The 57,671-nt window shown below is 73.1% G+C and carries 39 protein-coding genes and 1 pseudogene (1 of these 40 cut by a window edge); 22 read left to right on the forward strand and 18 right to left on the reverse strand.

Annotated features, from left to right (window positions below; all coding sequences use genetic code 11):
- Positions 1–86: 86 nt before the first annotated feature.
- Complete coding sequence (locus tag ACZ6AA_RS05280; protein WP_471456351.1) at positions 87–1,733, forward strand: AAA family ATPase; 1,647 nt, start codon at positions 87–89, stop codon at positions 1,731–1,733.
- Between the two features lie 54 nt (positions 1,734–1,787).
- Here ACZ6AA_RS05280 and ACZ6AA_RS05285 read toward each other — a convergent pair whose 3' ends face one another.
- The 4 genes from ACZ6AA_RS05285 to ACZ6AA_RS05300 all read right to left on the reverse strand — a co-directional run bounded on the left by ACZ6AA_RS05285 (position 1,788) and on the right by ACZ6AA_RS05300 (position 5,156).
- Complete coding sequence (locus ACZ6AA_RS05285; RefSeq protein WP_471456352.1) at positions 1,788–3,725, reverse strand: WD40 repeat domain-containing serine/threonine protein kinase; 1,938 nt, start codon at positions 3,723–3,725, stop codon at positions 1,788–1,790.
- Between the two features lie 98 nt (positions 3,726–3,823).
- Positions 3,824–4,300, reverse strand: coding sequence for a DUF5360 family protein (locus ACZ6AA_RS05290; protein WP_471456354.1), 477 nt, complete (start codon positions 4,298–4,300; stop codon positions 3,824–3,826).
- Positions 4,300–4,626 (reverse strand): DMT family transporter, encoded by a 327-nt coding sequence (locus tag ACZ6AA_RS05295; RefSeq protein ID WP_385712346.1) that lies wholly within the window; start codon positions 4,624–4,626, stop codon positions 4,300–4,302. Before ACZ6AA_RS05295 ends, ACZ6AA_RS05290 begins: the two co-directional genes overlap by 1 nt.
- A complete protein-coding gene (locus tag ACZ6AA_RS05300) occupies positions 4,626–5,156 on the reverse strand; it encodes a TetR/AcrR family transcriptional regulator (RefSeq protein WP_471456357.1) in 531 nt (176 codons plus the stop codon). The genes ACZ6AA_RS05295 and ACZ6AA_RS05300 overlap by 1 nt, the downstream gene beginning before the upstream one ends.
- Positions 5,157–5,916: 760 nt before the next feature.
- Between ACZ6AA_RS05300 and ACZ6AA_RS05305 the strand changes: the two genes are divergently transcribed.
- From ACZ6AA_RS05305 to ACZ6AA_RS05355, 11 genes are all read left to right on the forward strand, one after another.
- A complete protein-coding gene (locus ACZ6AA_RS05305; protein WP_468452284.1) occupies positions 5,917–7,068 on the forward strand; it encodes an aminotransferase class I/II-fold pyridoxal phosphate-dependent enzyme in 1,152 nt (383 codons plus the stop codon).
- Complete coding sequence (locus ACZ6AA_RS05310; protein WP_471456359.1) at positions 7,065–7,838, forward strand: hypothetical protein; 774 nt, start codon at positions 7,065–7,067, stop codon at positions 7,836–7,838. The genes ACZ6AA_RS05305 and ACZ6AA_RS05310 overlap by 4 nt, the downstream gene beginning before the upstream one ends.
- Positions 7,839–7,992: 154 nt before the next feature.
- Entirely contained in the window at positions 7,993–8,925 is a 933-nt protein-coding gene (locus tag ACZ6AA_RS05315; RefSeq protein WP_468481161.1) for a class I SAM-dependent methyltransferase, read from the forward strand.
- Complete coding sequence (locus tag ACZ6AA_RS05320; protein ID WP_471456361.1) at positions 8,922–11,501, forward strand: MMPL family transporter; 2,580 nt, start codon at positions 8,922–8,924, stop codon at positions 11,499–11,501. The genes ACZ6AA_RS05315 and ACZ6AA_RS05320 overlap by 4 nt, the downstream gene beginning before the upstream one ends.
- A 5-nt stretch (positions 11,502–11,506) precedes the next feature.
- A complete protein-coding gene (locus ACZ6AA_RS05325) occupies positions 11,507–12,280 on the forward strand; it encodes a CPBP family intramembrane glutamic endopeptidase (RefSeq protein ID WP_468452276.1) in 774 nt (257 codons plus the stop codon).
- 73 nt (positions 12,281–12,353) lie between these two features.
- Entirely contained in the window at positions 12,354–13,517 is a 1,164-nt protein-coding gene (metK, locus tag ACZ6AA_RS05330) for a methionine adenosyltransferase (RefSeq protein ID WP_468452274.1), read from the forward strand.
- Between the two features lie 91 nt (positions 13,518–13,608).
- A complete protein-coding gene (locus ACZ6AA_RS05335; protein ID WP_468452629.1) occupies positions 13,609–14,553 on the forward strand; it encodes a carbohydrate kinase family protein in 945 nt (314 codons plus the stop codon).
- A 39-nt stretch (positions 14,554–14,592) separates the two neighbouring features.
- On the forward strand, positions 14,593–15,531 hold the full coding sequence (locus ACZ6AA_RS05340) for an NAD(P)-dependent oxidoreductase (RefSeq protein ID WP_468481158.1): 939 nt from the start codon (positions 14,593–14,595) through the stop codon (positions 15,529–15,531).
- A 65-nt stretch (positions 15,532–15,596) separates the two neighbouring features.
- Entirely contained in the window at positions 15,597–16,037 is a 441-nt protein-coding gene (locus tag ACZ6AA_RS05345) for a MerR family transcriptional regulator (RefSeq protein WP_468481157.1), read from the forward strand.
- Complete coding sequence (locus ACZ6AA_RS05350) at positions 16,034–16,378, forward strand: thioredoxin family protein (RefSeq protein WP_471456365.1); 345 nt, start codon at positions 16,034–16,036, stop codon at positions 16,376–16,378. The genes ACZ6AA_RS05345 and ACZ6AA_RS05350 overlap by 4 nt, the downstream gene beginning before the upstream one ends.
- 202 nt (positions 16,379–16,580) lie before the next feature.
- Positions 16,581–18,833 (forward strand): HelD family protein, encoded by a 2,253-nt coding sequence (locus tag ACZ6AA_RS05355; RefSeq protein WP_468452266.1) that lies wholly within the window; start codon positions 16,581–16,583, stop codon positions 18,831–18,833.
- Positions 18,834–19,026: 193 nt separating this feature from the next.
- Here ACZ6AA_RS05355 and ACZ6AA_RS05360 read toward each other — a convergent pair whose 3' ends face one another.
- The gene (locus ACZ6AA_RS05360; protein ID WP_471456367.1) at positions 19,027–20,202 is read right to left on the reverse strand and encodes a serine hydrolase domain-containing protein; all 1,176 of its coding nucleotides are present in this window, start codon (positions 20,200–20,202) and stop codon (positions 19,027–19,029) included.
- Between the two features lie 388 nt (positions 20,203–20,590).
- Between ACZ6AA_RS05360 and ACZ6AA_RS05365 the strand changes: the two genes are divergently transcribed.
- Positions 20,591–21,115: a GtrA domain-containing protein gene (locus ACZ6AA_RS05365; protein ID WP_468452262.1), complete on the forward strand. Its 525-nt coding sequence runs from the start codon at positions 20,591–20,593 to the stop codon at positions 21,113–21,115.
- Positions 21,116–21,160: 45 nt separating this feature from the next.
- Here ACZ6AA_RS05365 and glgB read toward each other — a convergent pair whose 3' ends face one another.
- The 5 genes from glgB to ACZ6AA_RS05390 form a co-directional block, all read right to left on the reverse strand.
- Positions 21,161–23,818 carry a 1,4-alpha-glucan branching enzyme gene (gene glgB / locus ACZ6AA_RS05370; RefSeq protein ID WP_471456370.1) on the reverse strand — a complete coding sequence of 886 codons (2,658 nt, stop codon included), beginning with the start codon at positions 23,816–23,818 and terminating at the stop codon, positions 21,161–21,163.
- 97 nt (positions 23,819–23,915) lie between these two features.
- Positions 23,916–25,421 (reverse strand): maltokinase N-terminal cap-like domain-containing protein, encoded by a 1,506-nt coding sequence (locus ACZ6AA_RS05375; protein ID WP_468452258.1) that lies wholly within the window; start codon positions 25,419–25,421, stop codon positions 23,916–23,918.
- A 159-nt stretch (positions 25,422–25,580) separates the two neighbouring features.
- Positions 25,581–27,299 carry a maltose alpha-D-glucosyltransferase gene (gene treS / locus ACZ6AA_RS05380; protein ID WP_468452256.1) on the reverse strand — a complete coding sequence of 573 codons (1,719 nt, stop codon included), beginning with the start codon at positions 27,297–27,299 and terminating at the stop codon, positions 25,581–25,583.
- A complete protein-coding gene (locus ACZ6AA_RS05385; protein ID WP_468481153.1) occupies positions 27,296–29,359 on the reverse strand; it encodes an alpha-1,4-glucan--maltose-1-phosphate maltosyltransferase in 2,064 nt (687 codons plus the stop codon). Before ACZ6AA_RS05385 ends, treS begins: the two co-directional genes overlap by 4 nt.
- 289 nt (positions 29,360–29,648) lie before the next feature.
- A complete protein-coding gene (locus ACZ6AA_RS05390; RefSeq protein WP_471456373.1) occupies positions 29,649–30,848 on the reverse strand; it encodes a S8 family peptidase in 1,200 nt (399 codons plus the stop codon).
- Positions 30,849–31,509: 661 nt separating this feature from the next.
- Here ACZ6AA_RS05390 and ACZ6AA_RS05395 point away from each other — a divergent pair.
- Together ACZ6AA_RS05395 and ACZ6AA_RS05400 are read left to right on the forward strand one after the other, a co-directional pair.
- Positions 31,510–31,941, forward strand: a pseudogene (locus ACZ6AA_RS05395) (hemerythrin domain-containing protein); the annotation flags it as partial.
- Positions 31,942–32,025: 84 nt separating this feature from the next.
- Positions 32,026–32,406, forward strand: a complete 381-nt coding sequence (locus ACZ6AA_RS05400) for a VOC family protein (protein ID WP_468452627.1) — start codon at positions 32,026–32,028, stop codon at positions 32,404–32,406.
- Positions 32,407–32,416: 10 nt separating this feature from the next.
- On the opposite strand, the gene ACZ6AA_RS05405 is transcribed toward ACZ6AA_RS05400, so the two are convergent.
- Complete coding sequence (locus ACZ6AA_RS05405) at positions 32,417–34,753, reverse strand: protein kinase domain-containing protein (protein WP_471456375.1); 2,337 nt, start codon at positions 34,751–34,753, stop codon at positions 32,417–32,419.
- 191 nt (positions 34,754–34,944) lie between these two features.
- Positions 34,945–37,551 carry a protein kinase domain-containing protein gene (locus tag ACZ6AA_RS05410; protein WP_471456377.1) on the reverse strand — a complete coding sequence of 869 codons (2,607 nt, stop codon included), beginning with the start codon at positions 37,549–37,551 and terminating at the stop codon, positions 34,945–34,947.
- A 198-nt stretch (positions 37,552–37,749) separates the two neighbouring features.
- On the opposite strand from ACZ6AA_RS05410, the gene glgP reads away from it, so the two are divergent.
- Complete coding sequence (glgP, locus tag ACZ6AA_RS05415) at positions 37,750–40,380, forward strand: alpha-glucan family phosphorylase (RefSeq protein ID WP_471456379.1); 2,631 nt, start codon at positions 37,750–37,752, stop codon at positions 40,378–40,380.
- Between the two features lie 127 nt (positions 40,381–40,507).
- On the opposite strand, the gene ACZ6AA_RS05420 is transcribed toward glgP, so the two are convergent.
- The 3 genes from ACZ6AA_RS05420 to ACZ6AA_RS05430 form a co-directional block, all read right to left on the reverse strand.
- On the reverse strand, positions 40,508–42,151 hold the full coding sequence (locus ACZ6AA_RS05420) for a M4 family metallopeptidase (RefSeq protein WP_468452244.1): 1,644 nt from the start codon (positions 42,149–42,151) through the stop codon (positions 40,508–40,510).
- 282 nt (positions 42,152–42,433) lie between these two features.
- Positions 42,434–44,107, reverse strand: a complete 1,674-nt coding sequence (locus ACZ6AA_RS05425) for a M4 family metallopeptidase (protein ID WP_468452242.1) — start codon at positions 44,105–44,107, stop codon at positions 42,434–42,436.
- A gap of 645 nt (positions 44,108–44,752) precedes the next feature.
- On the reverse strand, positions 44,753–45,463 hold the full coding sequence (locus ACZ6AA_RS05430) for a TetR/AcrR family transcriptional regulator (RefSeq protein ID WP_468452240.1): 711 nt from the start codon (positions 45,461–45,463) through the stop codon (positions 44,753–44,755).
- 76 nt (positions 45,464–45,539) lie between these two features.
- Here ACZ6AA_RS05430 and ACZ6AA_RS05435 point away from each other — a divergent pair, with 76 nt between their 5' ends.
- Together ACZ6AA_RS05435 and ACZ6AA_RS05440 are read left to right on the forward strand one after the other, a co-directional pair.
- On the forward strand, positions 45,540–46,568 hold the full coding sequence (locus tag ACZ6AA_RS05435; protein WP_468452239.1) for an MBL fold metallo-hydrolase: 1,029 nt from the start codon (positions 45,540–45,542) through the stop codon (positions 46,566–46,568).
- A gap of 114 nt (positions 46,569–46,682) precedes the next feature.
- Positions 46,683–48,314 (forward strand): FAD-dependent monooxygenase, encoded by a 1,632-nt coding sequence (locus ACZ6AA_RS05440; RefSeq protein WP_471456382.1) that lies wholly within the window; start codon positions 46,683–46,685, stop codon positions 48,312–48,314.
- 32 nt (positions 48,315–48,346) lie between these two features.
- Here the strand turns inward: ACZ6AA_RS05440 and ACZ6AA_RS05445 are convergent, their stop codons facing one another.
- A complete protein-coding gene (locus ACZ6AA_RS05445) occupies positions 48,347–50,347 on the reverse strand; it encodes an ABC transporter ATP-binding protein (RefSeq protein WP_471456384.1) in 2,001 nt (666 codons plus the stop codon).
- Positions 50,344–52,260 (reverse strand): ABC transporter ATP-binding protein, encoded by a 1,917-nt coding sequence (locus ACZ6AA_RS05450; RefSeq protein ID WP_471456386.1) that lies wholly within the window; start codon positions 52,258–52,260, stop codon positions 50,344–50,346. Before ACZ6AA_RS05450 ends, ACZ6AA_RS05445 begins: the two co-directional genes overlap by 4 nt.
- A 195-nt stretch (positions 52,261–52,455) precedes the next feature.
- Between ACZ6AA_RS05450 and ACZ6AA_RS05455 the strand changes: the two genes are divergently transcribed.
- From ACZ6AA_RS05455 to ACZ6AA_RS05470, 4 genes are read left to right on the forward strand one after another with little or no spacing between them, the layout of a single operon-like run.
- Entirely contained in the window at positions 52,456–53,451 is a 996-nt protein-coding gene (locus tag ACZ6AA_RS05455; protein ID WP_471456388.1) for an ABC transporter ATP-binding protein, read from the forward strand.
- Positions 53,448–54,299 (forward strand): ABC transporter permease, encoded by an 852-nt coding sequence (locus ACZ6AA_RS05460; RefSeq protein WP_471456389.1) that lies wholly within the window; start codon positions 53,448–53,450, stop codon positions 54,297–54,299. The genes ACZ6AA_RS05455 and ACZ6AA_RS05460 overlap by 4 nt, the downstream gene beginning before the upstream one ends.
- Positions 54,300–54,346: 47 nt before the next feature.
- Complete coding sequence (locus ACZ6AA_RS05465; RefSeq protein WP_471456391.1) at positions 54,347–55,768, forward strand: sensor histidine kinase; 1,422 nt, start codon at positions 54,347–54,349, stop codon at positions 55,766–55,768.
- Entirely contained in the window at positions 55,758–56,390 is a 633-nt protein-coding gene (locus tag ACZ6AA_RS05470) for a response regulator (RefSeq protein ID WP_468452225.1), read from the forward strand. Before ACZ6AA_RS05465 ends, ACZ6AA_RS05470 begins: the two co-directional genes overlap by 11 nt.
- Before the next feature lie 173 nt (positions 56,391–56,563).
- On the opposite strand, the gene ACZ6AA_RS05475 is transcribed toward ACZ6AA_RS05470, so the two are convergent.
- A protein-coding gene (locus tag ACZ6AA_RS05475; protein ID WP_468452223.1) for a carbohydrate-binding protein crosses the window boundary here: on the reverse strand, positions 56,564–57,671 show its 3' portion. 302 nt of this gene lie beyond the right edge of the window; the window shows 1,108 of its 1,410 coding nt (coding positions 303–1,410); the start codon falls outside the window, past its right edge; the stop codon is at positions 56,564–56,566.

Below are 57,671 nucleotides of genomic sequence, written 5' to 3' on the forward strand. Positions count from 1 at the left end.
CCGGCCGCCCCGCAGGCTGAGAAGCCATCACTGGTGCGCCGCCTGACCAGCGGCAGCCGACGCGGCCTCACAAGGAGTGGACGACCATGGACCAGGGGGAAGACGGCGTGACGGAGATCGCGGTGGGGGGCCCGTCCGGCGACGGGAGCGCCGGGTTCGAGCGCGTGAGCCAGCTGTTCGAGGAGTTCCTGGAGGCCGTCGCGCGCCCGGCGAGGACCGACGGCACGGACCGGGACCTCACCGCGCGCCTGCGCGACCACCTCGGCATCGAGCCCGGCGAGGCCCCCGTGGTCAAGGCCACCTACGCGGCGTACGACCATCCGAACGTCCACCTCGCCCTGGAGCGCTGGTTCACGGCCGATTCGCGCTCGTACGAACTCCTCGGCATGACGGGCTCCGACCACCGCAACCACTACTCGCTCTCGGAGATCATCGAATCCGCCGACCGCCACGACCGGTTCGTGGTCGGCGCCGTCGACTACACCCACCTGCCGATCTCGCCGGACGACGAACTCGCCTGCGTGTCCTTCGGGTTCTACCTCGGCACGGAGCGCACCCCCGACGGCGCCGAGGAGCGCTGCGTCGCCCTGCTGCGTGGCCCGAACGAGGACTACGGCCGCGAGAAGGTCCAGCTGGAGGTGCTCGCCGCGTCCCGCGACACCGCCCGGCGGCTGCTCGCCCGCGTCGACGCGTATCTGACCGAGCACAACATCTTCCGCGGCCAGGTCCTGTCCTTCCAGGGCGACGCCTTCGGCGAGGGCCTCGGCCCGTTCCGCTTCCACCGCCGCCCGGGCCTGACCCGCGACGACATCGTCCTCCCCGACGGGCTGCTCGACCGGGTGGAGCGGCAGGTCGTGGGCGTCGCCCGGCAGCGCGAGCGGTTGCGCGCGGCGGGCCAGCACCTGCGCCGCGGCCTGCTCCTGTACGGTCCGCCCGGCACCGGCAAGACGCACACGATCCGCTACCTCCTCTCCGGCCTGCCGGACTTCACCGTCGTCCTGCTCTCCGGCACCACCATCGGCGCCATCGGCCCGGCCTGCGCCCTTGCCCGGATGCTCCAGCCCGCCCTCGTCGTCCTGGAGGACTGCGACCTCATCGCCGAGTCGCGCGACTTCGGCGGCGGTGAACAGCCTCTGCTCTTCCAGGTGTTGAACGAGATGGACGGCCTCGGCGACGACGCCGACGTGGCGTTCCTGCTCACCACCAACCGCGCCGACCTCCTGGAGCCCGCCCTCGCCCAGCGCCCCGGCCGCGTCGACCTCGCCGTCGAGATCCCGCTGCCCGACCCGCTGGGACGGCGCCGCCTGCTCGACCTGTACGGCGGCGCGCTCGGCCTCGACGAGGAGGTCCTCGCGGAGGCCGTCGAGCGCACGGAGGGCACGACGGCGTCGTTCGCGAAGGAGCTGGTGCGGCGGGCCGTGCTGATCGCCGCCGAGCGGGACGCGGACACCGGCGCCGAGGACGTCCGCGCGGCCGTCGGTGAACTCCTCTCCGACCAGGACCAGTTGACGCGTCGGCTGCTCGGGGTGTCGGTGGACGAGGACCTCGACGACCCGGAGGACGACTTCGCGTTCGGTGACGAGGGCGACGATGACGATGACGGCGGCGGGGGCGGCGGTTCCGGTGGCCGCCGCCCGCGCCCCCATCGTCCCGGCCCGGGGCGCCCGGGCGAGAACGGCGGCGGGTTCTTCACCGCGGCGTCGTACCGTCCGCTGCCGCGACGCCTGCCGTGACGGTGGGGGTGCGGTGACGGCTGCGGCGGGGTGACGGCTTCGGGCTTCTGATGGCTACGGACCGGTGGTGATGTCCCACAGGCGGATCACCCGGTCCTGGCCGCCGCTGGCGAGGGTGCTGCCGTCGGGGCTGAACGCCAGACAGAGCACCTCGCCCGTGTGCCCGGTCAGGGCGATGCGCCGGTCGCCGGTTTCCGGGTCCCAGAGGCAGATCAGGCCGTCGCGGCCGGCGGTGGCGAGGATGCGGCCGTCCGGGCTGAACGCCAGGGCCATCGTTCCCTGGGCGTGCGCGTCCACGGTGCGGCGGTCCTCGCCCGTGTCCGGATCCTTGAGGTGGACGAGCAGGTCGCCGCGCGGGGCGGTGGCGAGGATGCGGCCGTCCGGGCTGAACGCCAGGGCGGTGTCGGCCGTCCGTCCGGGGATCTCCCAGCGCGGCTCGCCCGTGGCCATGTCCCAGAGACGCATCGTCTTGTTCTGGCCGCCACCGGCCACGCCAAGGCCGTCGGGGCTGAACGCGACCCGCGTCACCCAGGAGCCGGGCCAGCGCATCTCCCGTCCCGCGAACCCGGTGTGCGCGTTCCAGAGCCGGATCGCCCCGTCGCTGCCGCCGACGGCGAGGGTGCGGCCGTCCGGGCTGAACGCCACGGAACTCACCACCCTGGACCAACCCGGGTACTTCACGGTCATGCGCTCCACGAACGCCTGCCTGTCCCAGAGGCGTACGTATCTGCCGCAACCGGTCGCGAGGGTGCGGCCGTCCGGGCTGAAGGCCACGAGCGCGTTGTGGGAGCTGCCCATGGGGAGCGGATTGTGCGTTTCGCCGTTGTCCGGGTCCCACAGGCGTACGCAGGTGCCGCCGCCGCCGGACGCGAGGGTGCGGCCGTCGGGGCTGAACGCGAGGGACAGCACGGCGGTGCGGTGCCCGGAGAGGGTGCCGCGACCCTTGGCGGTGAGGACACTCGCGAGGGCGCCTCGCCGGGCGCCGGGGGTGGGGGCAGGGGCAGGGGCAGGGGTGCGGACGGGGGCAGGTGCTGTCGGCGGCGCGACCTCGGTGCCCTCGGACGGTCCGGTCGGCGTGGCCGGTTCGCGGGCGGGTGAGGTCGGTTCGCGGGCGGGCGCGGCAGGTCCGTGGGCGGGTGAGGTCGACTCGCGGGCGGGCGCGGTGCGTTCGTGGGCCAGGGCGGCCAGCTCGCTGGCCAGCGCCGCGGCGTCCGGTCGGTCCCCGGGATCCTTGGCCAGCAGCGCGAGCGCCAAGTCGGCCACCGGAGCCGGGAGTTCGGGGCGCAGCTCGCACGGCGGCCGTGGGGTCTCCGTCACGTGGTGGTGCATCAGGGCGTACAGGGACGCGTCGGCGGTGAACGGCGGCCGTCCCGTGAGCAGTTCGTACAGGACGCAGCCCAGGGAGTACAGGTCGGCGGGCGCGTCCGGATCCTCGGCGCGCCACTGCTCAGGCGCCATGTACAGCGGCGTGCCGACGACATGGCCGACCGTGGTGAGCGCGGCCGAGGCGTCGGCGGAGCGGGCGATGCCGAAGTCGCAGATCTTGATGTGGTCGCCGGGCCGCACGAAGAGGTTGCCCGGCTTGAGGTCGCGGTGGACCACGCCGCTCTCGTGCGCGGCGGCGAGGGCGACGGCCGTCTGGCGTGCCAGGTCGACGGCCCGCGCGACGGGCAGGCCCGCGCGGTGTCCTGCCATCAGGCGTGCCACGTCCTGGCCGCGCAGCAGCTCCATGACGATGAACAGGAACCCGTCGTGCTCCCCGGCGTCGTGCACCACGGTGATCCCAGGGTGCTGGAGCCCCGCGAGGGTCGCCGCCTCCCGCTGGAAGCGCCGCACCGCGTCCGTGCGGACCGGCGTCGGCAGGACCTTGACGGCGACGTCCCGGCGCAGCAGCGAGCGGTCCCGGCCCAGCCACACCTCGCCCATGCCTCCGCGGCCGAGCAGCTCCTTCAGCTCGTAGCGCCCGGCAAGGGTCACCCCGGACAGTTCCATGCGCGCTCCCCGTGCTCCTCCCGGATGCCATGAACGTACGACATGAGGCAGTCGTGGGAAGGGAGTTGACGGGATCTTCGGTCACCGTGCCGTACCGCTCACCGCACCGGCGGCCTCGCGTGCTCGTGCCGCAGCAGCCGCGCGATCGCGGGGACCGGGAACAGGAGCAGTGCCAGGTTCGGGATCCACCACGTCGGGGACCAGTCTCCGCGCAGTGCCCAGAACACGACGGCCTGGAGCCCGGCCGTGCTGGTGAGGGTGAGCGAGACCAGCATCAGGGGGCGCCAGGCGATCCGGTGCGGGCGGCCGTCGCGGCGCGCGCGGCGGCACAGGTGCAGGGACGCGAGTCCGGTTGCGCTCGCGGCGACGTCCAGCGGCAGGAACGAGTAGTTCCAGTCGCTCATCACCGGGTCGTCGTAGTCCTTGTACGCGTACTCGGCGGGGATGAGGCCGAGCAGCGCGGCGCTCCAGTACACGAGGAAGCCGACGTCGGTGACCAGCATGGCGACCTTGACGGCGGTGAAGCCGGGGGTGGCGGGGCGGTCGGTGCGGGGCCGTGGGGGTGCCTGGACCATCAGTGCTCCAGGCCTCCGCCCACGTACATGACCGCCACGCCGAGCGCGATGAGCAGGGCGCCCGCGACCGTGGCGAGGCGGACGCTCTCGTCGAACAGGAGCACACCGCCGACCAGCGCGCCGATGGTGCCGAGGCCGGACCACACCGCGTACACGGGGCCGACGTCGAGGGTCTTGAGTGCCTGGGCGAGGAACACGAACGCGGCGCCGTAGCCGAGGACCACGAGGATGCTCGGGCACAGGCGGGTCAGGCCGTGCGAGGCGCGCAGGGAGAGGGTGGCGGCGATCTCGGAGACGATGGCGCCCGCGACCAGGAGGATGCCCATTATCCGACCTCCTCGGTCAAGTCGGTGAGCAGACGGCGGAGTTGGCGGTGGTCCTCGCCCTTGGGGTCGGCGAGGCCGAGGAGGCGGGCGGTCCACCAGCCGTCGACGGCCATGCGGACGAGTGTGGCGACGCCCGGGGGCAGGCCGTCCTGCTCCAGGCGCAGCTGCCATGTTCGATAGCGCTCCTGGAGGATGTCGAGCACCTCAGGGCCGTTGGCCGCCGCGAGGAGGGCGACCGGGACCGAGTCGGACGCGGTGGTCTCGCCCTCGGGGGCCTCGGCCGGGATCGAGGCGTCGAGCCAGGCGCGCGCGAACACGCCCGGTGGTGCGTCCGGGCCCGGCAGTACTTCTTCGAAGCGGTCCGCGAGCCGCTCCACCACTCCCTGTACGAGGGCCAGCTTGGTCGGGAAGTGGTAGAGCAGGCCGCCCTTGCTCACGCCTGCCTCCGCCGCCACCGCGTCCAGGCGGATGGCGTCCACACCCTGCTTGACCAGGAGTCTCTCCGCCGCGTTCAGGAGCCGGTTGCGCACGCCTCACACCGTCTTTCGGTCTCGGTCGTTCTTCTTCTCTGGTCACTTGCCGATCGCTCGCAGATCATTTCTGATCGCTTGCGGATCACTTGCAAAGATCGCTGATCTTCTTTTCGATCTTGTTTTCCGTGGTCATGTTCCGAGTTTCCGACCGGCTGGACGGTCGAATGCAGGCTAGCATGGGCCAAGAGTGGGGTGCGAGGAGATTCATCGGGGGCGCGGGGGAAGCGGAACGGTTAATTCTGCATTTCACCGCACGGGGTTGGTCAAAAGATTGGTTGACGCTTTCGTCGAAGGTTGTCTAAAGTCGCTGCCTGGCTGATTCGGTCGACGAATCCCGGCCAGAATTGATCATCAATCGGGGGCTGCATGTTCGAGTCATCTGCGTATTAACTCTCTGTGTCAGCCGGTGGACGGGCCCCTGACGCCCGTTGCCCGCGGGTCTCACGCTGCCCGCCGGGGCCGGTATCTGCCCAGGTCAAAGGCGACCTTTCGAGTCCGCTGCGGCAGCGGCGGACAGTGCACCGGTTCGCTCCCATGCTTCGGATGTTCCCGCAGGCGGCGCCTGTGTCTGCCCGTGCCCAGGGGAATCCGGTGGCATGCAAAGTCCTGCGCGCATCCCTGAATCCGGTGCGGTTACGCCGCGCCGCCTTGCTTTCGGGGAAGCGCCTGAATTCACAGAGGGAAATAAATGTTCAATGCATCGGAACCGCCCGACCTATTCTCCCGCTGCGCGAGTTATACCGCGGCGTCCGACCTGATGAAGGCCGGTCTCTACCCCTACTTCCTGCCGCTCGCCGGACAGGAGGGGGCGACCGTCCGCAGGAGCGGACGGGAACTGATCATGTGCGGCTCGAACAACTATCTGGGTCTCACCGCCGACCCCCGTGTCCATGCCGCCGCCCGCGCGGCCCTCGACCAGTACGGCAGCTCCAGCACCGGATCGCGCTTCCTCAACGGCAACACCGATCTGCACGAGGAACTGGAGGCCGAGCTCGCCGACTTCCTCGGCAAGCCCGCCGCCCTGGTCCTTTCCACCGGCTACCAGGCCAACCTCGGCGCCCTCGCCGGACTGCTCACCCCGCGCGACTACGCCGTCGTCGACCGGGACGCCCACGCCTCCCTCGTCGACGGCTGCCGGCTCAGCGGCGCCAAGGTGCGCAGGTTTCCGCACAACGACGCCGAAGGCCTGCGGCGCACCCTGGAGCAACTGCCCGACGCCGCCGCCCGGCTCGTGATCGTCGACGGCGTCTACTCCATGGAAGGAGACATCTGCGACCTGCCCGCCATCACCGCGGTCTGCGCCCAGTACGGCGCCCGGCTGCTGGTCGACGACGCGCACGGCCTCGGCGTCCTCGCGGGCGGCCGCGGCACCGCGGCGCACTTCGACCTCACCGACCAGGTCGACCTGATCACCGTCACCTTCAGCAAGGCCCTCGCCTCCCTCGGCGGCGCCGTCGTCGGCAGCGAGGAGGCCATCCACTACCTCAAGCACAAGGCCCGCAGCCTGATGTTCAGCGCCTCCATGACGCCCACGAGCACCGCCGCCGCGCTCACCGCGCTGCGCATACTGCGCGCCGAGCCGCACCTCACCACCGACGTCCGCGCCAAGGCCGACCACGTCCGGCGCGGGCTCACCGCCGCCGGGGTCGGCACCGGCGACAGCACCACGCCGATCATCCCCGTCCCGGTGCCCGACGCCGCCGGCACCCTGGCCATCTGGGAACGCCTGGTCCGCGCGGGCGTCTACGTCAACCCGGTCCTCCCACCCGCCGCCACCCCCCGTCTGCGCACCAGCTACATGGCCACCCACACCCTCGCCCAGCTCGACCGCGTCGTCGAAGTACTCGGCGCCGAGCCGGAGTTGCGGCACGCCGGGGAGCGGGTGGCCTCGTCGGTGAGCGTGGCGTGAACTCCCCGGCCGAAGAGGGGCGCGCGGGCGCGGCGCGGGGGCCCGACCGAGGCGGGCCGGGGGCCACTGGGTCCGGGGTCGTTGGGCCCGGGGTCGCTGGGCCGGAGGGCGCCGACTCCTCCGGCCCCGGCCTCGCCCTGGTCGCCGCGGCGAGCGTGGCCGGGGTGTCCGCCGCGGCCTGCTTCGACCCGGCGGGCGGCTCCGGCGTGCCGAGGCTGTCCCTGCTGGGCTGGGGGCTTGCGCTGGCAGCGGGTGCGGTGGTGGCCCACCGAGGGGTGCTTGCTCGGCGGGGTGGCACCGGGGTCCTCGCCCGAGGTGGTGGCTCCGCCCGGCCCGACGTCTCCACCCAAGTTGGTGCCTCCGCCCACCGTGGCGCCCCCGCCCGCCCCGGCACCCTCCGGCCGCGCGGCGGCGACCTCCGCCCCGTGGTCGCCGCCGCGCTCCTCGTCCTCGGCACGGCGCTGCTGTGCGCGGGCGGCGGGGGCGCGGCCGCGGCGGCGGCGGTGGCGCTGTGCGTGTGCGGGGCCGGGGTGGGGTTCGTGGGCGTGGCGGCGGTGGCCGGGGTGTCGGGGGCGGCGGGGGTGTCCGGCGTCGGCGGGGCCGCGTCGGTGTCCCGGTACGCCGCCCTGGTCGTCGTGACCCTCGCCGCAGGCGCCCTCACCGCCGCCTGGTGGCTGCCGCAGGCGCAGGGCGCGGCGGGCACCTTCGCCTGCGCGGCCGGACTCCTGCACCTCGCCCGCACGGCCCCTGCGCGGACACCGGCCCGCTGACGCACGGGCCACCGACGCACGGCCCACCGCGCGGGCGGACGCCGACCCGTCGACGTACGCCCGGCTCGACCGTACGAGCACCGATCCACCGACCCGCCAACCCACTGAGCACCGACCACGGAACACCCACAGAACCTCACCCAGGGAGCCGCACATGTCCCGTATCCGTCTAGCCGCCCGTGCCCTGCGTCTCGCGTTGAACCGGGCGCATGCCGATCCGACCGCGGACTACGACGCGGCCAGTTCCGACTACGACACGTTCTTCAGCCCCGTCATGGGCGGGCATTCGACCGCCGCTCTGGACGAGGTGCCCATCGCGCCCGGGGACCGGGTCGTCGAACTCGCCTGTGGGACCGGGCATTTGACCGCTGAGATCATCCGGCGCCTGGACGGGCGGGGGTCCGTGCGGGCCATCGACAAGTCGCCGGGGATGCTGGAGGTCGCCCGGCGGAAGGTGGAGGGGCTCACCGAGGGCAGGCCGGGGCTGGATGTCCGGCTGTTCGTGGACGACATGGACGCGTTCATCCGGGCGCAGCCCGACCGCAGCGCCGACCTGGTCGTGGTGGGCTGGGCCATCTGCTACACGAAGCCGACGCGGCTGCTCGCGGAGATCGGGCGGGTGCTCAGGCCGGGCGGCCGGGTCATGGTCATCGAGACCCGGGCCGACGCCCACCAGGCGCTCACCGAGGGCCTGGAGAAGGTCTTCGCCGACGACCCCTCGCTGCTCACCAGCCTCATCCGGGTGTCGCTGCCGAAGAACGCGGCGGCGGTGGCCGGGTGGTTCGGCAAGGCGGGCCTGACCGTCACCGGCCAGCGCGACGGCGCCCAGATCATCCCGGCGCACACCCCGGCGGCCGTCCTGGAGTGGGTGCAGCGCTCCGGCGCCGCCGCGGGCTTCAAGACCGCCGTGGACAACGAACGCCAGCAGCTCGTCCTCGACCGCGTCGAGGCGGCCCTCGCCGAACTCCTGGCCCGCAAGGGCACGCTGGACATCCAGCACACCTTCGTCGTGGTCACCGGCGCCAAGCCCGTGGCCCCCCGCGCCCGGCACGGGGCCCGCACCGGCGAGGAGGCCGGCGTCGCATGACGAACCCGACCAGGGCCGCGGGACCGCCCGCGCCGACGCCGCCGCCGGGGGACGGCGAGCGGGCGCGGCCCGGACCGGCGCGCGGCGCCGTCCAACGGGCCCTGCACCGCTTCGCCGAGAGACTGGCCGCCCGGCCCAAGACCGTGATCGCGGTGTGGGCGGTGCTCATCGCGGTGTGCACGCCGTACGCCCTCGGGCTCGACGACGTGCTCACCGACCAGGGCGCCTCCAAGGTCGTCCCCGGCACCAGCAGCGCCCGCGCCGACGAGCTGACGAAGAAGGCCTTCCCGCACCGCTCCGAGCGGGAGGTGACCGTCGTCGTCGAGGCGCCCGACGTGCGCGGCGGCGAAGCGCGCTCCCTGTTCGCGCAGTTGGACGGCAGGATCGCGAAGCTGCGCGGCACCGGCGATGTCGAGCGCACGTCGTCCGCGTACACCCTGTACCGCGACGCGACCGCCGCGTTCCTCACCCAGGTGCGCGACGGCGCCCGCGCGGCGGCGGACGACCCGGAGGGGCGGCGCGCCTACGTGGACCGCGAGGCGGACCGGGGCCGGATCCCGGCCGCGCTCGCCGGGCCCGCCCGCGAGGCCGCCGAGGCGTCCGACAAGGCCGCCGTGCCCCGCATCGCGGGCAAGTTCGCGACGGCCGCCGACTGGCGCGACTACCCGCTGCCGGTGCCGGGCGACGCGGTCGCACGGCTCATCTCCGAGGACGGCAAGTCCGCGCTCGTGTCCGTGAGTTACACGGACAAGGCGGGCTCCGACCCGGACGTGAAGGGGCTGCGCGACACCGCACGCGACCTGCTCGCCGACAGCGGCCTCGGCAAGGCCGCCGAGGTGCACGTCACCGGGGAACTCGCCCTCATCCACGACACGTACGAGCAGGCGGAGGCCGACAACTCGCTGATGGAGTCGGTGGCGTACGTCATCATCTTCGTCATCCTGCTGGTGTTCTTCCGCGCCCTGGTGCCCGCGATCCTCACCCTCGCCGTCATCGGCCTGTCCATGAACGTCAGCCAGGCGGGACTGCACCTGCTCGGCGAACAGGTGACGCTCACTCAGTTCACCGTCACCATCATGACGTTCGTGATGCTGGGCGCGGGCGTCGACTACAGCATGCTGCTCTCGTCGCGCTACCGGCAGGAACGCCTCGCCGGACGCGACCCGCGCGAAGCGGCGATCCACGCCACCGTGCACGCGGGCGAGAGCATGCTCCTCGCCGCCGTCGCGGTGGCCCTCGCCTTCGGCGCGACGCTGCTCTCGCCGGTGGACTGGATCCCGCCGCTCGGCTACGGCGGACTCATCGGCATCCCCATCGTGCTCGCCGCCGCGCTCACCCTCACGCCCTGCCTGCTGGTACTGCTCGGCGACCGGTTCTTCGCGGTCGGCCGCGACCCGCTGTCCGACCTGGAACACCAGGGGGCGATGGGCAGGCACCTGCGGCGTACGGCGGAGTTCGCGCGCCGCCGCAAGGTGTGGATCGTGGTGGCGTTCCTCGCCGCGACCATCCCCTTCGCGCTGCTCGTCGCCGGGAACCGCTCCACGTCCGACCCGGTCGCGCTCAGCCCGGCGACCGACTCCCGCGACGGCTTCGAGACCGTCGCGCGCGAGTGGGGCGACGCGGCCGTCATGCCGACGATCGCCGTGGGCCGCGCCGAGTCCGGCGTCGTCCGCGACGGGCGCCTCACCCCCGAGGGGCAGGCGGCGGTGGCCAGGCTCACCGACCGCCTCGGCGCCGTCCCCGGCGTCGCCTCCGTGGACTCGGCGACCCACCCCTTCGGCACCCGCTGGTCCGACCGGCAGCTCGCCGAGGCGGGCCGCCCCCTCCTCGACGACTACGTCTCCCGCGACGGCACGCTGCGCTTCGTGATCGCCCTCGACGGCGACCCGTACGCCGAGGAGGCCGCCGCCACCGTCGACCGCGTCGAACGCGTCACCGCCGAAGCGGGCGGCGGCGTGGGGGAGCTGGAGGTCGGCGGCACCACGCAGGTCGACCGGCAGTACGGGTCCGCGCTCAGCTCCAGCTTCTGGCAGATGGTCGCGCTCGTCAGCGTCGGCGTCTTCGTGATGCTGATGTTCACGCTGCGCTCGCTGCTCGTACCGCTGCGCCTGATCGCCACCATCATGCTCAGCAACGTCTGGGCCGTCGGCCTCACCGTGCTGATCTTCCACCACTGGCGCGGCGAGGCGATCATCGACGATCTGCCGATCTTCCTCACCGTCCTGATGATGGGGCTCGGCATGGACTACGAGATCTTCCTCGTCACCCGCGTCCGTGACCTGCTGCGCAGCGGTCTGTCGCAGGAGGAGGCCACAATGAGGGCGGTCGTCGACACCGGGCGCGTCATCAACGCGGCGGGCCTCGTGATGGCGGGCAGCCTCGGCACGATGGCCCTGTCGTCCACGCTGATGCTCCAGGAGTACGGCGCCGGGCTCGGCCTCGCCGTCCTGCTCGACGCCACCGTCATCCGGATGCTCTTCGTCCCGGCCACCCTGCTGCTCCTGCGCAAGTACAACTGGTGGCTGCCCAGCCTCGGCGTGCGCAGGCGCCGCCTCGACAAGGCGACGGCGGGGTGACACGGATGACGCTGGAGATCCACGACGAGCCCGGCACCCCGGGATCCGGCACCCCCGGACCAGGGGCGTCCGGGCCGGGCGCGCCCCGGCCCGGCAGGCTCGACCGGCTGCGGCTGCACCACGCCGCGTACCCGGTGACCTCGGCCGCCGCGCTGTTCGCGGTGCTCGCGGCGGTGCGCGTCGCCGGGGCCTTCACCTTCGTGGTGATGGTCCTGTCCGTGGCGCTGAGCGCGGCCGTGCTCCTGGTCCTGCCGCGCACGGACTGGGCCGCCGCCGGGGTGCGCCGGTTCGCCCTCGTGCCCGCCGTACTCGGCACCGCCCTCGTCGCCGTCGTCTACGGCCAGACGTTCCTCGCCACCCGCGACGCCTTCGGCGACGGCGACGACAACTGGACCACGTGGATGCCCAAGCTCTTCGAGGGCATGGTGCCGGGCGCGCCCTGGGCGGACGTCGTCGCGATGGTGATCGCCCTCGGCGTGCTCGTGCCGCTGGTCGAGGAGGTCTGCTACCGGGGCGTCCTGTACCGGGCCGTCGAGGTGCGCTGGGGCGGCTACGCGGCCGTCGTGACCACGGCCGCCGGGTGGGCGGCGGTCCACGTCGGCGACTACGGCCTCAACCCCTTCAACCTGAAGGTGCTCTGCGGGCTGCTGCCCTCGGTGTTCCTGATGGGCCTCGCCCTCGGCGTCCTCAGGGCCGTCACCGGCTCCGCGCTCGCCTGCGCCGCCGCGCAGGGCGTCTGCAACCTGCTGCTCCTCGGGGCGGCGGCCGCCTGGCTGTGACGGCCCGGCCGTGACCGCCGCCCCCGACCCATGACTCCGACCACACCAACACCTCTGTACGAAAGGGAAGTTCATGCCGCGACGCCTGTTCACCTCCGAGTCCGTCACCGAGGGCCACCCCGACAAGATCGCCGACCGGATCAGCGATACGGTCCTCGACGCCCTGCTGCGCGCCGACCCCACGGCCCGCGTGGCCGTGGAGACCCTGGTCACCACCGGCCTGGTGCACCTCGCGGGCGAGGTCACCACCACCGCGTACGCCCCCATGGCCCAACTCGTCCGCGACGCCGTCGTCGACATCGGCTACGACTCCTCCGCCAAGGGCTTCGACGGCGCGTCCTGCGGGGTCTCGCTGTCCATCGGCGCCCAGTCGCCCGACATCGCCCAGGGCGTGGACACCGGCGGCGCGGGCGACCAGGGCATGATGTTCGGGTACGCCACCGACGAGACGGCGACGTACATGCCGCTGCCGATCCAGCTCGCGCACCGGCTCGCCCGGCGCCTCACCGACGTCCGCAAGAACGGCTCCGTGCCGTATCTGCGCCCGGACGGCAAGACCCAGGTCACCATCGAGTACGAGGGCAGCCGCCCGGTGCGCCTGGACACCGTCGTCGTCTCCTCCCAGCACGCCGCCCACATCGACCTGGACGCGCTGCTCCTGCCCGACATACGCAAGTTCGTGGTGGACCACGTCCTGGAGGAACTGCACGAGGAGGGCACGGAGTTGGGGACCGAGGGCTACCGGCTCCTGGTGAACCCCACGGGCCGGTTCGAGATCGGCGGGCCGATGGGCGACGCGGGCCTGACCGGCCGGAAGATCATCATCGACACGTACGGCGGGATGGCCCGCCACGGCGGCGGCGCGTTCTCCGGCAAGGACCCCTCCAAGGTGGACCGTTCGGCGGCGTACGCGATGCGCTGGGTCGCCAAGAACGTCGTCGCCGCCGGGCTCGCGCGGCGCTGCGAGGCGCAGGTCGCGTACGCCATCGGCCGCGCGGAGCCGGTCGGCCTCTTCGTGGAGACCTTCGGCACCGCGACGGTGTCCCAGGCCCGCATCGAGCAGGCCATCGCCGACGTCTTCGACCTGCGTCCGGCCGCCCTCGTCCGCGACCTCGACCTGCTGCGCCCGATCTACGCGCAGACCTCCGCGTACGGGCACTTCGGCCGTGAGCTGCCCGACTTCACCTGGGAGCGCACCGACCGCGCGGACGCCCTACGCACGGCGGCCGGGGTCTGAGCCGGTGTCCGCCCCGACACGGGACCCGGCGGACGACGCGCTGCCCGGCACGCCCCTGGGAGCGGTGACCCCGGCGGGCCCCGGCGCGCGGATCGCCGTCACCGGATCCATCGCCACCGACCACCTCCTCACCTACCCGGGCCGGTTCGCCGAACAGCTCGTCGCCGACCGGCTCGACCGCGTCTCGCTGTCCTTCCTGGCCGACGACCTGGAGGTACGGCACGGGGGCGTGGCCGCCAACATCGCCTTCGGGCTCGCGGGACTCGGCCTCAGGCCGCTGCTCGTGGGCGCGGCCGGGCGGGACTTCGCCGAGCACGCCGCCCGGCTGCGCGCCGCCGGGGTCGACACCTCCGGCGTGCGCGTCAGCGCCGAGCGGCACACCGCGCGCTTCGTCTGCACCACCGACCGCGACCAGAACCAGATCGCCACCTTCTACGCCGGTGCGATGGCCGAGGCCCGCGCCATCGACCTCGCCGCCCTCGTCCCGCGCCCCGGCGGCCTGCTCCTGGTGCACATCGGCGCGGACGACCCGGCGGCGATGCTGCGGCACACGGCGACCTGCCGGGCCCTCGGCATCCCCTTCGCGGCCGACCCGGCCCAGCAGCTCGCCCGGCTCGACGAGACCCAGACCCGCCAACTCGTCTTCGGGGCGAGCCTGTTGTTCACCAACGCCTACGAGGCGGGGCTGCTGTGCAAGCGCACAGGCTGGACCGAGGACGAGGTCCTCACCCGCGTCGGCTCCTGGATCACCACGCTCGGCGCGGACGGCGTGACCATCGCCCGCGCGGGCCGGACACCGCTGCGCCTCGCCGCGGTGCCCGCACGCCGGATCGCGGACCCGACGGGCGCGGGCGACGCCTTTCGCGCCGGGTATCTCGCGGGGGTCGCGCGGGGCTGGCCGGCCGACCGGTCGGCGCGCCTGGGGTGCGCGCTGGCCGCGCTGGCGCTGGAGTCGGTGGGCACGCAGGAGTACGAGCCCTCGCGGGTGCGCGAGACGGCTTACTTACCTTTTGGTGAGTACCTGACTAAAAGGTAGGTACTTGTGGGTCGGATCGTGCGAATCAAGGATGGAGGCATGCCCGACGAAACGAACACCCCGAACACCCAGAACTCAACGAATTCCCCGAATTCCACCGACCCCACCACCACGCCCGTCACCGTCATCGGCCTCGGCGCCATGGGCCAGGCCCTCGCGAGGGCCTTCCTCGAGGCCGGTCACCCGACGACCGTGTGGAACCGTTCGGCGGGCAAGGGCGCGGACCTGGTCGCCCGGGGCGCCACCCGTGCCGCGAGCGCCGCGGAGGCGGTGCGCGCGGGCGAGGTCGTCGTCGTGTGCGTCGTCGACTACGACGCCTCCCAGGCCGTCCTGGAGCCGCTCGCCGCCGACCTCTCCGGGCGCGTCCTCGTGAACGTCACCTCGGACTCCCCGGAGCGCGCCCGCGCGGCGGCCGAGTGGGCGGCCGAGCACGACATCGCCTATCTGGACGGCGCGGTCATGATCCCGACCGTGATGGTCGGCACCCCGGAGGCGCTGCTCTTCTACTCCGGTGACGAGGCCGCGTACAAGAAGCACGAGGAGCTGTTGAAGTCCTTGGGCGGTCAGTCCGCGTACGTCGGCGCGGACCACGGCCTCGCCGCCGTGTACGACCTGTCGATGCTCGACTTCTTCTGGACGTCGATGGCCGGTCTGGTGCACGGATACGCCCTCGCCGCCAAGGACGGCGTCCCGGCCTCGGCGATCGCCCCGTTCCTGCAGTCCCACTTCTCGCTCCTCGCGACGCTGATCGGCGAGACGGCCAAGGACGTGGACCGGGGCGTGTACCCGGGCGAGGAGGGGAACCTCGCCATGGAACTGGAGGGCGTCGAGCACATCCTGCACGCCGCGGAGCGCCGCGGCCTGGACGTGTCCGTGCTGCGCGGGGTGCGGGACGTGGCCAAGCGGGCGGTGGACCTCGGCCACGGCGCCGACAGCTGGACGGCGACCGTCGAGGGGATCCGCAACCCACGCGCGTGACCTCCCCCGGCTCCGGTGCCCGAGCGCTGGCCTTGACCCCGACGTCAAGGACTACCGTCGGGGGCATGCGAATCGGCGAGCTCGCGGACCGGGTGGGGACGACCACGCGGACGCTGCGTTACTACGAGTCGCGCGGGCTGCTGCCCGCGCGGCGCGAGGGCAACGGCTATCGCGTGTACGGCGAGGACGATGTGCGTCTTCTCGAACAGATCAGGACCTTGCAGGACTTCGGGTTCGAGCTGGAGGAGACCCGCCCGTTCGTGGAGTGTCTGCGCTCGGGGCATCCGGCCGGGGACTCGTGCCCGGCGTCCGTCGCCGTCTACCGCCGCAAGCTCGGTGAACTCGACGCGCTGATAGACGAGTTGAGTGCCGTGCGGGCGCAGGTCGGCGCGCAGTTGGCGCGCGCCGAGGAGGCGATGACGGGGCTCGCCGCCGACGCGGGGGCGGCTCCGGGTGGTCCGGAGCCGCGGTGCGAACTGAGCGACGTGAGGGGTGTGGCGGGATGAGCGTGGTGAAGGCCGAGGGTGTCGGGGAGGCGACGGACGCGGACTTCGGGTTCGAGGTTCTTTCCGGGGACCGGCCGGCGCTCGTGCAGTTCACGGCGGAGTGGTGCGGGCCGTGCCGGCAGCTCACGCCGGTCCTCGGCGAGATCGCCAGGGACGAGGCGGAACGCCTGAAGGTGGTGCAGCTCGATGTGGACCACAACCCGGAGACGACGATGGCGTACGGGGTCCTGTCGACGCCGACGCTGATGGTGTTCCGCGACGGGGAGCCGGTGTGGCAGAGCGTGGGCGCCCGGGCGAAGCGGCGGCTGCTCGCGGACCTGGAGGGTGCGGGGGTGCTTTAGCCCTGGGGGCGGCCTGCCCTCGTGGTCGGGTCGGTCGTGGCCGGTCCCGTTCGTAAGAAAAGCCCCGGACGAATTGACGTCCGGGGCTTTTCTCTGCGTATATTGGATTCTTTCGCGAAGCCCTGCCCATTTGTATGCATCGCTGCATGTGGGGGCAGCGCGGGAATCTGTATAAGAGCACTGTAACTGGCGAGGGGCTGAATTGTCAAGCGAGGAATTGCGGGAAGAGCAGCAATTCGTCTCCGGGCTGTACGCGCGCCTCGACGCGCTGCGCGAGGAGGCCGAGTCCGCCGTACAGGCGTCATTGGCGCAGGTGGGCAACGGGTCACAGGCACGTCTTGAGCGCGATGTCATGGTCGCAGAGCAGTCCGGTCTGCTCGCCGCCTTCGACGCGGGCGAGAACGGTCTCTGCTTCGGGCGCCTTGAATTCAGGGACGGCCGTGACCATCACATCGGGCGCATCGGAATCCGCGCGTCCGACATCGAGCGCACGCCTTTGGTCATCGACTGGCGGGCGGAGGTGGCGCGGCCCTTCTATCTCGCCACCGGACACACTCCGATGGGCCTGCGGCGACGCCGGCACATCACCAGCGAGGGCCGCCGGGTCACGGCCCTGCACGACGAGATCCTGGACCTCACCGACACCACCCGCACCGGGCACGAGGCCGCCGACGCCGACGAGGTGCTGCTCGCCGCGCTCGACTCCGCGCGCACCGGCCGCATGCACGACATCGTGCAGACCATCCAGGCCGAGCAGGACCGCGTGATCCGCGCCCCGCACCAGGGGGTGCTCGTCGTCGAGGGCGGTCCCGGCACCGGCAAGACGGTCGTGGCGCTGCACCGGGCGGCGTTCCTCCTGTACGCGCACCGGGAGCTGCTCGCCAAGCGGGCCGTCCTGGTCGTCGGGCCCAACCCGGCGTTCCTCGGCTACATCGGCGAGGTGCTGCCCGCGCTCGGCGAGACGGGGGTGCTGCTCGCGACGCTCGGCGAGCTGTTCCCCGGGGTGACCGCGACCGGCACCGACTCGCCCGCCGCCGCCGAGGTCAAGGGCCGGGTGGAGATGGCCGACGTGCTCGCGCGGGCGCTGCGGGACCGGCAGCGACTGCCGGAGCCCGGGGCGCCGTTGGTCATCGAGCACGACGACGGCGAGCTGATCCTGGACTGGGAGATCGCCTACGAGGCGCGGGACGCGGCGCGCGCGGCGGACCTGCCGCACAACCTCGCCCGGCCCACGTTCGCCTTCCACGTCATCGACGCGCTCACCCGGCAGCTGGCCGAGCGCATCGGCCACGACCCGTACGGCGGGCCGAACTTCCTCGGGCCCGACGACATCGCCCAGCTCGGCAAGGCCGTCGCCGTCAGCGCCGAGGTGCACGCCGCCGTCGAGGAGCTGTGGCCCACGCTGACGCCGCAGCGGTTCGTCGCCGAGTTCCTCGCCGAGCCCGTGCACCTGTCCGACGAGGACGCCGCCGCGGTCCGGCGGGCGCCGGGCGCCGACTGGACGTCCGCCGACGTACCGCTCCTCGACGAGGCCGCGGAGCTCCTCGGCGTCGACGACAGTGCCGAGCGGGCCCGCGCGGAGGCCGAGTGGCAGCGTGAGGTCGCGTACGCGCAGGGGGTGCTCGACGTGTCGTACGCCTCCCGCACCTACGAGTTCGAGGACAAGGAGGAGACCGACCCCGAGGGTGCCGAGGTGCTGCTCGCGCACGACATCATGGACGCCGAGCGGATGGCCGAGCGCCAGGAGGAGGCCGACCACCGCAGCGCGGCCGAGCGGGCCGCCGCCGACCGGACCTGGGCGTTCGGGCACATCATCGTCGACGAGGCGCAGGAGCTTTCCGCGATGGCCTGGCGGCTGCTCATGCGGCGCAGTCCGACGCGGTCGATGACGCTCGTCGGGGATCCGGCGCAGACCGCCGAGGCCGGGGGTGTCGGCTCCTGGCGGGAGATCCTCGCGCCGTACGTCGAGGACCGCTGGGAGTACGCGCGCCTCGGCGTCAACTACCGTACGCCCGCCGAGATCATGGACGTCGCGGCGGAGGTGCCGCGGGCCGCGGGGGTGGTCGGGTTCGAGCCGCCGTCGTCGGTGCGGAGCACTGGCGTGCGGCCTTGGGCTCGGCGGGTCGACGATCTCGCCTCGGGGGTCGCCGACGCGGTCGCCGAGGAGGCCTCGGGGGTGGGGCGGCTCGCCGTCATCGCTCCGCGCGAGCTGCACGGTGCCCTTGCGGGCAAGCTGCCGGACGTGCCCGCGCCCGGGGGCGAGGTCGATCTGACGCGGGGCGTCGTGCTCATCGATCCGCGGCAGGCCAAGGGGCTCGAATTCGACACGGTGTTGGTTGTCGAGCCTGCTCTGTACGGGACCAGTGATCTGTACGTCGCCCTGACCCGGGCCACGCAGCGGCTCGGGATCCTTTCGTCGGGGGAGCTGCCCGAGTCCTTGGCGCCGCTGCTCTAGTCCCGCCGCTACCGCGGCGGGTTTCTCCCACCCGCCCACCCGTTGCTGTCGGACCAGTCGCACCCCTGGGGGAGTGGGGGGTTGCGGTCGTTCGGCGGGTTGTGGTGGGTGGGTGGGGTGTTGCGGTCGGGTCGGCGGGTTGTGGTGGGTGGGTGGGGTGTTGCGGTCGGGTCGGCGGGTTGTGGTGGGTGGGTCAGCGGCAGAGGGACTCTTCGACGATCTTGTCCACGTGCGACAGGGCTGTCTTGTCCCTCGGCTGGGTCGTCACCGCCACGTTCGCCGCGCGGCCGTTCTCCGTTGCGCCGCCTCGGGTCTCGTAGCCGGGGAAGCTGCCGCCGTGGCCCCAGTAGACCTCGCCGGGGCGGCAGGGGAGGGGCTTGCTGACCAGGCCGAGGCCGTAGCGGGCGCCGGGGCCGAAGGTCTCGTCGGCGCCCTTGACGGTGGTGCGCATCTGGTCGAGCTGGGGCTTCTTGAGGAGGTGGCCGGTGAGGAGCTTGGTGTAGAAGCGGTTGAGGTCGGAGTTGGTGGAGACGAGCTGGCCGGCCGACCAGGTCCAGGACGGGTCCATCTCCGTGACGTCCTGCAGGGGCGCGCCCGGCTTCTCCTGGATGTAGCCCTGGGGGTGGGCCTCGCGGATGGTCGCGTCGCGGGGGGCGGGGAAGTAGGTGTGGCGCAGCCCGGCGCGCTTGATGACGCGGCGGTCCAGCTCCTCGGCGTACGAGTGGTGGGTGACCTTCTCGATGATCATGCCCGCGAGGACGTAATTGGTGTTGCTGTACTGCCACTTGTCGCCGGGCGCGAAGTTCGCCTTGTGCCGCAGGGCGATGTCGACGAGGTCCTTGGGCTCGTAGTGCTTGAGGGGGATGTCGTACTCGGTGTAGTTGGGCAGGCCGCTGGTCTGCTGGAGGAGGTGGCGGACCTTGATGGCGTGGCCGTCGATGCCGTCGCCGCGCAGGAGGCCGGGCAGGTGCTTCTCGACCGGGTCGTCGAGGCGGAGCCGCCCCTCGGCCACCAGTTGCAGGACGACCACGGCGGTGAACGCCTTGGTGTTGCTGCCGACCCGCACCTGGCCGTCCCGGGGCACCTGCGCGCCGGTGGCCAGGTCGGCGACCCCCGCGGTGTAGGTGCGGGTGCGGCCCGTCGGGTCCTGGACGCTCGCCAGCGCGGCGGGCATGCCGTCGTCGCGCACCAGCTTGTCCAGGCCCTGCTGCACGGAGTCCGGCCGGGTCGCGGCCGTCGCCACGGACGGCGCGAGCGCGCCGAGGGTGAGGGCGCCGACGGCCACCGCGGCCGCCGCCGTCACGACGCGGCGCCGACCGCCCCGCTGCCGCCGGGGCGTGTGGACGGTCTGCCTGTGCTGCTCACGCATGTGCCAACTCCTGGGAAGGTGCGAAACCGGCGGTGATCGCCGCCGTGATCAGCTTTTCCCGGTGTGGCACCTCCGGGCGATACGGCCACCCCGCCGCCTTCAGGTGGGGCTAGCCCCATGTCGCCGGACGGCGCCTTCGGCAGAGGATGGTGCCACCGGGATGCCCCGGTCGGCTCGTATGGCGCCAGTGCGCCGAAGCCGTGCCACGTCGCTGACCTGCATATTCGTGACACCAGTCAGAGTATGGCGCCATTGATGACATTCGTGGTGCCACAAGTGGCTCGTCATGGCGCCATTGGTGTGCCATGATGGCGTCATGAGTAGCGCACCCCTCGGCCGCACGGTCGGGGGGCGCGCGTTTCGCGGAGTGAGTCGAAGGGGTCGGATCATGGAGACAGCGCAGAGCCAGGAGCAGACGGCACCCGGCGCCTTCACCGCCTTCGCCCGCTTCGTGCTCTGCGGCGGCGGGGTGGGGGTCGCCTCCAGCTTCGCCGTGGCGGCCCTCGCCTCCTGGATCCCCTGGGTCCTGGCCAACGCCCTGATCACCGTGGTCTCCACGCTCCTCGCCACCGAGCTGCACGCCCGCTTCACCTTCGGCGCGGGCGGGCGCGCGACCTGGCGTCAGCACACCCAGTCGGCCGGGTCCGCGGCGGCCGCGTACGTGGTGACCAGCGTGGCGATGCTCGTCCTGCAGCAGCTGGTGGCAGCGCCCGGCGCGGTCGTCGAGCAGGCCGTCTATCTGTCCGCCTCCGCGCTCGCCGGTGTCGCGCGGTTCGTGGTGCTGCGCCTCGTCGTCTTCGCCCGGACCCGCACGCAGGCCCCGGCCGCCCCGCGCCCCGCCCTTCCGGTGCCCGCGACCGTGGCCCGCGCCTCGGCCCCGGCCGACCCCGCGGCGCTCTGCTGCGCGGCCTGACGCACCGCCCCCGGTCGGCAACCCCGGCCGGGGGCGGGCCCGGTCCTAGGCCGGGCGGAGCCAGATCGTCGCGAGCGGCGGCAGCGTCAGGCGCAGGGACGTGGGGTGGCCGTGGGACGGGGACGCGTCCGGCTTGAGGGTGTGGGGGTTGAGGGTGTCGCTGCCGCCGTAACGGGCGGCATCGGTGTTGAGGACCTCCTGCCAGGCCGCGTACTCCTCCGGCACGCCCAGGCGGTAGTCCTGCCGGACCACCGGCGAGAAGTGGGACACCGCGAGCAGCGGCGAGCCCTGCGCGTCCTGGCGGAGGAACGCGAACACGTTGTCCTCGGCGGCGTCCCCGTCGACCCACGCGAAACCGCCCGGGTCGGTGTCCCGCTGCCAGAGCGCGGGCACCGCGCGGTAGCGGGCGTTCAGGTCGCGCACCAGATCGCGCACGCCCCGGTGGTCGGCCTCCGCGCCGTACGCCGGGTCGAGCAGCCACCAGTCGGGCCCGTGCCTCTCCGACCACTCCGCGCCCTGCGCGAACTCCTGCCCCATGAAGAGGAGTTGCTTGCCGGGGTGGGCCCACATGAAGCCCAGGTAGGCACGGTGGCTGGCGCGCTGCTGCCACCAGTCGCCCGGCATCTTCGACACCAGCGCCCGCTTGCCGTGCACCACCTCGTCGTGCGAGATCGGCAGGACGTAGTTCTCGCTGTAGGCGTACACCATCGAGAACGTCATCTCGTGGTGGTGGTGCTTGCGGTGCACCGGGTCCTTGGCCATGTAGCCGAGCGAGTCGTGCATCCAGCCCATGTTCCACTTCAGGCCGAAGCCGAGCCCGCCGAAGCCGCCGGGTCCGGTGTGGTGCGTGGCCCGGGTCACGCCGTCCCAGGCCGTGGACTCCTCGGCGATGGTGACGACGCCGGGGCAGCGCCGGTAGACGGTCGCGTTCATCTCCTGGAGGAACGCCACCGCGTCCAGGTTCTCCCGGCCGCCGTGCTCGTTCGGCGACCACTCGCCGTGCTCGCGCGAGTAGTCGAGGTAGAGCATCGAGGCGACCGCGTCCACGCGCAGCCCGTCGATGTGGAACTCCTCGCACCAGTACGTCGCGTTGGCGACGAGGAAGTTGCGCACCTCCTTGCGCCCGTAGTCGAACTCCAGGGTGCCCCAGTCGGGGTGCGCCGCCCGCGCCGGATCCTCGTGCTCGTACAGCGGCCGCCCGTCGAACTCGGCGAGCGCCCAGTCGTCGCGCGGGAAGTGCGCGGGCACCCAGTCCATGAGCACGCCGATCCCGGCCCGGTGCAGCGCGTCGACGAGATGCTTGAAGTCGTCGGGCGGGCCGAGGCGGGCGGTCGGCGCGTAGAAGCCGGTGACCTGGTAGCCCCAGGAGCCGCCGAAGGGGTGCTCGGCGACCGGCATCAGCTCCACGTGCGTGAAGCCCAGGTCGGCCACATAGGCGGGGAGCTGGTCGGCGAGCTGGCGGTAGGTGAGGCCGGGGCGCCAGGACGGCAGGTGCACCTCGTACACCGAGAACGGCGCCTCGTGCACGGGGGTCTCGCCGCGCCGCCGCAGCCACTCCTCGTCCCGCCACACATGGGTCGACTCGTGAATGACGGAGGAGTTCGCGGGCGGCGCCTCCGTGCGGCGCGCCAGCGGGTCCGCGCGGAACGTCATGCCGCCGTCCGGCCGCGTGATCTGGAACTTGTACAGCTCACCCGCGCCGAGCCCCGGCACGAACAGCTCCCACACCCCGCTGCCGCCGAGCGACCGCATCGGGAAGCCGACGCCGTCCCAGAAGTTGAAGTCCCCCACGACCCGCACACCCCGGGCGTTCGGCGCCCACACCGTGAAGCGGGTCCCGCGCACCCCCTGGTGCGTCATCGGCCGCGCCCCGAGCGCGTCCCACAGCCGCTCGTGCCGCCCCTCGCCCAGCAGATGCAGATCGAACTCGCCGAGCGCGGGCAGGAACCCGTACGCGTCCGGGACCTCCAGCTCCGTCTCGTCGTACGTCACCCGCAGCCGATACGCGTCCGGCACGGCACGCAGCGGCACCACGGCCGAGAAGAACCCGTCCCCGTCGTCGGCCAGTTCGGCCCGCAGCTCCCCGGCGACGACGGTCACGGCACGGGCGTACGGCCGCAGCGCGCGGAACGCCACGCCGTCGCCGGTGAGGTGGGCGCCGAGGACGGAATGCGGGTCGTGGTGGGTCCCGTCGAGCAGCCGGGCGCGGTCGGCTTCGGGGACACAAGAAAGGGGGGCAACGGGGGCGAGGGGGGCCAGGGGAGAGAGGGACGAGAGGGGGGCGACGGGGGAGGTGGGAGTGACAGGGGCGTCGGGGGAGGCGGTCGCCTTGGCCGTCGCCGTCGTCCGGGGCGTCTCGGCGGCGGGCGACGAGGCCCTGCCGCTCTTCGCGGGCACGGCGGCCTTGGCCGTTTTCGCCGTCCTCTTGGCTGCCTTCTCGGCGGTCTTCTTCGTGGCCTTCGTGGTCTTCGCGGCCTTGGCGACCGTCTTGTCGGCGGCCTTCTTCGCGGCGGTCTTGGCGACCTTCTTGGCCGCCTTCGCCGTACCGGACGACTCCGCCGTCCTCGACGACGCGCCCGTACTCGCTGACTTGGCCGCCTTCGGCGCCCTCGTCGGCCGCGCCGGATCCGGCTGCGGGGAAGTGCTGTCGGGCTCGCGTTCGGGCTGGTCCGACGGGGTGCGGGAGGTGGGGCGGCGGGTCACGGGAGCGGCCTCCTGTCAGCGGGCGGGGGATGCGCGGCGGAGCGGGGCGGCGGGGTGGAGGGGCGGCGGAGTAGAGGGTGGCGGGGTGGCGGGGCGGTCAGAGGGCGGCGTCGGTGCCGGGGTCGGCGGCTCCCTCCCGCGTCGACGACCCCGCGGCGAGCCGGTCGAGGGCGGCCAGCGGCACGGGCAGCCAGTCCGGGCGGTGCCGGGCCTCGTACACGGCCTCGTACACGGCCTTGTCCGTCTCGTGGGCGCGAAGCAGCACCGGGGAGGTGCGGGGGTCGCGGCCGGAGACGTCGGCGTAGCCGGAGCAGTACGCCGCGCGGCAGGTGTCGGCCCACTCCGGGGACCAGGGGCGGTAGACGCGGGCGGCGTAGTCGAAGGAGCGGAGCATGCCCGCCACGTCGCGGGCGGCCGGCTGCGGCAGGCGGCGTTCGGCGAGCGGGCGCGCGGGCTCGCCCTCGAAGTCGATGAGGGACCAGGCGCCGGACGGTGCGCGCAGGCACTGGCCCAGGTGCAGATCGCCGTGGACGCGCTGGGCCGTGAGGTCGGCGCCGCCCTCCCCGAAGTCACCGCCGAGGTCGGCGAGCGCGTCGTAGGCGGTGCGCAGCGCGGGCGCGTACGGGCGCAGCGCGGGGACGGCCTGCGCCGCCGCGTCCAGGCGCTCCGCCATGCCCCGCGCGAGCAGCTCGACCTGCGCGCGGCCGAGCGTCACCGTGGGCAGCGCCGCGGCGAGGGCGGCGTGCACCTCGGCGGTGGCGCGGCCGAGCGCGCGGGCCTCGGCGCTGAAGTCGGCACCCTTGGCGAGGACTTGGAGGGCCAGCTCCCAGCCGTCCGTCGCCCCGGCCACATACGGCTGGAGGACACCGAGGACCAGCGGCTCGTCGGCGCCGTCGGCCGTCATCCACGCGGCGGGCGGCGGCACCCTGCGGCAGCCCTGCGCGGCGAGGGCGAGCGGCAGCTCCAGGTCGGGGTTGACGCCGGGCACCACCCGCCGGAACAGCTTCAGGATGAACGTATCTCCGTACACGAGCGAGGAGTTGGACTGCTCCACGCCGAGCGCGCGGGGCACGAGGCCGGGCGGTATGTCGACGCCGTGCGTGTTCCCGGCGGAGGGCGCGTCCGGGGAGTCGGGGGCGCCGCCGTCCCCCCGCGCCCGCAGGAACCGCAGCACGCCGAGCCGCCCCGGCAGCCGCAGCCGCTCCAGGAGCAGCGCGGCCAGGCGCGGGTCGTGCAGCGCCTCGTACACCGTGCGCCCCGCCAGCGCGCCGCCGGTCACATGGCCGATCAGCGCGGGCGCGAGCCGGGGCGGGAGTTCACTGCGGACGCCGAGCAGCAACTGATAGCAGTCGGCGGGCAGTTCGTGGTCGGCCGCCGGGGCGGCTCCCGGCAGTGACTGGCGTACGCGGACGAGCAGATGCAGCAGTCCCTGCTCGGCACCGGGCGGAAGCAGTTCCGTCGCCGCCACCAGATCGAAGCCCGCGACCGGGCGGCCCTTGCCCGCGAACCACCGCTGGCGCGGCAGCCAGCCGCGCAGCAGCGGATCGAGGGACGCGAGGAGCGCGCCGGGGTCGGCACTGGGGCGGGTGGCGGCTTCCGACATGATGTCCCGTCCTTTCCGCGGCGCGGACAAGTCAGGTACCGAGGGAGGTGCCGAGCAGGGGAGGTGCCGTGTGCGGGAGGTGCCGTGCTGTGTACGAGTGCCCGGTGCGGAGTGGGTCACGCCGGGAGAGGCCGACTCACGCCGCCCGTGACGGCGACCTTACGCCGAGTCGTCGCGCAGCCGGAACCAGTAGAACCCGTGCCCCGCGAGTGTCAGCAGGTACGGCAGTTCACCGATGGCCGGAAAGCGCACTCCGCCGATGAGTTCGACGGGGTGGCGGCCGTTGAAGGCCTGCAGGTCGAGTTCGGTGGGCTGGGCGAAGCGGGAGAAGTTGTGCACGCACAGGACCAGGTCGTCGCCGTCCTCGCCGGTGGAGGGTGCCTCGCGCAGGAAGGCGAGCACCGCCGGGTTGGACGAGGGCAGTTCGGTGTACGAGCCGAGGCCGAACGCCGGGTTCTGCTTGCGGATCTCGATCATGCGGCGGGTCCAGTGGAGCAGCGACGACGGCGAGGACATGGCGGCCTCGACGTTGGTGACCTGGTAGCCGTAGACCGGATCCATGATCGTGGGCAGGTAGAGGCGGCCCGGGTCGCAGGAGGAGAAGCCCGCGTTGCGGTCGGGCGTCCACTGCATGGGGGTGCGCACCGCGTCCCGGTCGCCGAGCCAGATGTTGTCGCCCATGCCGATCTCGTCGCCGTAGTACAGGATCGGCGATCCCGGCAGCGACAGGAGCAGGGCGGTGAACAGCTCGATCTGGTTGCGGTCGTTGTCGAGGAGCGGGGCCAGGCGGCGGCGGATGCCGATGTTGGCGCGCATGCGCGGGTCCTTGGCGTACTCCGCGTACATGTAGTCGCGTTCCTCGTCGGTGACCATCTCCAGGGTCAGCTCGTCGTGGTTGCGCAGGAAGATGCCCCACTGGCAGCCGGACGGGATGGCCGGGGTCTTGGCGAGGATCTCCGACACCGGGTAGCGGGACTCGCGCCGCACCGCCATGAAGATCCGCGGCATCACAGGGAAGTGGAACGCCATGTGGCACTCGTCGCCGCCGTGCGCGAAGTCGCCGAAGTAGTCGACGACGTCCTCGGGCCACTGGTTGGCCTCGGCGAGCAGCACCGTGTCGGGGTAGTGCGCGTCGATCTCCGCGCGGACCCGCTTGAGCAGGTGGTGGGTGCGCGGCAGGTTCTCGCAGTTGGTGCCCTCCTCCGCGTACAGATAGGGCACGGCGTCCAGGCGGAAGCCGTCGATGCCGAGGTCGAGCCAGAACCGCAGGGCCGAGATGATCTCCTCCTGGACGGCCGGGTTCTCGAAGTTGAGGTCCGGCTGGTGGGAGAAGAAGCGGTGCCAGTAGTACTGCTTGCGGACCGGGTCGAAGGTCCAGTTGGAGGCCTCGGTGTCGACGAAGATGATGCGGGCGTCCTGGTACTGCTTGTCGTCGTCCGCCCAGACGTAGTAGTCGCCGTAGGGTCCTTCGGGGTCGTTGCGGGAGGCCTGGAACCACGGGTGCTGGTCGCTGGTGTGGTTCATCACGAAGTCGATGATCACGCGCATGCCGCGCTGGTGCGCGCAGTCCACGAACTCCACGAAGTCCGCGAGGTCGCCGAACTCGGGAAGGACCGCCGTGTAGTCGGACACGTCGTAACCGCCGTCGCGCAGCGGTGACTTGAAGAACGGCGGCAGCCAGAGGCAGTCCACGCCCAGCCACTGGAGGTAGTCCAGCTTGGCGGTGAGGCCCTTGAGGTCCCCGATGCCGTCGCCGTTGCTGTCCTGGAAGGAGCGGACCAGGACCTCGTAGAAGACGGCGCGTTTGAACCAGTCGGGGTCGCGGTCCTTGGTGGGTGTGTCCTCGAAGGTGTCCTGGACGGGCTCGTTGAAGATCATGTTGTGGGTGACCCTCCGATCAGCGGTGAGGACGGTCGCAGGACGAGCACGTGCGCGGGGGCCCGGCCCGGGTCGAGGCGCACGTAGTTGGTCCTGCCCCAGTGGTAGGTCTCGCCGGTGAGCTCGTCGCGCACCGGCACGGACTCGTGCCATTGGAGCCCGAGCTGTGGCATGTTCAACGAGACGGTGGCTTCCTGGGTGTGGTGGGGGTCGAGGTTGACGACCACCAGAACCGTGTTCGAACCGCCGGTGTCCGCGGCCGACTTGGAGTACGCGATCACCGAGTCGTTGTCGGTGTCGTGGAAGTGCAGGTCACGGAGGGTGGCGAGGGCCGGGTTGGCGCGCCTGACCCGGTTCAGGGTGCTGATCAGGGGCGCGATCGTGGTGCCCGCGCGCTCGGCGGCAGCCCAGTCGCGCGGGCGCAGTTGGTACTTCTCCGAGTCAAGGTACTCCTCGCTGCCGGGGCGCGCCGGGGTGTTCTCGCACAGCTCGAAGCCGCTGTACACGCCCCACGTCGGTGAGAGCGTCGCGGCGAGCACCGCGCGGGCCGCGAACGCGGGCCGCCCGCCCTCCTGGAGGTAGGCGTGCAGGATGTCCGGGGTGTTCACGAAGAAGTTGGGCCGCAGATAGTGCGCGGTCTCGCCCGCCAACTCCCGTAGATACTCGGTGAGTTCCTGTTTCGTGTTGCGCCAGGTGAAGTACGTGTACGACTGGTGGAAGCCGATCGCCGCGAGGGTGCGCAGCATCGCGGGGCGGGTGAAGGCCTCCGCGAGGAACAGCACGTCGGGGTCGGTGCGGTGGATCTCGGCGAGCACCTCCTCCCAGAACACGACGGGTTTGGTGTGCGGGTTGTCGACGCGGAACACCCGCACGCCGTGGCCCATCCAGAACCGCAGCAGCCGGACCGTCTCGGCCACCAGGCCCGGCAGGTCGCGGTCGAAGGCCAGCGGGTAGATGTCCTGGTACTTCTTCGGGGGGTTCTCCGCGTACGCGATGGTGCCGTCGGCCCGGTGGGCGAACCAGTCGGGGTGCTTGTCCACCCAGGGGTGGTCCGGCGAGCACTGGAGCGCGAAGTCCAGGGCCACCTCCAGGCCGAGCCGCGCCGCCTCGGCCACGAACGCGTCGAAGTCGTCCAGGGTGCCGAGGTCCGGGTGGACGGCGTCGTGGCCGCCCTCCGGGGAGCCGATGGCCCAGGGCACGCCGACGTCGTGGGGGCCGGCCGACAGGGAGTTGTTCGGGCCCTTGCGGAAGGTGCTGCCGATGGGGTGGATCGGCGGCAGGTACACGATGTCGAAGCCCATGTCCGCGACGGCGGGCAGCCGCCCGGCCGCCGTGCGGAAGGTGCCGCTGACGGGCGGGGCGCCCTCGCGCACCACGGCGCCCTCCGAGCGCGGGAAGAACTCGTACCACGCCCCGAAGAGCGCCCGCTCGCGGTCCACCCGCAGGGGGAACTCCGCGCTGGAGGCGAGGGGTTCGCGCAGCGGATGGCGGGCCAGGACGGCGTCCACCTCGGGGGTGAGGGCGGCGGCGAGCCTCACGGCGGGCTGCCGGGTGCGGTCGCGCAGGGCCTCGGCGGCGGCGCGGAGAATCTCGGCGGGGGCGGTCGTGGCGGCCGGGGGCGCGGGCACCTCCGCGGCGGCCCGTTCGTACAGCCGGGCGCCCTCCTCCAGGACCAGTTCGGTGTCGATGCCCGCCGGTATCTTGATCGCCGCGTGCCGCCGCCAGGTCGTCACCGGGTCGCCCCACGCCTCCACGGCGAAGGTCCACTCGCCCTCCCGGTCGGGGGTGACCCGCGCGCCCCACCGGTCGGTGCCCGGCGCCAGCTCCCGCATCGGGGTCCAGGGGCCGGGGCGCCCCGAGGGATCCCGCAGCACGACGTTGCCGCCCACCGCGTCGTGCCCTTCGCGGAAGAGGGTGGCGGTGACCTGGAACGTCTCGCCGACGACGGCTTTGGCGGGGGCGCGGCCGCCGTGCACGACCGGTGCCACGTCCAGGACGGGGACCCGTCCGGTACGGGGTCGGACGGTGAACTCCCTGGAGGCCTTACGGGGTTGAGGCATGACCGCTCCTGTTCCGCGTGCGAGTGGGCGGAGATGAGTCGTGGAGGGGTTCCGCGGCGCACCCGCACCGGGCCCGTGAGGGCGTGTGCGTGTGCGTACCGGAGGAGCCTTCCCACGCTCCTCGGGTGGGCAATCCGGCGCTTTGTTAACTACTCGCGCGTAACGGCACGCACAAGACCAGCCGCTCCCCGAGCATGGTCCGAAAGGGACGAAAACCGGCCCCGCCCGGGTGGGCGGAGCCGGTCCCCGTGTTGGCGCGCCATCGGCGCGGCCCCTGCGAAATGGCCGATTACAGGCCGCTCACCTGCAACAACCTGTTCGGCGACCCGGCCCCGGGGCCGGAAACGCGGCCCTTGACGGAGCGCGCGACAAGCGCCTTGGCGACATCCGCGGGCCGTGCCGAGGGATGGCTGGAGAGATACAGCGCGGCCGCGCCCGCGACGTGCGGCGCCGCCATCGACGTACCCGACGAGACCGCGGACGCGGTGTTGTTCCTGTTCGACGCGGACCGGATCGCCACGCCCGGCGCGAACAGGTCAAGGCCCGCGCCCCGGTTGGAGAACGCGGCGCGGGCGTCGAGGCGGTCGGTGGCGCCGACCGTCACGGCCTGCTTGACGCGGGCCGGTGAGGACTGGCTCACGGGCTTGTTCTCGTTGCCCGCCGCGACCGTGTACGTCACGCCCGACGCTATGGACGCGCGGACGGCCGCGTCGAGCTGGGCGTTGGGCGGGCCGCCGAGGCTGAGATTGGCGACCGCGGGCTTCCGCGCGTGCCGGGTCACCCAGTCGATGCCCGCGAGGACCTGGCCGAGGGTGCCGGTGCCCTCGTCGTCGAGCACCCGCACGGCCACGACCTTCGCCTTCTTCGCGACGCCGTACTTGGTGCCCGCGACCGTCGCGGCCACATGCGTGCCGTGGCCGTTGCCGTCCTGCGCTACTCCGTCGTTCTGCACGAAGTCCCGCCCGGAGCGGGCCCGTCCGCCGAAGTCCCGGTGCGAGGTGCGCACGCCGGTGTCGATGACGTACACCGTGACGCCCGCGCCCGCCCGCCGCGGCGCGGTGTACGACTTGTCGAGCGGCAGCCGCTTCTGGTCGATGCGGTCCAGGCCCCAGGACGGCGGGTTCTGCTGGCGTGCGCCCGTGCGCACGCGGGTGTCCGGGACGACGGACGCGACCGCCGGGTCGGCGGCGAGGCGGGCCGCCTGCGCCGCGTCCGCCCGCACGGCGAAGCCGTTGAGCGCCGCGCTGTACGTGCGGTCGATGCTCGCCCCGTACCGCTCGGTGAGGTCGCGGCCCGCGTCGGACGCGGCGCTCGTGCCGGGCGCGAGCGTCACGACGTACCCGGACCGGGCCGCCCCCGGGCCGGTGGGTGTGTCGGGTCCCGCGGGTGCGCCGTGCGCGGTGGTCGGGACGATCGAGAGCGCGGCCGCCGTGACGGCCGCCGCCAGAACTCCCTGGATCCGTAGGTGTCTTGCCCGTGGTTCAGCCATGACTGGATTCCCTCCCCTGGGTCCGACGGCAGGTCCCGCCGGGGTGCGCGCGCGTCCGCGGGCACGGTGTTCGGCGGCGCCGACCCCCGCAGCGTCTCGTGCGGGGAGAAGTGCGACAAGGCCGCACCAGCGGGTGGAACGGGTGCTATCGGCACGAAGCATGATCAAAGCGCCGTACACCCAAGCTCAGACTTGGTGTCATACGAGCAAATCCGAGGATTGACTTGGGGTTTGGGGGTTCGGGAAGATCACATCAGGGCCCTGGGCGGCAACCCGTCCCGAATCCCCGCCGCGGTCCGGACTCCGGCGGGGGAGCGGGCGGGTGCCGACCCGACCCGGACCCACCACGCGGCCGCGTTGACAGCACGCGGAAACGCCGTCTGTAATGGGCGGGTGCCGCGTGGCACCGGCCGAAGAGCAGTGGGCGGGCCGGTGACCGGGCGAGCACCCGCACCAAGGGACATGACCTTGCGTACACCTCACTTCACCTCGCCGCGCACCGGCACGACGTCCTCGACGTGACCGTGCCCGCGCGCCGGGCCCTCCGAGCCTGAGCGCGCCCGCGTACCCCCCTTTTTCTTTCTTCTTTCCCGCTTCCTTCCCTGCTGCCTTTTCGCGGTCCGCGTGCCGCGCACACACCTGTCTGGAGCACCCCTTCCGCATGTCCACGCCCACCCTCGCCGACAAGCTCCTCGAAGTGCACGACTGGCTGCGCGAGCAGCTGGTCGAGCTGCGCGCCGAGGCCGCCGCGCACTTCGCCGAGCGCGCCGCCCACCAGGGTCCGGGGCAGCCGCCCGCGCCCGGCCTCGGGCTGCAGATCCGGCAGCGCTGCCTGGAGTTCTGCGACGCGCTGACCTTCCACCACACCAGCGAGGACGACCACGTCTTCCCCGGCGTCGCCGCGTACCACCCGCACCTGCTGCCCGCCCTGGAGCGGCTGAGCGCGGAGCACCGCGCCATCGCCCGGCTCAAGGAGAGCCTCGTCGGGCTGCTCGCCGACCTCGCCGCGGCCGACCCCGCGGAGTTCCTCGGGGAGTTCGACCGGCTCGCGGCGGACCTGACGGAACATCTGGAGTACGAGGAGACCTGGCTGGTTCCCGTCCTCGCCGAGGTACCGTTCCCGCCGGTAGGGACCGCACCTGAGGAAGGAACAACAGTGACCACTGAACAAAGCGTCGTGCGCGTCAAGGACTTCGACCACCTCGTCCTGAACGTCGGGGACGTCGAGCGCGCCCTGGACTTCTACTGCGGCACCCTCGGCCTCGAACCGGTCCGGGTCGAGGAGTGGCGCGCCGGGAAGGTGCCGTTCCCCTCGGCGCGGGTCAGCCCGGTGACCATCATCGACCTGGTCTCGGGCGAGCGCGGCGAGTCCAACGTCGACCACATCTGCCTGGTCGTGGAGCCGCTGGACTGGCAGGAGGTCATCGACTCCGGCAGGCTCACCGTCCTGGAGGGCCCGGTCGGCAGATTCGGCGCCAGAGGCGGCGCCGAGTCGATCTACGTGCGGGATCCGGACGGGAACTCCGTGGAGCTGCGCTGGTATCCGCAGGACCGGTGACCGCGGGCCCTCACAGGACCCGGCCCGAGACGATCGGCCCCTTGCCCGACTCGGCGAACACCGCGCCGCCGAGGAAGAGGGGCGTGTACAGCGTCTTGGGCTCCGGGCCCGTGGCGGAGTAGGGGATGGACCAGGTGGTGACCCGCGACGCGTCGCCGCTGAGCGGAACACCGCGGACGTCGTGCGAATTCACGACGAACACCCGGTCCCCGGACAGCGCGAGAGCCGTGGCGTCGCCGCCCGCGGGCAGGTCCCACAGCCTCTTCCCCGACCGCCAGGCGTAACCCGCCAGGCGGTTGGGGGTCCGGGCGCCGGGGGAGTGGGCGATGACCAGGACATCGGCGGTGCCCACCACCGGCGGGGCGAGCGGCTTGCCCGCCCCGATGGTCCGGCGCACGGCGAGGGTGTCCCCGTCGAGGACCCGCGCCCCGTCCTCCGTCCGGGACCAGCAGACCACCGCGTCGCCGTGGCCGAGGAGGCTGTCGCACCGCGGCTTCGCGACGCGGGCGGTCCGGTCGCCGTCCTTGGCGGACAGCGCGACCACGCCGCCGTTCTCCAGGGCGGTGTACAGCACACCGCCCCGGACGAGCGGGGTGCCCTGGGGCTTGCCCTTGATCGTGGTCCGCCAGAGCTCGTCGCCCGTCGCGGCGTTCCTCGCGCGCACGGTGGTGGTGTACGGGTCGGGGGCGCCGTCGAGGTTGAACTCTGCGGTGTACACCACCCCTCGCGTGTACGTCATCGAGATCAGCCCCGCGTACCGGGGCGCCTTGTGCCGCCAGACCACCTCGCCCCGCTTCACGCCGAGCGCGCTGACGCCCCGTTCGCTCGGGACATAGACCCGCTCGGCGTCGGCCTCGGGAGGAACCTCCTGGAAGCCGCTCGGCGCGGCGGAGAACCCGGGCGTCGACCAACGGTCGGCGCCCGTGGCCGCGTTGAGGGCCCGCGCGGCGCCGCGCCCGTCCCGGCACACGAGCGTGTCCCCGGCCAGGACGCAGCCCTTGCCCATGCCGTCCATGCCGCCGGACCGCTCGCGGGACCAGAACCGCCAGCCGTCCGGACGCTCGGCACGCCCGGCCGCCGACGGGCCGAACTCGCCGGAGTGGTCCTCGTTCCCGTACGCGGTGACCACACGGTCGGCCGTGACCCGCGGAGCGCTCGGCGCCTTCTTCGACGGTTCGCCGCCCGGACGGTCCCGCAGCGCGTCCGGCAGCGTCACGGCGGCCACCGCGAGCCCGGCCGTGGTGAGCGCCGCGGCCAGGACCCACAGCCGACGGCGGCCGCGCCGGGGCGTGGCGGCGGGGGGCGGCGGGACCGGCCGTGGCGCCGGAGCCGCGCCGAGCGTCGGGGACGGCTCGGCCCGCAGCCGGGGCCCGGAGCTGCCCGCCGAGGTCGCGGCGTCGGCGAACCCGCCCTGGTCGTGGGCGCGTTCGCGGTCCGCCACGGCTTCCCGGTACTCGGCGAAGAGCGACAGGACTTCGGCGGGCCAGGGGAAGGGGGAGGGGCTGGAGGCCGGGCCCGGGGACGCGCCGCCCCCGGGTTCGGACAGGGTCGTGGCGAGGGCGGCCGGGGTGGGGCGCCCCTCCGGGGTGGGGTGCAGGCAGGCGGCGAGGGTGTCGCGCAGCTCGGGCGGTACGTCGGACAGGTCGGCGTCGCCCCGCACGATGCGGAAGATGACGGCGGCCGCCTCCGGGTCGTCGAAGGGCCCGTGGCCGGTCGCCGCGTGGCACAGGACCGCGCCGAGCGAGAACACGTCCGACGCGGGCACGACCGCGTGCGAGCCCTCGATCTGCTCCGGGGCGAGGAAGCCCGGCGTGCCCACCAGGGCGCCCGTCATGGTCAGGGCCGTCGCCTCGAAGGCCTGGGCGATGCCGAAGTCGATCAGGCGCGGCCCCTCCGGCGCGAGCAGCACGTTGGCCGGCTTCAGGTCCCGGTGCAGGACCCGCGCCCCGTGCACGGCGGTGAGCGCGCGGGCGAGCGCGGCACCCAGCGCGCGCACCGCGGGGACGGGCAGCGGACCGCACCGCTCGACCACGTCGGCCAGGGACGGGCCCGCTATGTACTCCGTGGCGAGCCAGGGGCGTTCGGCGTCCGCGTCGGCGTCCACCAGGGCGGCGGTGAACGGGCCCGTGACGGCCCGGGCCGCGGCGATCTCCCGCCGGAACCGCGCCCGGAACGCGTCGTCGAGGTCCAGGTCCTGCCGCACCACCTTCACCGCGACCAGCGCGGCCGCGCCCTGCCCGTCCCGGCGCGCCAGGAACACCTCGCCCATGCCGCCCGCGCCGATCCTGGCGAGCAGGGTGTGCGGGCCGATGCGGCGGGGGGCGCCCGGGGGGAGGGGAGCGAGCATGGGACTCCTCGGGTCGGGTCAGGGGCGGGGCGGTTCGGGGTGGTGCGGGGCGGATCAGGGGCGGTGCGGGGGCAGTTCGGGGCAGTCCGGGGCAGAGGGACTGGCCCCGCCGGGACGTGGCTTGCCAGGAGGGCGGGCTGCCTGGTGGGAGACGACCCGCCAGGGATTCGGCCCGCCAGGCAGTCGGCGCGCTAGGGAATGGCCACCGACGAGATCCTGCCCTCGTCGTAGACGATGTGCGCCACGCCCCCGAGGGCCAGGACGGTCGGCGGGCGCAGCGTCTCGGAGATGACCGTGGCGGCCGCGTTCGGCGGCGGCTCGGGGCGGTCGCCGGGCGCACCCGGCACCGGAAGGCGGGTGGCCTTGCCGCCGCCGGGCCCGAGGGGGAGCGTGTACAGCGCCGAGGTGCCGGCGTAGACGACGCGGTCGCCGAGGATGAGCGGCGCCGAGGGCGGGACGTTGCCCTTCGGTGTCCGCTCGGAGTACAGGGACTTGCCCGTGCGCAGGTCGTGCACGAGGACCCGGCCCGCGCGGCTGTCCTTGACCACCGCCACGGCGTTGTTCACGGCGGTCACGGCGGGCGCCGGGCCGCTGCCGCCGGACGACGGGTACGGCAGGGGGCCGTCCATCCTCTTGAGGGTGCGTGGCGTCAGCCGCAGCATCAGCGGGCGCGCCGCCGAGTTGCCGCCCTCGTCGTAGGCGGCGCACAGCACCGCCTTCTCGGTCGCGAGGACCGCGCCGCAGGAGTCCGAGGACCGGCCGACGAGGTCACCGGTCCGGGCGTCGTACGCGGCCAGGCCCTCTTTCTGGTCGGCGTAGACGACTCCGTCGCGCAGGGCCCGTATCCCGTAGAGGTTGAGGTCCACCTTGGCGCGCGGGGCCTCGCCGAGTTGCTTCTCCCAGAGGGGGCGGCCGGTGGCGGCGTCGTACGCGTACAGGGACGGCGCCGGGTCGTCCTCCTGGACGAACGGCACCTGCGCGACGACGAGGACGACGTCGTCGTCGAGGAACGGCGCCCGGCTGAACACGCGCCGCTCGTCCGGGGGTTCGGCCTTCCAGAGGACCTTGCCCGTCGTGGAGTCGCGCAGTTGCAGGACGCCGTCGCGGGCGATGGCCGCCCTGCCGCCCCTGACGGCCGGTTCGAGGCGGTCGCCGGGCATGAAGAAGGATCCGCTCGGCCCGTAGTACGCCTCGTCCATGCCGCCCTCCGGGTCGACCTTCCCGGACGTCCACAGCCGCTTGCCGTCGCTCGTGCGCACGGCCTCGTACGTGCCGTTCGTGAGCAGGCACACGAGGGCGCGGGTGTCGGCGGAGCAGCCCATCGGAGCGTGGCCGAGCTTGCCGCGCCAGGCCTTCCAGCCCTTGGGGCGCTGGGTCGCGATCTGCGGCACGGACCCCGACGCGTCCGCCGTGCCGCCCCCGCCCACCTCGGCCCGCGCGATCAGCTTCCTGATGGCCGCGGGGTCCTTCGGGCCGGGCTCGACCCAGCCGCGCTCCGCGCTGTTCCCCGGGCCCTTGGTGCCACCGCCACCGCCATCACCACCGCCCTCGCCCGCGTCCGACGTCCCGGGACCCCACACCGCGAGCGCGCCGCCGATCGTCGCCGCCACCACGCCGACGGCGACGATGCCGAGCACGGCACGGCGGCGCCGGGAGCGTGCGGGACCTGCGGCGCCCCCCGGCACGGGCGGCGGGGAGCCGCTCATCGTCGGCAACTGGTGCGCGCCACCGGGGGCGCCTGGACCGCGCCCGGCCCCGGCCCCCGCCGACTCCGCCCCGGCCCCCGCCTGCCCCGGCGCCGTCGCGGGCCCGTCCTGGGCCGTCGCCGGATGCCCGGCCCCGGCCGCCGCCTCCGGCCACACCGGCACCGGCAGCAACGGCCGCCCCGAGGCGCACAGTTGCTCCACGTCCCGGCGCGCCTCGGCTATCTGGGCGCGCACGGGCTCGGGCCACTGGGGGGCGTCCGCCGCCTCCCGGAGGGCGGCGAACCGCTCGACGAGGTCGGCCGGCGCGGGCCGCTCGTCCGGGTCGCGCACGAGGCAGGCCGCGAGCACCGACCGCAGCTCGTCGGGCATCCCGCCGAGGTCGGTCTCGGCCTGCGAGACCCGGTACAGGACGGCCGCCACGGGGCCGTCGCCGAAAGGATCGCGCCCGGTCACCGCGTAGGTGAGCACGGACGCGAGGCAGAAGACGTCGGACGCCGCCACCACGTGTCTGCCGCCCGCCACGTGCTCGGGCGACATGAATCCCGGCGTGCCCACGAGGAGCCCCGTCGACGTCATGGTGGACGCCGCCTGCACCCGGGCCACGCCGAAGTCGATCATCTTGGGCCCGTCGAGGGCGAGCAGGACGTTCGCGGGCTTGAGGTCGCGGTGCAGCGCCCCCGCCCCGTGCACTCCGGCGAGGGCCCGCGCCAGGCCCTCGCCGAGGGAGGCGACGGCACCCGCGGGCAGCGGTCCGTGGCGGCGCACGGCCTCGGCGAGGGTGGGGCCGACGACGTACTCCGTGGCCAGCCAGGGCTGTTCGCCGTCGGTGTCACTGCCGACCAGGCGCGCCACGTACGGGTTGGTGATCGAGGCGGCGACCTCGGCCTCCCGCCGGAAGCGGCGCTGGAACACCGCGTCCGTCGCGAGTTCGTTGCGGATGGCCTTGACGGCGACCAGGTCCCCGGGCCCGTACCCGGACAGTTCGAGCGGCCGCGCGAGGAACACCTCGCCCATGCCGCCCGCGCCGAGCCGCGCCAGCGTCTCGTACGGACCGATCCGGCGTGGTGACGCGTCCCGAAGCTGGCCGATCATCCCCCGTACCCCCTGTGACCGCGTGAACTCTCGTGACCGGGGGTCACGTTATCCCTACGGCAGCCCCGGTGGCGCGGCAGGTCCACGTCAATGTGGGGCGCCTCGGGTGCGCCCCGTGCGCCGTGGTTGCCGAGGCCCCGCGCCGCTACCTTCGATACGCCGACAACGTCACGTACGCCTTTCCGACAGAGGTGCCCCGTGAAAGCCATCCGTCGATTCACCGTACGTCCCGTCCTGCCCGCCCCGCTCGGCCCGCTCGCCGAGCTCGCCCGCAATCTGCGCTGGTCCTGGCACCCAGCGACCCGCGAACTGTTCCGCGACGCCGAGCCTGCCCTGTGGGAGGCCATGGGCCGCGACCCCGTGCGGCTGCTCGGCTCGGTGCCGACCGCGCGGCTCACCGCGCTCGCCACCGACGACGACTATCTGCGGCGCCTCGGCGAGGCCGCGGATGACCTGCGCGAGTACGTCACCGGAGAGCGCTGGTACCAGGAGCGGCAGCGCGAGCCGGGCGGCGAACTGCCCGGCGCCATCGCCTACTTCTCGCCCGAGTTCGGCGTCACCGCCGCCCTGCCGCAGTACTCCGGCGGGCTCGGCATCCTCGCCGGTGACCATTTGAAGGCCGCCAGCGACCTCGGTGTCCCGCTGATCGGCGTCGGACTGCTCTACCGGCACGGCTACTTCCGCCAGTCCCTGACCCGCGACGGCTGGCAGCAGGAGCACTACCCCGTCCTCGACCCCAACGAGCTGCCCCTCACCCTGCTCCGCGAGACCGACGGCACCCCGGCCCAGGTGCGGCTCGCCCTGCCCGGCGGCCGGTCCCTGCGCGGACACGTCTGGCAGGCGCAGGTCGGCCGCGTACCGCTGCTCCTGCTCGACTCCGACGTCGAGGAGAACGACCCGGCCGCCCGCGAGGTGACCGACCGGCTCTACGGCGGCGGCAGCGAACACCGCCTCCTCCAGGAGATGCTGCTCGGCATCGGCGGCGTGCGGGCCGTGCGCGCCTACTGCCGGCTCACCGGGCACGCCGAACCTGAGGTCTTCCACACCAACGAGGGCCACGCCGGGTTCCTGGGCCTGGAACGCATCCACGAACGCGTCGCCGACGGGCTCGACTTCGACGCCGCCCTGGAGTCCGTGCGCGGGGGCACCGTCTTCACCACCCACACCCCCGTGCCCGCGGGCATCGACCGCTTCGACCGCGAACTGGTCGCCCACCACTTCGGCCCCGCCGCCGAACTGCCCCGCATCGACGTCGAGCTGATCCTGCGCCTCGGCATGGAGACCTACCCCGGCGGCGAGCCCAACCTCTTCAACATGGCCGTCATGGGCCTGCGCCTCGGCCGCTGCGCCAACGGCGTCTCCACCCTGCACGGCAAGGTCAGCCGGGAGATGTTCCAGGGCCTGTGGCCCGGCTTCGACGCCGAGGAGGTGCCCATCACCTCCGTCACCAACGGCGTGCACGCCCCGACCTGGGTGGCCCCCGAGGTGATCCGGCTCGGCGCCCGCCAGATCGGCCAACGGCGCACCGACCAGGCCCTGTCCGTCGGCGGCTCCGAACGCTGGGACGCCGTAGCCGACATCCAGGACGGCGACATCTGGCTGCTGCGCCGCGAACTGCGCGCCCAGCTCGTCGACGAGGTCCGGCGGCGGCTGCACCTCTCCTGGCGCCAGCGCGGCGCCGCCACCGCCGAGCTGGGCTGGATCGACGAGGTCCTCGACCCCGACGTCCTCACCATCGGCTTCGCCCGCCGCGTCCCCTCGTACAAACGCCTGACCCTGATGCTGCGCGACCGCGACCGGCTCATGGACCTGCTCACCCACCCCGAGCGGCCCGTGCAGATCGTCGTCGCGGGCAAGGCGCACCCCGCCGACGACGGCGGCAAGCGGCTCATCCAGGACCTGGTGCGCTTCACCGACGACCCGCGCGTGCGCCACCGGATCGTCTTCCTGCCGGACTACGGCATGGCGATGGCCCAGAAGCTGTACGCGGGCTGCGACGTCTGGCTCAACAACCCGCTGCGCCCCCTGGAGGCCTGCGGCACCTCCGGCATGAAGGCCGCCCTCAACGGCTGCCTCAACCTGTCCGTCCTGGACGGCTGGTGGGACGAGTGGTTCGAGCCCGACTTCGGCTGGGCCATCCCCACCGCCGACGGCGCCGCCACCGACGACCACCGCCGCGACGAGCTGGAGGCCGCCGCGCTCTACGACCTCCTGGAGCGCCGCATCACCCCCCGCTTCTACGAGCACGGCCCCGGCGGTCTGCCCGACCGCTGGATCGAGATGGTCCGCAGGACCCTGACCCGGCTCGGCCCGAAGGTGCTCGCGGGGCGCATGGTGCGCGAGTACGTGGAGCGCCTGTACGTCCCCGCCGCCCGCGCCCACCGCATGCTCGCGCCGGACGCCGCCACCTCCCTCGCCGCCTGGAAGTCCCGGATCCGCGCGGCCTGGCCCCGCGTCGCCGTCGACCACGTGGAGGCCTCCGCGATCGGCGCCACCGCCGAACTCGGGGCCACCCTCGCCCTGCGCGTCCGCGTCCAGCTCGGCGACCTCACCCCGGACGACGTCGAGGTGCAGGCCATCGCGGGCCGCGTCGACCCCGAGGACCACATCGCCGACGCCACACCGGTGCCCCTGAAACCCGCGAGCGGCCCCGACCCGGAGGGCCGCCTCCTGTACGAGGGCCCCCTGGCCCTGGACCGCACGGGCCCGTTCGGCTACACGGTCCGGGTCCTCCCCGCCCACCACCTGCTGGCCGACGGCGCGGAGTTGGGCTTGGTGGCGATGCCTTCGGAGGGGTCGGGGGAGGGGGCAGGCGTCCTCATGCGGTGATAGGGGGGCGCGGGGAACTGCGCGCCCAGCCACGGCGGACCCGCAGGTTCACACAACGTGGTGCGGGCGGCACCCGGGGGTTCGGTACCCCCGGGTGCCGCCCGGCTCTACAGGCCCAGGGGCCCGGCTACTTGACGTTCACGCCCGTCCACGCGGCCTCGACGGCCTTCTGCTCCGCGGAGTCCGCCCCGTAAAGGTCGGCGGCGGCCTTCACCGTGTCCTTGCGGGCCTGCGCGTAGTCCGTCGTGGTGGTGAAGTACGCCGTGAGCGCCTTGAACCAGATCTTCTCGGCCTTCTCGCGCCCGATGCCCTCGACCTTGGAGCCGTCCTTGGTCGGGCTGTCGTACTTGACGCCGTTGATCTCCTTCGCGCCGCTGCCCTCGCTCAGCAGGTAGAAGAAGTGGTTGGCGATGCCGGACGAGTAGTGCACGTCGACGTTGCCGGCGTTCTCGTCCCAGTAGTCGAGCGACGAGCCGTCCTTGGAGGGCTTGTCCATGTAGCGCAGCGGGGTGCCGTCGCCGTTGATGTCGATCTTCTCGCCGACCATGTAGTCGCCCTTGTCCTGGGCGTTGTCGGCCTTGAACTCGACGGCGGCGGCGAAGATGTCGCTGGTCGCCTCGTTGAGGCCGCCGGACTCGCCGCTGTACTCCATGTTGCCGGTGGCCGAGGTGACGCCGTGGGTCATCTCGTGCGCGGCCACGTCGATGGACGTGAGCGGCTTGGCGTTGCCCTCGCCGTCGCCGTACGTCATGCAGAAGCAGGAGTCCTGCCAGAAGGCGTTGACGTAGTTGTTGCCGTAGTGCACGCGGGACGTGGCGCCCTTGCCGTCGCCCTTGATGCCGCTGCGGCCGTGCACGTCCTTGTAGTAGTCCCAGGTGAGACCCGCGCCGTAGGCGGCGTCGACGGCCGCGGTCTGGGTGTCGGCCGGCTTGCCGGTGCCCCAGGTGTCGTCCGCGTCGGTGTACAGCTTGCCGCCGCTGGAGCCGTGGTTCAGGTCGAGCGTCTTGTGGCCGCCGCGCCCGCCGTCGGTCAGCTCGAAGCCGCTGCCCGCCTTGGTGGAGCCCACCTCGACGTCGCCGCTGTACTGGCTGTGGCCCTTGCCGTTCTCGACGGCCTGGTACTGGAACAGCTTCTTGCCGGTGGCCGCGTCCGTGATGACGTGCAGCTCGCTCGGCGTGCCGTCCTTCTGCGTGCCGGTGACGACCGTCTCGAAGGCCAGGACCGGCTTGCCCTCGGCCGCCCAGACGACCTTGCGCGGCGCGTTCGCGTCCGCCTTCTTCGTCTCGCCGGTCTTCGCAGCCGTCGACTCGGCGGCCTTCGCGACCGCCTTCGGCGCGAGCTTCGCGCTGGTCGACCTGACCTTCACGGAGGCCTTCGTGGCCTTGCTGACGCCCTTGACCGCGCCGCTCTTGGCGGTGTGCACGACCAGGTCGCCGCCGAGGACGGGCAGGCCGTCGTAGGTGCGCTCGTAGCGGGTGTGCGTCGTGCCGTCGCGGTCCTTGACCACGTCGCGGACGACGAGCTTCTCCTTGGCGCCGAGGCCGATCTTCTCGGCGGTGGCCGCCGTCTTCGTCTCGGCGTCCTGGATCAGGCCGGTGCGGACGGAGGCGGAGAGCCGCATGGGGGAGGCGGCGGAGGCCTCGGCGGCGTTGCCGCTGACGTCCTGCTGTGCGGAGGCGCCGGTGGTCAGCCCGGCGGTGAGCAGCGCTCCGGCGGCGACTGCGGTGGCGATGACCAGGGTGGAACGCTTCCTCGATATGTGGGGGGTCACGCAAGCTCCTTGTGTGGGGGAGCCCGGGTGGCATGGGGGACCACCCGGGCCGATAAGTGCTGTGCGGGATGTAACTGGTGTGCCGTGCGGGGGAAGCGTGCCATTTGGGCCAGGTACATGTCAGGACCTTGATTGAATGTTGGCCAAAAGAAGTTCGTTGGCCGATGGTCAAGGTCCGTAATGCGAACAGCGGATGAAGAGAGTTGCCGTCCCGGGCAGTTGGCGGAAATCGGGCTGTCCGGGACGGCATCGCCTCATGGAGCCGTGGCTACGGCGCCGTGATTACGGCCGGGTCCCGACGTTGACCGCGGCCCACGCGTTGGCGACCGCCTTGTACTCGGCGCTTGCCGTGCCGCCGTACAGCTCGCTCGCGGCCGCGAGGGTGCCGGTGCGCGCCGCCGCGTAGTTGGTGGTCGTGTTGAACTTCGTGGTGAGTGCCCTGAACCAGATCTTGGCGGCCTTGTCGATACCAATTCCGGTCACGGGCTTGTTGTCGTACGTCGGCGAGTCGTAGGAGACGCCGTTCACGACCTTCTTCCCGCTGCCCTCGCTGAGCAGGTAGAAGAAGTGGTTGGCGATGCCCGAGGAGTAGTGCACGTCGACGTTGCCCGCGCTGCTGCTCCAGTTGTCGAGCGAACGGCCGTCCTTGGAGGGCTTGTCCATGTAGCGCAGCGGCGTGCCGTTGCCCCGGATGTCTATCTTCTCGCCGACCAGGTAGTCGCCCACGTCGCTCGGGTTCTTGGCGTTGAACTCGACGGCGGCGGCGAAGATGTCGCTGGTCGCCTCGTTCAGACCGCCGGGCTCGCGGCTGTACTGCATGTTGCCCGTCGCGGCCGTGACACCGTGGGTCATCTCGTGCGCGGCCACGTCGATCGACGTCAGCGGCTTGGCGTTGCCCGAGCCGTCGCCGTACGTCATGCAGAAGCAGGAGTCCTGCCAGAACGCGTTCACGTAGTTGTTGCCGTAGTGCACGCGCGAGGTCGCGCCGCGGCCGTCGTTCCTGATGCCGTTGCGGCCGTGCACGTTCTTGTAGTAGTCCCACGTCAGCGCCGCGCCGTAGTGGGCGTCCGCGCCGGCCGTCTCCGTGTTGGAGGCCTGGCCGTTGCCCCAGACGTCGTCCGGGCCCGTGAACAGCGTGCCGGAGCCGGACGTGCCGCGGTTCAGGTTGCGCGTCTGGTGGTTGCCGCGCGCCGTGTCGGTCAGCGTGTACTGCGTGCCCGACTTCTGCGTGGTGAGCTGCACCTGGCCGCTGTACTGCGTGTTGCCGGTGCCCTTGTGCACGCCCTGCCACTGGCGGAGCTTCTTGCCCGTGGCCGCGTCCGTGACGACGTGCAGTTCGTTCGGCGTGCCGTCCTTCTGCAGCCCGCCGATCACCGTCTCGTACGCCAGGACGGGGGCGCCGTCGGCCAGCCACACGACCTTGCGCGGCGCCTGCGCCGCCTTGGTCTTCGTGGACTTCTGCGACTTGGCCACGCCGAGCGCCTGCTTCTCGGCCGCGGCCGGCTTCACCTCGGCCCCGGTGTCGGTTCCGGCGAGGCGGGCCTTGGAGGCGCGGTTGACGTCCGTCACCTTGCCGCTCTTGTCGGTGGCGACCACCATGTCGCCGCCGAGGACGGGCAGTCCGGCGTAGGTCCGCTCGTAGCGGGTGTGCGTCGTGCCGTCGCGGTCCTTGATGACATCACGGACGACGAGCTTCTCCTTGGCGCCGAGGCCGAGGGTGTCGGCGGTCGCCGCCTTCGCCGAGTCGGCGTCGCGGAGCAGTTCCGCGCGCTGGGACGGGGAGAGCTTCGCGGGCAGGGCGCCGGTGTCGACCTTGGTGCCCGAGGCCGGGTTGTCGGCTGACGCGGTGCCCGCCTGCACGGCCATGCCGAGGAGGGCGGCGACGGCCGTGAAGGTGCCGATGGCGGTGGCCCGCCTGCGAGCGGAACGTCTGCGGGGTGTGGGGGAGTTGCTCAACACGGACTCCTTCTGCGCGGCCGCTGGTGGAGCGGCCAGGGGGCGACCGGACGGCGGGTGACCGTCCGGGGCGGAGCAGGCAGTACGTGGTGCGGTGAGCTGTCGTGCGGTGCGCACGGTGCAGTGCGGTGCGCGGGAGTCGCTCACGCGTGAGTGCGCGTGCGACTGGTGAGGGGAAGAGTGCCATTCGAGACAGGGACATGTCAGGTCGGTGAACGTACTTTGGCTGGATTCCGTTCGGTGCCCGAATTTTTGAGTCCGGTATGCGGTTTCTCGCGGGGGCGCGGTGGGGGGCGCGGTGGGGGCTCTGTGGGGGTTGCGGTCCTTCGCCCTCGCTTCGGTTCGTGGGGCGGGGCCGTGCCGGTATGTCCGTGCTCGCGTGTGCCTCATCGCCAACGTTTTTGCTGTACGCCCATCGTGGTGGGCCGAGCTGCGCGCGGACATACCGGCACGTCCCCTCCGGTTCGTTTGCGGGGATCGGTCCGGTGGGGTTCCCCTTTCGGCTTTCGGTTCGGTGGGGGGTGCGGTCAATGCCAGCTGCCCCCCCGCTGTGGGCAGCTGGGCCGCCAGGGGCGGCACGGGTGGGCATAGCCCTGGCCGGCGGTGCCTCTGATGTGGGGGGTGCGGACCCAGGTCGGGGTGTGGTTACGGGTGGGGGGTCCCGGTTGTGCGTTTGGTGTGGGCCGAGTGGGGGGTTGGCCACGGCTCGGGTGGCAGGGCTTCGTGGTGGAGGCCGGTCAGCGTGGCGCGGACGACACGCTCCGCCTGGCGCTCCGCGGCCTCCGGGCCGTCGACGGCGATGAGGCCGTCGGCGAGCAGGACGGCGAGCCCATGGACGGCCGTCCAGACGACGAAGTCGGCTCCGGGCCGCGCCGAGGCCGTCAAGTGGCCGGATTCCACCAGAAGGTCGAGCTCGGCGTCGAGGACCTGGTGGGGGTGCGGGGCGGGGTGGTCGCCCCCGTACGCCTGCCCCTGCCCGGCCGGCGAGGCCCCCGCCCCGAAGGCCAGCCGCGCCACCGCCGGATCCTCCAGCGCCGCGCGCACATAGGCCTGCCCGACGGCCACGAGCCTCCGGTGCGGGTCGGCCCCGCCGGGAACGTCGGCAGCCCGGCCCATGCGCTCCCCGAACTGCCCGAGCACCCGCTGCGACAGCGCCCCGACCAGCGCGTCGCGGGACGCGAAGTGGTGGTACGCGGCGCTGGCGCTGACCCCGACCCGGGCGGACGCCTCCCGCAGCGACCAGCCGTCGACGCCACGTTCGCGGACCAGCGCCTCGGCCGCGTCCAGGAGCGCGCCGCGCAGGTCTCCGTGGTGATAGCGCCCTCGCCCCGTACCGCTTCCCGTGCCCTTTCCCATGCGCCGGATCTTAACAGCGCTCAGATTGGTGTTACGGTGCCCGTGCAATCTGAACGCTGCTTAGATTGGAGGGGTCATGGGCACGCAGGGACCGGTGGAGGGCTCGATGCGGGGGCCGGTGGGAGGGGTGCCGGACGGGGTGCCGGAGGGGGCGGGGGAAGGGTCGTTGCCGGGTGCGTCGGAGAACGCGCGCACCGCGGCCGCGGAATCCGCCCCCGACCTGACCGCCGTACCCCCGCCCCTCGTGCGCGGCGAGCCCGTCGAAGTGGCCGACGGCGTCCACGTGATCCCCGACGGGCGCGTGGAGCTGGTCCCGAACGTGGGCATCGTCGTGGGCGCCGACGCCGCGCTGGTCGTCGACACCGGCATCGGCCCGCGCAACGGCGCCTACGTCCTGGAGCGCGCCCGAGAGCTCGCGGGCGGCCGGAAGCTCTATCTCACCGTCACCCACTTCCATCCCGAACACGGCTTCGGGGCCCAGGCGTTCAAGGGCGTCGCCACCATCGTCTACAACCAGGGCCAGCGCGCCGAACTGCGCCGCAAGGGCGCCGCGTACCTCGACATGTTCAAGGGTCTGAGCGATGCCGTGGCGGCCGAGCTTCAGGGCGTCACACTGGTCGACCCCGACGTCGTCTACGAGGGCCGCGCCGAGCTCGACCTCGGCGGCCGCGTCGCCGAGCTACGGACGGTCGGCCCGGCGCACACGGCGTCCGACCAGATCGTCCTCGTCGACGGCCGGGTGCTGTTCGGCGGCGACCTCCTGGAGACCCGGATCTTCCCGATCGCCCCGTACTTCCCGCCGTACGACACCGACATCGACGGCGACCGCTGGATCGCCGTCCTCGACGAACTCCTCGCCCTCGACCCGGAGATCGTCGTCCCCGGCCACGGCGAGGTGACCGACGCGTCCCTGATCCGCGACGTCCGCGACTACCTGGAGTACGTCCGCGCCGAGACGCACCGGCTGCGGACCGGGGGCGCCTCCGCCGACGAGACGGCCGCCGCCGTCGACAAGGCCGCCCGCGCCCGCTGGACCACCTGGGAGCGGCCGGAGTGGATCGGCCTCGCGGCCCGTGCGTTCTACGCGGCCGGGGGCACCGCCTGAGCACGTTCGGGTGTACGCCGACGCGCGGGCGTTGCGGGCGGCCGCCGGGTGCGGATGATGGGCCTCGTCGCGGTGCGGTCGCCGCGTACCCCGACGGACCGAGGTGAGCGGGAGATGCCCGACGTGCCCGAAGCGAACGCCGACGTGGACGTGGACGTGGACGTGGACGTGTTGATCGTGGGCGGTGGGCCCGTCGGGCTCACCGCCCGGGTGCTCCTGGAGCGCTGGGGCGTACGGACGTCCCTGGTCGAGAAGCGCACCGAGCTGTCGCCGTTTCCCCGCTCCCGGCTGGTCAATGTGCGCTCCATGGAGATCTACCGCGGCCTCGGCCTCGCCGCCCCGATCACCGACGCCGCGTTCCCGCCGGAGTACGGCCGCGTCCGCTTCCGCGACACCCTGTCCGGCCCCGACTTCGCCGGCGCGGCGATGGTGGGGGTGCGCGCGCCGGTACCGGAGAGCCCCGTGACCGGCGCGGTCACCTCGCAGGACCGCCTCGAACCCCTCCTCCTGCGCGCGGCGGACGCACCCGTGCGGTTCGGCGTCGAACTCGTCGGCCTCACCGAGGACGGCGAGGGCGTCACAGCCGTCCTCGTCGACCACCGGCGCGGCGAGGAGACCCGCGTACGGGCCCGCTACGTCCTCGCCGCCGACGGCGCCAACTCCACCGTCCGGCGGCACCTGGGCATCCCCACGACCGGCCCCGGCGAGCTGGCCCACGTCACCACCGTCGTCTTCGACGCCGACCTGAGCGCCCTGGCGGCCCGGCAGCCCGCCGGGGTCTACTTCACCGCGCACGGCACCTTCCTGCCGCTCTACCCCGAGGGCGGCTGGTCCTGGCTCGCCCCCACCCCCGAGGACACCGCGCGCGCCGACTGGCCCGCCCTCGTGTCGCACGCCATCGGCGCCGACATCGAGGCCGACGTGCTGCGCGTCCAGCACTGGACCATGAACGCCGCCGTCGCCGAACGCTTCCGCCACGGCCGGATCCTGCTGGCCGGTGACGCCGCGCACGCCCTCCCCATCATGGGCGGCCTGGGCATGAACGCGGGCCTCGCCGACGTCCACAACCTCTGCTGGAAGCTCGCGGGCGTCCTGCGCGGCTGGGCCGGACCGGGCCTGCTGGAGACGTACGAGACGGAACGGCTGCCCGTCGCCCATCGGACGCTCCGCCAGGCGGTGGCCAACACGAAGCTCGCGTTCGAGGTGCAGGAGCGGCGCCGCGCACAGCTCCGGTCCGCTGCCGTGGCGCAGGACCGGCTGGAACTCCCCTGGTCGGAGCGGTACTTCGCCCAGCTCGGGCTCGTGCTCGGGGTCAGTTATGAGTCCGGTGCCGTCCTTCCCGATGGCAGCGCTCCGCCGGAGCCGTCGTCGTACGGCAATGGCGGCAAGGGCGATGGGGGCGGCGAGGGCGGCGAGGGCACGGATTACCTTCCGTCGGCGGCGCCGGGCCGTCGCATGCCCCACCTCTGGCTCACCCCCGGGCGCTCCACGCTCGACGCCTGCGGCGAGTGGTTCACCGTGCTCACCCCCAAGCCCGCGCGCTGGGAGCCGGGGGCCGACGGGCCGTGGCCGCTGCGCTTCGAGCCGCTGCCGGGGGAGTACGCCGACGCCTGCGGCCTGGGCCCGGACGGAGCCCTGCTCGTCCGCCCCGACGGTCATGTCGCGGCGCGCTGGCCCGCAGGGCCCCCGGCCGACACCACCCTCCACCAGGCCCTCACCGCCGTGACGGGCTCGGCGCGCGCCTGACGCGGCCCGTCATGGACCGCCCGGCGGAGCCGCTAGGCCCCGCTTCCCACCACGCTGTCCCGCCACGCCCGGTGCAGCTCCGCGAACGGGCCCGTCCCCGTGATGAGTTCGGCGGGCGTGCCGTCCTCCACGATCCGGCCGTGCTCCATCACCAGGACCCGGTCGGCGATCTCCACCGTCGACAGGCGGTGGGCGATCACGACGGCCGTGCGGCCCCGCAGCACCGTGTCCATCGCCCGCTGCACGGCCCGCTCGCCGGGGATGTCCAGGGAGCTGGTGGCCTCGTCGAGGATGAGGACGGCGGGGTCGGCGAGCAGGGCGCGGGCGAACGCGACGAGTTGGCGCTGGCCCGCCGAGATGCGGCCGCCGCGCTTGCGTACGTCGGTGTCGTAGCCGTCGGGCAGGGACGTGATGAAGTCGTGGGCGCCGATGGCCTTCGCGGCGCGCTCGATGTCCTCGCGGGTGGCGTCCGGGCGGCCGATCGCGATGTTCTCCGCGACCGTGCCGGAGAACAGGAACGCCTCCTGCGTGACCATCACGACGCCACGCCGCAACTCGGCGTTGGCGAGGTCGCGCAGGTCGACGCCGTCCAGCAGGACGTGCCCGTCCGTCGGGTCGTAGAAGCGCGCGAGCAGCTTCGCCAGCGTCGACTTGCCCGCGCCCGTCGAGCCGACGACGGCCACGGTCTGCCCGGCGGGCAGCGTCAGGTCGAAGCGCGGCAGGATCTCACCGCCCGTGCGGTACGCGAAGCGCACGCCGTCGAACTCGACGGTGCGGCCGGGGTGCTCGGACGCGAGCGGCGGCAGCTGCTTCTCGGTGCCGGACTCCGGCTCCGGCACAGACGGCGTCTGCGCGAGCAGCCCCGCGATCTTCTCCAGCGAAGCCGCCGCCGACTGGTACGAGTTGAGGAACATCCCGAGCCGGTCGATCGGGTCGTACAGGCGCCGCAGATACAGCACCGCGGCGGCGAGCACGCCGAGCGCGAGCGTGTCCTGCGCGACGCGGTACGCGCCCCACAGCACGATGCCCGCGACGGCCGTGTTCGCGACGAGCCGCGAGCCCACCACGTACCGCGCCATCTCCAGGAGCGCGTCGCCGTTGGTCCGCTCGTGCCGGTGGTTGAGCGCCGCGAACTGCGCCTCGTTGGCCCGCTCGCGGCGGAACGCGCGCACCGGGCGGATGCCGTTCATCGTCTCCGTGAACTTCACGATGACGGCGGCGACGGCGGTCGAGCGGACGCGGAACACCTTGCCCGCGCGGCGCTGGTAGATCCGTATCAGCGCGTACAGGGGGACGAACGACAGGACGGCGACCGCGCCGAGCCCCAGGTCGAGCCAGAGCAGCATCGCCGAGATGGTGACGAACGAGAGCACCACCGTGAGGAGTTCCTGAAGCCCCTCGTTGAGCAGCTCCCGCAGCGACTCCACGTCCGTGGTGGCGCGGGATATCAGCCGCCCCGACGTGTACCGCTCGTGGAAGTCCACGCTGAGCGCCTGCCCGTGCCGGAAGATCCGGCCCCGCAGATCGAGCAGCACGTCCTGGTTGACGCGGGCGGACGCCACGATGAAGGCGTACTGGAACGCCCCCGCCGCCCCCGCGCACACCAGGTAGGCCACGCCGACCGCGATCAGCGGGCCGTGGTCGTCCGCGCGGAACGCGGGCACGGCACGGTCGATGGCGTACGCGACGAGCAGCGGCCCCGCCTGGATGACGGCCTGCTGGACGAGGAGCAGGACGGCGGCCAGCGTGACGCGGGCGCGGCGGGGCGCGAGCAGGGAGCGCAGCAGGGCGCCGGTCGCGCCCGGGGGAGCGGGGAGGGTGTCCTGGTCGAAGGCGTCGTCCAGGGCTTCCTGGGCGGCCTTGTCTGATGCGTCTGGTCTGTTCGGTCCGTCCGGGCGTTCGGCGGTCCTGTTCGGTCCGTCCGAGGGTCCGGCGGTCGTGTCGTCGGGCGTGACGGCTTTGTCGAAGGGTCCGGCGGGTGCGCCGGACCGCTCGTCGCCCGGCTGGGTCTTCTTGTCGCCGACCGTGCTCATTCGTCCGTCCCCCCAGACATCAGCCATGCGTACTCGGCGTTCTCCCGCAGCAGTTCCTGGTGCGTGCCCACGGCCGTGACGCGGCCGCCGGACAGCAGCGCGACCCGGTCCGCGAGCAGCACCGTCGACGGGCGGTGCGCCACCACCAGCGCCGTGGTGTCCTTCAGGACCCGTCGCAGCGCCGCCTCCACCAGCGCCTCCGTGTGGACGTCCAGCGCCGACAGCGGGTCGTCAAGGACGAGGAAGCGCGGCCTGCCCACCACCGCGCGGGCCAGCGCGAGCCGCTGCCGCTGCCCGCCGGACAGGCTCAGGCCCTGCTCGCCGACCTGGGTGTCCGCCCCCTTCGGCAGCCCGTGCACGAACTCGGCCTGCGCGACCGCGAGGGCCCGCCCCAACTCCTCGTCGCCCGCGCTCCCGTCGGCCCCCATGAGCACGTTCTCGCCCACGGACGCGGAGAACAGGGTGGGCTCCTCGAAGGCCATGGACACCAGCGTGCGCACGCGTTCGCGCGGCATCGCCGCGATGTCCTCGCCGTCGAGCGTGATGCGGCCGCCTGTCACCTCGTGCAGCCGGGGCACGAGGGCCGTCAGCGTGGTCTTGCCGCTGCCGGTGGCGCCGACGAGGGCCAGCGTCTCGCCGGTGCGGATGTGCAGGTCGATGCGGTCCAGGACGGGCGGGGCGTCGGTCGGGGCGTCGGGGTAGCGGAACTCTACGGATTCGAAGCGGATGCCGTCGGCGGGGGTGGTGTCGGTCGGAGTGTCGTCGGCCGGAGTGTCGTCGGCCGGAGTGTCGGCGGTGGGGGTGCGGGGCGCGGGGACGGCGACGACCGCTCCCGCCCTGCCCTTGCCCGTCGGCGAGTGGGAGTTGCCCGAGTCCGTCCCCGAGTCGCCCGAAGCCGTCCCCGCGTCCGACTCCGGCTCCGCGTCCATCACCTCGAAGTACCGCTCCGTGGCCGTCGCCGCCTCCTGGCTCATCGCGAGCAGGAAGCCGATCGACTCCACCGGCCAGCGCAGCGCGAGCGCCGTCGACAGGAACGCCACCAGCGTGCCCGTCGAGAGGTCGCCGTCGGCCACCTGGACCGAGCCGAGGACGAGCGCCGCCCCGATCGCCAGCTCCGGCAGCGTCATGATCACGGCGTAGATCGCGGCGAGGAGGCGGGCCTTGGCCAGCTCCGTGCCGCGCAGCGTGCCCGACAGCTCGCGGAACGCCCGGGCCTGACTGCGGTGCCGCCCGAAGCCCTTGATGATCCGGATGCCGAGCACACTCTCCTCGACGACCGTCGTCAGATCGCCCACCTGGTCCTGCGCGCGCCGCGCCACGGCGGCGTACCGCCCCTCGAAGTACGCGAGGAAGACCACCATCGGCACCACGGGGGCGAGCAGCACCAGGCCGAGCGTCCAGTCCTGGGCCAGCAGAATGGCCATGCCGACCGCGATCGTCGTGCCGTTGACCACCAGGAACGTCAGCGGGAACGCGAGGAACATGCGCACCAGCATCAGATCGGTCGTGCCGCGCGACAGCAACTGGCCGGACGCCCACCGGTCGTGGAAGGCGACGGGCACCCGCTGGAGGTGGCGGAACAGGTCCGCCCGCATCTCCGCCTCCACCCCCGCGAGCGGCCGCGCGACCAGCCAGCGCCGGAAGCCGAACAGCACGGCCTCCACGACCCCGAGCCCCAGCAGGAGCAGCGCCCCGAGCCAGACGCCCCCGGTGTCCCGGTCGGCCACCGGGCCGTCCACGATCCACTTCAGGACGAGCGGGAACAGCAGGCCCGTACAGGACGCCACGATGGCGACGAACGCCGCCGTGAACAGGCGTGTTCGTACGGGGCGCACATACGGCCACAGCCGTGTGAGCGTCCTGACGGCGGAGCGGCCGCCGGGGTCCTGGGCAGGTGCGCGTGTGGTGGACATCAGGAGCGAGCCTACGTTTCACCACTGACAGCGCCCACCGAGTTTTGGCCCGGTCCGGGTCGGCCGCTGGTCCTAGTCCGCGGGGCGGTGGCGCGCCGCCCCGGGGGTCGTAGGGGGCCATCAACCGATCGGTGGATGGCGGTCGCGGCGGGATGGCCGATGTGGGGCGGGGGCCGTGACGGCGAGGCTTGTCGCATGCCTCCTCCCATCATCGAAGTCAGGGACCTGCGCAAGGTCTACGGCGGCCGGGCCGTCGTAGACGGCGTCTCGTTCGCCGTCGAGCAGGGCGAGATCTTCGGCGTCCTCGGGCCCAACGGCGCGGGGAAGACGACCACCGTCGAATGCGTCGAGGGCCTGCGCGTGCCCGACGCGGGCACGGTGCGCGTCACCGGACTCGACCCGGTGGCGGACCACGCCCAGGTCACCCGCGTCCTCGGCGCACAGCTCCAGGAGAGCGAGCTGCAGCCGAAGCTCACGGTCCGCGAGGCCCTCGAGCTGTACGCCGCGTTCTACGCCCGCCCGGCCGACTGGCGCCCGCTCGCCGAGCGCCTCGGCCTCACCGACAAGCTCGACACCCGCTTCGCCAAGCTCTCCGGTGGCCAGAAGCAGCGCCTGTTCATCGCCCTCGCCCTGATCGGGAGCCCCCGCGTCGTCGTCCTCGACGAGCTGACCACCGGCCTCGACCCACGGGCCCGCCGGGACACCTGGCAGCTGATCGAGGAGGTGCGGGACAGCGGTGTCACGGTCCTGCTCGTCACCCACTTCATGGAGGAGGCCCAGCGGCTGTGCGACCGCATAGCGGTGATCGACCGGGGCCGGGTGGCCGCGCTCGACACCCCCGCGGGCCTCATCGGCCGCTCCGCCGGCTCCACGGTCATCTCCTTCACGCCGTCGGTGCCGCTGGCCCCCGCCGACCTGGCCGCGCTGCCCCGGCTCAGCTCCGCCACGGAGAAGGACGGCCGCCTCACCCTCAACGGCACCGACGCCACGGTCGACGCCCTCCTCACCCTCCTGGCCCGCCACCGCATCACGGCCCACCAACTCCGCGTCACCGACGCCACCTTGGACGACGCCTTCCTCGACCTGACGACCACCGAGACCGACGCGTCCACCCCGGCCGACGGCCACACGCCCACCCCGACCGACGCCCACACGCCCACACGCCCCGGACACCACGGAGCCCCGGCATGACCTCTCCCACCAGCCCCGTCGACTCGGCCGGCCCGGCCACCTCCGCCGCCACCAGCCCCGCCACCCCCGGGCCCGCCCCCGGCCCGCACGCCGCCCCGGCCCGCGCCCCCGGTGCCGCCCGAGCCGTCCTCAAGGCCGAAGTGCGGCTGTTCCGGCGGGAACCGGGCTCGCTCTTCTGGATCCTCGCCTTCCCCACGGTGCTCCTGGTGGTCCTCGGGTCCATCCCCTCCTTCCGGGAGGCACAGGACGACCTGGGCGGCATCCGCCTGGTCGACGCGTATGTCCCCGTGACCGTGCTGCTCTCCATGATCATGGCGGGGGTCCAGGCCATGCCGCCGGTCATCACGGGCTATCGCGAGCGCGGGATCCTGCGCCGGATGTCGGCCACCCCCGTGCGGCCCGCCGCGGTGCTCGGCGCGCAGATGGGACTGCACGGCGCCGCCGCGCTCGGCTCGGCGCTGCTCTCCCTGACGGTGGGCCGGGCCGTCTTCGACGTGCCGCTGCCCCGGCAGACAGTCGGGTACGCGGTCGCGCTGGTGCTCGCGACAGCCTCCGCGTTGGCCCTCGGCGCCCTGGTGTCGGCGCTCTCGCGCACCTCCAAGGCGGCGACGGCGGTCGGCTCGGCGGTGTTCTTCCCGATGATGTTCAGCGCGGGCGTCTGGCTGCCGGTGCGGGCGATGCCGGACACCCTCGCCCAGATAGTCGAGGCCCTGCCGTTCGGCGCGGCCGCGGAAGCGCTGAACCAGGCGGCGGCCGGGGACTGGCCGGGGCCGGTCCACCTCGGTGTCCTCGTGCTGTGGACGGCGGTGCTCACCGCGGCGGCGGGGCGATGGTTCCGCTGGGAGTGACCGGGGGCGCGGCGGATGCCGTCGGCCGGGTGGACGAGACTGGGCGCATGGCACGACCCGGCACGCCGAAGGGCCCCGACACCCCCGCCGACTCCGGCAGGCCCCCGGGTCGGGACACCCTCAGCACCCCATCCGCCCCCAGCGCCACGCCGGCCTCCGCTCCCACCCCCACGCCCACCTCGACCTCCAGCTCCACGCCGACCTCCGCCTCCACCCCGACCCCCACCGCCCTCGTAACCGAGCGCTGGGAGCTGTTCCACCGTTGGGGCCCCCTCGTCCTCCTCGCCTTCGGCACCCTGCTCTCCGCGGCCACCGCCGATGTCGTCGGCATGGGGTGGGACGCGTGGATCCTGGCGGCGGGGCTCGTCGCCGCCGCCGTGGCGCTCCAGGTCCGGTGGATCGGGGCCGCGCGCTCCCGGCCGGGGCCATCGCGCTTCGGGAGCGTGTACTACTTCCTGCGCTGGGCGCTGGCGTTCACGCTGTCGTGGCTGAACCCGTTCTTCGTGTTCTACGCCGTGACGGGGTACTTCGGGTCCGAGCGGCTGCTGAAGCACCGCCTGGTCCCGGTGGGCCTGTTCGCGACCGCCGTGACCATGGCGGGCGCGCAGGCGGGCGGGTTGCCGCCGCACGGGCGGGTCGGCTGGGTGGTGTTCGGCGCGATGCTCGGTGTGAACGTCGGGCTGCTCACGGTCTTCGCGCACCTCGCCAACAAGGAGGAGGAGCGCACCCGGTTCCACGAGCGGACCATCGACCAGCTCGAAGCGGCCAACGCCGCGCTCCAGCAGGCCCTGGACGAGAACGCCGCGCTGCACGCCCAACTCCTGCTCCAAGCGCGCGAAGCGGGCGTGGCCGACGAGCGCAGGCGCCTCGCCGCCGAGATCCACGACACCATCGCGCAAGGCCTCACCGGCATCATCGCCCAGCTCCAGGTCGTCGCGAACACCCCCGACCAGCAGCTCGCCCGCGCGCACCTGGACCGGGCCACCGGCCTGGCCCGGCACAGCCTCGGCGAGGCCCGCCGCTCCGTGCACAACCTCGCCCCGGTCGCCCTGGAGCACAACAGCCTGCCCAAGGCGCTCGGCAAGACGGTCACCGAGTGGGGCGACCGCACGGGCGTGCGCGCCGACTTCACGGTCACCGGCACCGACGGGCCGCTGCACGAGGAGATCGAGGCGACCCTGCTGCGCATCGTCGAGGAGGCCCTGTCGAACGCGGCCCGGCACGCGGCCGCGACCCGCGTCGGCGTCACCCTGTCGTACATGGCGGGGGAGGTCGCCCTCGACATCCGCGACGACGGCCGCGGCTTCGACCCGCTCGCCAGGACGGCCCGCACCAGCGCGGGCGGCTTCGGCCTCACCGGCATGCGGGCCCGCGCCGAGCGCATCGCGGGCACCCTCACCGTCGAGTCGGAGCCCGGCGGCGGAACGGCCGTGTCGGCGCGCGTACCGTTGGTGGGCGATGAACACTGACGTGATCACCCTCCTGGTCGTCGACGACCACCCGGTCGTGCGCGACGGGCTGCGCGGCATGTTCGAGTCGGCGCCCGGATTCCAGGTCCTCGGTGAGGCGGCCGACGGCGTCCAGGCCGTCGAGCTGACCGCCCGGCTCGACCCGGACGTCGTCCTCATGGACCTGCGGATGCCGGGCGGCGGCGGGGTCGACGCCATCGCCGAGCTGTCCCGGCGCGGCGCCCGCGCCCGCGTCCTGGTGCTCACGACGTACGACACGGACACCGACACGCTGCCCGCCATCGAGGCCGGTGCGACGGGCTATCTGTTGAAGGACGCCCCGCGCGACGAGCTGTTCGGCGCCGTCCGCGCCGCCGCCGAGGGCCGCACGGTGCTGTCCCCGGCCGTCGCGTCCCGCCTGGTACGACGCGTACGTGCCCCTGACGACGAGCGGCTGAGCACCCGCGAACGGGAAGTGCTCGCACTCGTCGCCAGGGGCACGTCCAACCGTGACATCGCGAAGGGGCTGTTCATCAGCGAAGCCACGGTCAAGACCCATCTCACCCATATCTACGGCAAGTTGGACGTCAAGGACCGGGCCGCGGCCGTAGCGACCGCTTATCGCCGCGGCATCCTCGACTGACCGTCCACGCGGTCGGCCGAGACCGGAATCCGGTCCTTGCGGCCACGTCTCCCCCCGGAGTCGTGACCTGACGTCCCATGGGTCCGCATCCACGCTCCCACCAGCGCGGATGAGCAGTGGTCCGGCCCGGGAGCCGGACGGGCCCGCCGGTCAGGGCGGGCCCGGGGCAAGGGTCAGGCGGCCTCCCACAGGGCGGGAGTGTTCGGCGGCTCCCAGCCGGGCTGGGCCTGGTGCGGCTGGAGGCAGCGGTAGGTGGCGCCGTCGTAGGTGACGGTGTCACCGGCCGCGTAGACGGAGCCCGCCGCCCAGGTGCCGCTCGGGTCACCGGGGTCAGGGTCCTGGCCGCCGCCCGTCGTCTTCAGCGTCAGCTGGTACTGCTGAAGGAGCGGGTTGATCGGCTGGTGGAACGTGGTGCCGCCGGAGCGGCAGTTGCCCGAACCACCGGAGGTGACGCCCTGCGCCTGGCTGCCCGAGATGTACGAGCCGCCGGAGTCACCGGGCTCCGCGCACACGGTCGTGCGGGTCACACCGCTGATGGTGCCCTCGGGGTAGGTGACGCTGGTGTTGTGCTGCGAGATCGTGCCGCAGTGCCAGCCGGTGGTCGAACCGGAGCGGCAGATCGAGCCGCCCACCGGCGACTGCGTGGAACCCGCGACGCTCACGCGCTGGCCGCCGGAGCCCTTGACGTACGGCGTCGACGTCCACTGCGCGTTGGCGGCCACCCACGCCATGTCCCGGCCCGGGAAGATCGAGGCGCGGAACGTGCCCTGGGCCTGCTGGTTGACGCCACGCGTGGTGGTGCCCGCACGCCCGCAGTGGCCCGCCGTCGCGAAGCCCTGCGTGGACCCTTGCGTGATGGAGAAGCCCACGGAGCAGCGGCCGCCGCTGCCCATGTAGTACGCCTCGCCGCCCACGATGTCGTAGAAGGGCCGCGGCCGTTCGGAGGTCCGCTCGACCTGGACCAGCCCGCGGTCGACCTTCGCCGCCTTCACCAGCTGGTGCGCCGCGGCGGCCTTGACGGCCTTCACCACGACGGCGTTGGACTTCACATCGACGAACCACACGGGCGCGTCGGCGGTGCGAGTGCTCTTCGCGGCCCGGTCCAACTTGGCCTTGGCGGCGTCCAGTTGGCCGAGTGAGTGGCGTACCACAAGGGCGCGGGCGCCCTCGGCCTCGATGGCCGCGACGTCCCGGGCGTCGGTGGTGGCGACGGTGAGCGAGGCCGAGGTGGCGCCGCTCACCCAGGCGCCCGCGAAGTCACGGCCGAGCGCGGACCGCAGG

It is taken from the genome of Streptomyces sp. NPDC040610 (assembly GCF_055594065.1).

Bases quoted from the DNA above. Each gene is read 5' to 3' on its own strand.
- metK (WP_468452274.1), top strand. From the start codon at position 12,354: ATGCCGCGACGCCTGTTCACCTCCGAGTCCGTCACCGAGGGCCACCCC.
- ACZ6AA_RS05460 (WP_471456389.1), top strand. From the start codon at position 53,448: ATGACCTCTCCCACCAGCCCCGTCGACTCGGCCGGCCCGGCCACCTCC.
- ACZ6AA_RS05385 (WP_468481153.1), bottom strand. From the start codon at position 29,359: ATGCCTCAACCCCGTAAGGCCTCCAGGGAGTTCACCGTCCGACCCCGT.
- ACZ6AA_RS05435 (WP_468452239.1), top strand. From the start codon at position 45,540: ATGGGCACGCAGGGACCGGTGGAGGGCTCGATGCGGGGGCCGGTGGGA.
- ACZ6AA_RS05360 (WP_471456367.1), bottom strand. From the start codon at position 20,202: ATGCGTGAGCAGCACAGGCAGACCGTCCACACGCCCCGGCGGCAGCGG.
- ACZ6AA_RS05405 (WP_471456375.1), bottom strand. From the start codon at position 34,753: ATGCTCGCTCCCCTCCCCCCGGGCGCCCCCCGCCGCATCGGCCCGCAC.
- ACZ6AA_RS05315 (WP_468481161.1), top strand. From the start codon at position 7,993: ATGTCCCGTATCCGTCTAGCCGCCCGTGCCCTGCGTCTCGCGTTGAAC.
- treS (WP_468452256.1), bottom strand. From the start codon at position 27,299: ATGATCTTCAACGAGCCCGTCCAGGACACCTTCGAGGACACACCCACC.
- ACZ6AA_RS05445 (WP_471456384.1), bottom strand. From the start codon at position 50,347: ATGAGCACGGTCGGCGACAAGAAGACCCAGCCGGGCGACGAGCGGTCC.
- ACZ6AA_RS05465 (WP_471456391.1), top strand. From the start codon at position 54,347: ATGGCACGACCCGGCACGCCGAAGGGCCCCGACACCCCCGCCGACTCC.
- ACZ6AA_RS05285 (WP_471456352.1), bottom strand. From the start codon at position 3,725: ATGGAACTGTCCGGGGTGACCCTTGCCGGGCGCTACGAGCTGAAGGAG.
- ACZ6AA_RS05410 (WP_471456377.1), bottom strand. From the start codon at position 37,551: ATGATCGGCCAGCTTCGGGACGCGTCACCACGCCGGATCGGTCCGTAC.
- ACZ6AA_RS05290 (WP_471456354.1), bottom strand. From the start codon at position 4,300: ATGGTCCAGGCACCCCCACGGCCCCGCACCGACCGCCCCGCCACCCCC.
- ACZ6AA_RS05450 (WP_471456386.1), bottom strand. From the start codon at position 52,260: ATGTCCACCACACGCGCACCTGCCCAGGACCCCGGCGGCCGCTCCGCC.
- ACZ6AA_RS05345 (WP_468481157.1), top strand. From the start codon at position 15,597: ATGCGAATCGGCGAGCTCGCGGACCGGGTGGGGACGACCACGCGGACG.
- ACZ6AA_RS05320 (WP_471456361.1), top strand. From the start codon at position 8,922: ATGACGAACCCGACCAGGGCCGCGGGACCGCCCGCGCCGACGCCGCCG.
- ACZ6AA_RS05430 (WP_468452240.1), bottom strand. From the start codon at position 45,463: ATGGGAAAGGGCACGGGAAGCGGTACGGGGCGAGGGCGCTATCACCAC.
- ACZ6AA_RS05440 (WP_471456382.1), top strand. From the start codon at position 46,683: ATGCCCGACGTGCCCGAAGCGAACGCCGACGTGGACGTGGACGTGGAC.
- ACZ6AA_RS05350 (WP_471456365.1), top strand. From the start codon at position 16,034: ATGAGCGTGGTGAAGGCCGAGGGTGTCGGGGAGGCGACGGACGCGGAC.
- ACZ6AA_RS05280 (WP_471456351.1), top strand. From the start codon at position 87: ATGGACCAGGGGGAAGACGGCGTGACGGAGATCGCGGTGGGGGGCCCG.
- ACZ6AA_RS05325 (WP_468452276.1), top strand. From the start codon at position 11,507: ATGACGCTGGAGATCCACGACGAGCCCGGCACCCCGGGATCCGGCACC.
- ACZ6AA_RS05375 (WP_468452258.1), bottom strand. From the start codon at position 25,421: ATGTCGGAAGCCGCCACCCGCCCCAGTGCCGACCCCGGCGCGCTCCTC.
- ACZ6AA_RS05365 (WP_468452262.1), top strand. From the start codon at position 20,591: ATGGAGACAGCGCAGAGCCAGGAGCAGACGGCACCCGGCGCCTTCACC.
- ACZ6AA_RS05390 (WP_471456373.1), bottom strand. From the start codon at position 30,848: ATGGCTGAACCACGGGCAAGACACCTACGGATCCAGGGAGTTCTGGCG.
- ACZ6AA_RS05305 (WP_468452284.1), top strand. From the start codon at position 5,917: ATGAAGGCCGGTCTCTACCCCTACTTCCTGCCGCTCGCCGGACAGGAG.
- ACZ6AA_RS05455 (WP_471456388.1), top strand. From the start codon at position 52,456: ATGCCTCCTCCCATCATCGAAGTCAGGGACCTGCGCAAGGTCTACGGC.
- ACZ6AA_RS05295 (WP_385712346.1), bottom strand. From the start codon at position 4,626: ATGGGCATCCTCCTGGTCGCGGGCGCCATCGTCTCCGAGATCGCCGCC.
- ACZ6AA_RS05340 (WP_468481158.1), top strand. From the start codon at position 14,593: ATGCCCGACGAAACGAACACCCCGAACACCCAGAACTCAACGAATTCC.
- ACZ6AA_RS05470 (WP_468452225.1), top strand. From the start codon at position 55,758: ATGAACACTGACGTGATCACCCTCCTGGTCGTCGACGACCACCCGGTC.